Consider the following 57671-nt stretch of genomic DNA (forward strand, 5'->3'; position numbering starts at 1 on the left):
TCGAAGTGAGGAGCCGTATGCGTGAATTGCGCACGTACGGATCTGAGAGGGGTATGGGGCACAATCCGAGAAGGAAAGGCCCCGCCTACTCGACCAGTTTTTTGCTCGCTGATGCGCTCGCTGGGAAGAATTAAAAGCACGCCCCGCCATGCCGGTAAGCCGGAGGGAGGGGGCGTGCTTTTTGTTGGCGTGAGGAAAGGCATCTGCTTGGCAACGCGCAGAAAGCCTGCAAAAGTGCAGCTTTTTACGCGTTGATGCGCTAGCTGGGAAGAATTCCTGCAAAAGTGCAGGCTTTCCGCAAAAACCTGGGCCCCTGCCCCATTATGAGCAAAAATTCCTGCACAATTGCAGGTATTTCCTGAAATCGGGCTATTTTAGCAGAAAAAGCCTGCACTTTCGCAGGCTTTTCGCAATTGGCAAGCATCAAACGAGCGGCTGCGGCTTGCACACGTCACTCCACAGAAAATGAAGATAATTGGGATGCATTCTACTTGCCTATAAAGTGAGACTAGTGCATAACTCATCCGCCAGAGGAGATGCATATGCTTGGCAGCGTGGAGAAAGCCTGCAAAAGTGCAGCTTTTTAAGCGTTGATGCGCTAGCTGGGAAGAATTCCTGCAAAAGTACAGGCTTTCCGCGAAAAACCGGGCCCCGGCCCCATTTTGAGCAAAAATTCCTGCACAATTGCAGGCTTTTCCTGAAATCGGGCTATTTTAGCAGAAAAAGCCTGCACTTTCGCAGGCTTTTCGCAATTGGCAAGCATTAAACGAGCGGATGAGGCTGATAAGTCAAGCGCCTTGCCTCTACCCGCCGAGCTGCACCATCTGTGGAGTATGATTCAATCGTTGCGGCGCGTCATTTGCTGCCATACTGAGCCCTCCGCCGCGTGGCCGCCTTCGATGCGCTCAAGGGCAATCTTGACCTGCATCCGCACCTCGAATTCAGGATCGTCCGCCGCCTCGCGCAGCGCTTCGATGGCGGAGTCGTCGCCGACTTCGTATAAAAAGCGCGCCGCCCGCCAACGCACCAGCTTGTTGCGGTCTTTGAGCGCCTTCGCCATGGCCGGCATGGCGGCGGGGTCGCCGATGTCGGACAGCGTATCGCCTGCTGTCCGGCGCACGGCCGGCGTATCGTCCCCGAGGGCACGATACAGATAAGGCAGCACCTCGGGCTCCTTGATGTCCCCGAGGTAGACCGTCGCCAGCCGGCGGATCGACGTGTTCTCGTCCTGCAGAGCATGGACGAGCAGCGGCAGCGTCTCCAGCGACGGCTGAATCCGCTGAAGCGCGGCATAGCGCCGCTTCCAGTCCGGATGGCGCAGCTGCTCCGCCGCTGCGCCGATGTCGGTTTCGCCCGCGCCGGCATCCGCGAGCGCTTCGGCGGTCTCCCGCATCGCGAGGGAGACCAGATTCTCGACGCGGGCGGCGTCGTAGGAAGCGTCCAGCTCCTGGACGACTTCGCCCGCGATGTCTTTCAGCTCGCCGTAGCGCACGCCGAGCTCTTCGAGCTTCCGCTCCTTGATCAGGTTCGGGGATGCCGTGCCTGCGTGGACCGCCGCTTCGGTGAAGCGTTCCGGCATCGCGGCGCGGAATTCTTCCGCGCCGGCCCGAACCCTCACTTGGAGCGGGATGCCGCGAAACGTCTGCACCAGCACCTGCGCCTCGCCGTAAGCCGCCTCAGCGGCGGCTTGAGCCGGAGGCAGTCCGCTGTCCGCAGACGGCCCGGCTTCGCCGAATGCCTCGCGGGCTTTGGCCAGTATGAACTGCCAGTCGCCCTTCGGCGTCCGATCCACCGCGGCGAAATCCGCCGTATGAAAAATGCTGACGACGCCCGGGACGCCCAGCAGCTCGCGGATCGGCTGCGGCGCATGCCCGCTATCGTCTTTCGTGTAAGTCATCCGCACGCCGGCAGGCAGAGATTCGTCGAGGTTAAGCTTCATGGAGTTGGGGCTCGGCGTAGGTTCTATAGAAACGATTTTCATCTTGCAAAAGCTCCTTTCAAATTGGCATTTAAAAAGACCCGGACGCAGGAAGCGTCCAGGCCTGTTTATGACTAATGACTGGCTGCCCTTTAATCGAGTTCCAGCAAATTGCGGTTTAAATAATCGTCCAACGTTTTGGTCAGGTCGAAAACGGTGTGCGCCAAATCCACATTTTCAAAACTATGCTCGCATTTGTCGCGGTAAGCCAACTCATCCTCGTAGTAGGACAAATATGTTGCAATAGCATCTTCGGAATCGCCGCTCTCCCGCATCCTTTGCTCCAGGGTGTCTCTGCCGGCATAAATGCAAATCCGCACCAGATGTTCGCCGTACAATGCTTTGAGTGTCTCGGCGCCGGACCGGTTCAGAATCAGGTAAATGCTGCCGCTGGACTGGAACATGCGTTCGATATCCGCGCTTTTGATGCCATACAAATAATCGTTGATCGTTGTAATCTCAATGAATTCATGGTTCGCCTGCGCACTGGCAAATTGGTCTGCCGTAATAAAGTGGTAATCCTGTCCATCCACTTCCGTCGGTTTTTGCGGTCTTGTCGTGTACGAAATGACCTGCTTGATGCCGAGCGTCGACCCGGACATTTCCGCAACGGTTTTACGGCCGGCCCCATGGGGACCCGTAAATACAAAAATCATTTCTCTTTCCTTCAATGCGTACATGGAACATACCTCCTTATTTGGCAAATATGAGGGCATTCTACGTGCGTGGTTCGGTATGAAACGATTTTTGACTGTTGGATCGGATTAAACCGCTTTCTCATATTTTACACCCTAATTGACTATTGGTAAAGACACCGGTCGGCGGGCGAAAATGTGGAAAACCTATTTGCGCCCGCGTCCGCGTTGATTTTGTGCGCCGCGCCCTTGAGTTTTTCCCTGCCGGGGTGCGCGTTCCGCGCCTGCATTGCCGCTGCGCGCTCCGCGTCCCGAGCCGCCTCCGGCGCTCCGCGCCCCGCTTTCAGCTGCGCGTCTGGAACTGCTCCACCCGTCGCCACCGGCACTGCCGCCGCGCCCTGCGAAGCCGCCATCGCGCCCTGCGCCCTGCTGCTCGGCCCTGCCTCTCCGCGAGCTCTCAGCCGCCCCGCCGCCGCGCGTTCCGCGCTCCGCGAAGCCGCCATCGCGCCCTGCGCCCTGCTGCTCGGCCCTGCCTCTCCACGAGCTCTCAGCCGCCCCGCCGCCGCGCGTTCCGCGCTCCGCGAAGCCGCCATCGCGCGCTGCGCCCGTCTGCTCGGCCCTGCCTCTCCGCGAGCTCTCAGCCGCCCCGCCGCCGCGCGTTCCGCGCGCTGCGAAGCCGCCATCGCGCGCTGCGCCCGTCTGCTCGGCCCTGCCTCTTCGAGTGCCCTCGGCCGCCCCGCCGCCGCGCGTTCCGCGCGCTGCGAAGCCGCCATCGCGCGCCGCGCCGTCGTGCTCGCCCCAGCTCTGCGCAGCGGCATTGCCCGCCCGCTGCTGTCCGCGCCCCGCGCCTGTCCGCTCAGCCCTGCCTCTTCGCGTGCCCTCGGCCCCGCCGCCGCGCGTTCCGCGCCCTGCGAACCCGCCATCGCGCGCTGCGCCGGCAGGCTCGCTCCAGCCCTTCGCGGCTGCATTGCCCGCCGCGCGTCCTCTCCGCGCGCCCGCGTCCTGCGCGCCTCTGCCGCGGCGTCCGCCGGGCTGCTGCCCGGCTCCTTTGCGGGCGGAGCCTCTGCCCGGGCTGACTTCGTCCGCTGCCTCGGCACGGACCCGTCTTGGCGCATCCTGCTTGCGCAGCGGCATGCGGATGCCTTTTTCAATCAGCTCGATATAGAACATATCCCGCTGGGAAGCAAAAGTAACGGCTACGCCCGTTTGGCCGGCGCGTCCCGTCCGCCCGATCCGGTGAATGTAGCTTTCCGCATCGTGGGGGACATCATAATTGAAGACGTGCGTCACGCCTTCGACATCCAACCCCCGCGCGGCGATGTCCGTCGCTACGAGCAGCTCGACTTTTCCTTCGCGGAACCGTTTCATGACCTGCTCGCGCTTCGCTTGCGACAAATCCCCGTGCAGCTCGTCGGACGCGTAGCCTTCCTCCTGCAAAGCTTCGTTGAGCGCCGACGCTCTGCGCTTCGTCCGGCAAAAAATCATCGCCAGGTACGGTTTGTACTTGTCAATGGCTTCGCACAAAGCGTCCTGCTTGCCGCGGTCCGTCGTTTGCACCAGAACCTGCTCGATTTCTTTCAGTGTAATCTGTTTGGTTTCAATATGAATTTCCTGCGGGTTTCGCATATACGCTTTGGATAAATTCCGCACCTGCTGCGGCATCGTGGCCGAGAAGAGCAGGGTTTGGCGGTGCGTCGAGGTTTGGGCGATAATATCCTGAACCTCCTGCAAAAAGCCCATATGCAGCATTTGATCCGCTTCGTCGAGGACAAGCATTTTCAGCTTATAGAATTGCAGGGACCCGCGGCGAAGATGATCAAGCAGTCTTCCCGGCGTTCCTACTACTATATGTATGTTTCCCTCAAGCTTTCTGAGCTGTCTTTCCACGTCCTGGCCGCCGTATGCGGCGAGTACGTTCGCACCGGTGACGGGCGCCAGCTTTTGCAGCTCGCTTGTGATCTGAATGGCCAGCTCCCGTGTCGGTGTCAAAATCAATGCTTGTACATCCGGCTTATCTACATTTACGATTTCCAGCATAGGCAGCACGAAAGCAAGCGTTTTGCCGGTACCGGTCTGCGCTTGCGCGATAACATCGGTTCCGCTCATCAATGCGGGGATTGCTTCCCGCTGTATGGGCGTCGGTTCCACGACTCCGTTAGCTTTTAATTGTTTGACGAGACTATCGCGAATTTCTAATGAGGCAAATCCATTGGACATGGTTATCGGCCAGCTCCCTTTTCCTACTTATTGAATACCCCTCATTCTACAGGATAGCCCGCCAAATGAAAACAGGAGCCGGCGCCAGACCGCCTATTTATATAGAAGAAACTTATTTAGGCAGCACCTGTTCGGTGCCGAAAACGTTCGTTACTACCCTGTTGAATTCGGGCAAAAAGGGCTGCAGCGAGTTGCCCTTCCAGCTTTCCTGGGCATAATTGTTCATTTTGTTCAAAAAATCGCGGTTTGCCGAAATGTATACGTCTCGCACGTTAGGCTGCAGTTTGCGGACTTTTTCGGCGATCCGCTGTTTGAACCGGTGCGCGAGGAAATCGTGATGGACGGCTGTTTCATAATTGTTGACGCCTATGTTCAGACTGTTGGAATCGATCGCATCGGTATCTCGCGCTATGTTATTGTAGATGCCCGCGACAGTTCCCTGATTTCCCGTTTCCGGAACGGTTCCTTTGGTGCCTGTAGCCGTATTGTCGATCATGAGGGCGACGTAGGCATTTTGGTCGGTCGTCATAACGATGGAAGTATTGACCCCGTTCAAAGAATTCAGCTGGTTCGACAGGAACTGGCTGTATTCCAGCTTTTTATTGTCGTGCGTCACGGGCCCGTACAGCTGCTGGGTTTGATATGCTCTCTCGGATTCGACCGCGCTTTTGGAAGGAGAACCGTAGTTGGTGTGATCAGGGCTTTTGCCGTATTGTCTGTCCTGTGCTCCGCATCCGGCGATGAACGTTATCAGGAATATGATTCCACAAATCGGAAATCCTATGTTTCTGAGCTTATTTGCAAACATATTTGATCCAGACCCCCTATGCAACTTTGTCATGCTTTTAGGATGGGATGTTTGAGGGCTTTTATTCTCCCTGAATCTGTGACACTTCATGCATAAAGCGGGGGGTTAATGGAAATAACCATGGAGAGAAATTTGACACCGATAAGCCGTTTAAGAACAATTTGTGAACTTCCCCAGAGCGATTGACAAAAACTTTTCACGAATTTATAGTTAATAAAGTGTGATTTGGTTGATTGACATGTGCATGGGCTTTGTGGTAAAAATATTGGTTCGAAAAGTGGGGTTGATACAATGAGTCGATGGAAAAAGTTATGGCGTCTAATACCCCTTTTTGCGGTAATGACGTTCTTGCTAACGGGGTGTGGAGACCCGACCCTGTCTGCTTTGAAGCCCAAAGGTCCGGTAGCGGAAGAGCAGCTTTTCTTGATGAAACTGAGTCTCTTTATCATGGTTTTTGTCGTAATTGTCGTTTTTGCAATTTATTTGTACGTTCTGGTTCGCTATCGCAAGCGTAAAGGCGACGACAGCATACCCAAGCAAGTGGAAGGCAACCACGTTCTCGAAATCATCTGGACAGTCGTTCCGATATTGCTGCTCCTGGTGCTTGCCGTTCCGACAGTATCATACACATTCAAGCATTCGGCTGACCATACGAAGGACAAAGATGCCGTTCACGTCAAAGTAACCGCGCATCAGTTCTGGTGGCAGTTCGAATATCCCGATTACCAAATTGCGACTGCACAGGAATTGGTTATTCCTTCGAATAAAACGATCGCTTTCGAAGTGGTATCTGCGGATGTTAACCACGCATTCTGGGTTCCTTCGCTTGGCGGTAAGATTGATACGAATCCGGGAATTACGAATACGCTTTATTTGCAAGCGGATGAGATCAACACGTTCAAAGGCAAGTGCGCGGAGCTGTGCGGAGCTTCACACGCCTTGATGGATTTTGTCGTCACTTCCAAAAGCGAAGCGGATTTCAACGCCTGGGTTGAAAATATGAAAAAACCTGCCACCGTACCTGCGTCAGCGGCCAAAGGCGAAGAGCTTTTCAAAGAAAACTGCATGAGCTGTCACGCAGTCAACGCCAGCGGACCCGGGGTCGCGCCTAACCTGAAAGGTTTCGCAGACCGCAAAATGCTTGCAGGTGTGCTGGAACATACTCCTGAGAATATGGAAAAATGGATACATAACCCGCAGGAAGAAAAACCGGGCAACAAGATGCCAGCTTTCGGCAAAAATGCCGGCGGTAAACTGGATGATGGACAGATTAAAGATATCGTTCAGTACTTGCAGACATTGAAATAATCACTTCTCGGGATAAAGGAGGTAAATACGTTGGCTCACTCTCACACAGCTAAAAGATACAGCGGACTGATGGATTGGCTCACGACTGTCGACCATAAGAAAATCGGTATCCTGTACTTGATCGCGGGCGGATTCTTCTTCCTCGTCGGAGGACTTGAAGCGATTCTCATTCGGATCCAGCTTGCGTACCCGTCTCAGCATATTTTCATCGGGGACACTTTTAACCAATTGACAACGATGCATGGAACGACGATGATCTTCTTTGCGGCGATGCCGGTCATCTTTGCTTTCATGAACGCCATCGTCCCTTTGCAGATCGGAGCACGCGACGTTGCGTTCCCGTTCGTGAACTCGCTTGGATTTTGGTTGTTCTTCCTGGGCGGCGTGCTCATGAACACAAGCTGGTTTTTGGGCGGAGCGCCTAGCGCCGGATGGACGGGTTACGCTCCGTTATCCACGATCACCACTGCCGATTGGGCGCAGACTTTGGAAAAAAATATCCAGGGTACCGACTTCTACGTCCTTGGTCTGCAAATTGCCGGTATCGGTACGCTGATCGGGGGGATTAACTTCCTCGTTACGATTATCAATATGCGTGCGCCTGGCATGACTTATATGCGTCTGCCGATGTTTACATGGACGGCATTTATTACTTCGGGTCTGATCGTGCTTGCATTCCCGGCGATTACGGTAGGACTTGTCGAGCTGATGTTCGACCGCGTGTTCGGAGGAGCGTTCTTCGATGCGGCAAGAGGCGGCAACAACGTGCTTTGGGAGCATCTGTTCTGGATTTTCGGACACCCCGAAGTTTACATTCTGATTCTTCCGGCTTTCGGTATTATTTCCGAGATCGTATCCACGTTCTCCAGAAAGCGTCTTTTCGGATACAGCTCCATGGTTTTTGCAACCGTTTTGATCGGATTTTTGGGCTTCATGGTTTGGGTTCACCATATGTTTACGACAGGATTGGGTCCTGTAGCCAACTCGATCTTCTCAATCGCTACTATGGCGATCGCAGTACCAACGGGCGTGAAAATCTTTAACTGGCTGTTCACGCTGTGGGGCGGGCAAATCCGCTTTACAACTGCAAACATTTTTGCAACTGCTTTTATCCCGACATTCGTCATGGGCGGAACTACCGGGGTTATGCTCGCGGTTCCCGCGGCGGATTTCCAGTACCACGATACATATTTCGTCGTAGCTCACTTCCACTACGTTATCGTAGGCGGTCTGGTGCTTGGCTTGTTTGCAGGTCTGTACTACTGGTGGCCGAAAATGTTCGGCCGCATGCTGAACGAAGCTTTGGGCAAAGTTCATTTCTGGACGTTCTTTATCGGTTTCCATCTGACGTTCTTCCCGCAGCATTTCCTTGGTTTGATGGGTATGCCTCGACGCGTATTTACTTACCAACCTGGGCATGATCTAGAGGTGGGCAACTTGGTCAGTACCATCGGCGCGTTCCTGATGGGTATCGGAACTTTGGTTTTCCTGATCAACATCATCGTTACATCCGTCAAGCCTAAGACGGCTCCTGCCGATCCGTGGGACGGACGTTCTCTGGAGTGGACGATTTCATCCCCTGCACCTGAGTACAACTTCAAGCAAACTCCGCTTGTTCGCGGTCAGGATGCATTGTGGAAAGAAAAAATGGCCGGCAACAAAGAGATGATCCCGGCAGAGCCCGTAGGTTCGATTCATATGCCGTCGCCATCGATCCTGCCTTTGGTTATGTCGCTCGGTTTGTTCATTGCAGGTTTCGGATTTATGTATAAAGACTTCTATGTTGCCGGAGCAGGCATCGCCGTTACATTAATCGCCATGTTCCTGCGTTCCGTATACGACGACCACGGCTGGCATATCGAACCGGAAGAGCTTGAAGACAAGGGGGTTAAGGCATGAGTACTCATCATACTGGCGTTTTGCCTGCCAACCCGGAAACGGCTACCCTTGAAGGGAAAAATAAAGTTCTTGGTTTCTGGCTATTTCTCGGCGCAGAGGTCGTATTATTCGGTTGTCTGTTTGCAACATACATCGCGCTTCGCAATCAAGTGCCTGACGGCCCTACGGCCCAGGAAATTTTCAAGCTTACAACCGTCGGCTGGTCGACCTTTATCTTGTTGACGAGCAGCTTGACGAGCGTGTTCGCTATCATTGCCATGCATCGCCAAAAGCTGGGTCAACTGCTGTTCTGGCTTTTGATCACCGTATTGTTCGGTCTTTCGTTCCTTGGTCTGGAGATTTACGAGTTTGTTGAGTACGTGCATGAAGGACATAAATTCACAACGAGCGCATTCGCTACATCTTTCTATACGCTCGTCGGTTTCCACGGAGCGCACGTAGCGTTCGGGATTTGCTGGATTACGCTGCTGATTTTGCAAGGCTTGAAAAAAGGACTGACCGTTGTAACCGCACCTAAGTTTTATGTTGCCTCGCTGTATTGGCACTTTATCGACTTGGTATGGGTATTCATCTTCACAGTAGTTTATCTGATGGGGAAGGTGGGTCATTAAGATGAGCAGCAATCTGCATGAAGCACCCGCATCGAACAAGCGGCAAAAGCACGAGTCGCCGTTGAATCACTATTTGTCTTACATTATTTCGATCATCCTTACGATGCTGGCATTTGCAATTGTACTGTACGGAGGATTGGATCGTTCCTTTATCTTCATCTTTATTGTTACCTTGGCGATCGTTCAGGCGTTGATCCAACTGTTGTTCTGGATGCATGCGAAGGAAAGAGGCCATCTGTTTCCGCTGATGTTTATCGGAGGGGGCGCTATCGTCGCTCTGACAGGCGTAATCGCGGCGGTTTACTGGATGTGGTGGTAACGAATTGGAAGAGGCAACTTTGTTTTTCAACAAAGTGCCTCCTCTTTTTTTAAGTGGCCTCTCCCATGAGGCCGGGATGCTGAGCTGTACTGAAAGGAGACAAATGGAAATGATGAGCCAAATAGGCGGATTTTTTGATCTGTGGAGTCCGGTATTGCTGCTGGTGCTTATTATTATCGGCTATGTATACAGCCGCTTGGTCGCTAAAGGGAATAAACCGTCTGCTGATGCGGAAGAAGTTACGTTAGGCCAAAAAAGCTCATTTTACACAGGGCTGGCTCTGTTCTACATCGGACAAGGAAGCCCGATCAATTATATCGGACATCACTATTTGTTCAGCATGCATATGCTGCAGCAAACGATCGTGTATTTGATCGTGCCGATTTTCATCTGGTCCGGTTTGCCGGCCTCGCTCATTCGCCCCCTTTTGAAAATTACAGCGGTAAGAGTGCTGTTCTCGTTTTTTACGAGACCGCTCATTGCGCTTTTCTTATTCAATATGCTGTTCTCGATTTACCATATGCCTTTCATTATGGACGGGCTCATGAAGAACGAACTGCTTTTGCTGGGCTATCATACGGTGCTGCTTGTATCTGCGTTCATCATGTGGTTCCCGGTATTTTGCCCGATTCCGGAGCTCAACCGGCTCAGCGAGCTGAAGAAGATCGCTTACATTTTCGGCAATGGCGTGCTTCTGACGCCGGCTTGTGCGCTCATCATTTTCGCGGAAACGGTCATTTACGATATGTATCGGGATGTCGTGGTTCCATTTCCTCATTTGCCGCCGCTGGACGATCAGCAGCTTGGCGGGGTCATTATGAAAATTGTTCAAGAAATTGTCTATGGTTCCGTACTGGCGTATGTATTTTTTAAATGGTATCGTAGAGAAAGGAAAGAGGAAGACGATTCTGACTCCTTTAACCTTCAGGAGGGGGCGGAATCTCGCAATCCCAACTGGAATCGAGCGTAGAAAGAAAGGATTGGTAAGATGCACATTCTGCCAACTATCAGTACTCTATTCATCGTTATAAGCGCAATACTGGTCGGTTTTGGATGGTATCATATCGTCAAAGGAAACCGGCAGACTCATCAGAGACTGATGGTGTTTGGCGCTATTTTTGCTCTGGCTTTTTTCTTGATCTATGCGTCCAGAACGCTGTTTGCAGGAAATACGGCGTTCGGCGGTCCGGAAAGCTTGAAACTTCCGTATCACTTGTTTCTCTCTTTCCACATTACGCTGGCAACGGTAGGCGGTGTGCTGGGCTTGGTCACTTTGTGGCTTGCCTACAAGCAGCGTTTTCTGAAGCATAAGCGGATTGGCAGATGGGCGGCAATCATTTGGCTGCTCACAGCGCCGACCGGAGTAATCGTCTATGTGCTGCTGTATGTGTTATATCCGGGCGGGGAGACGAAGCCAGTGCTCGATGTCATTTTGGGACGATAGTAACTGGCAAAAAAGGTCGAATGTGTGATTTGAATCACATAGCTCGGCCTTTTTTTGTGGCATACTAAGTGAGCAAATTCAGACCAGGAGTGTGAGAAGCGATGGAAACTACAGCATTGTACGAAAAATTTGGCGGTGAAGATACAATTCGTAAAGTAGTTGATTACTTCTATGAATTGGTTTTGGCGGATGAAACCGTGAACGGCTTTTTCAAAAATACCGATATGGACAAGCAGAGGAAGCATCAGACGAAATTTATCAGCTTTGCGTTAGGCGGTCCGAATCAGTATACGGGAACGTCGATGGCTAAAGCGCATGCCGGCATGAATCTTCAACCGGCGCATTTTCAAGCGATTGCGACACATTTGCACGATGCATTGGCGCATTTTGGAGTCGGCGAAGCGGATATCGCACAGGTGCTAGCTAAGGTAGCGACGTTGAAGGACGATATATTGTACAAATAATCCGAACAGCAAAAAACGCAATAAGGCGAAGCCAATGGCGGGAAATCCGCTCGCGGGCTTTGCCTTTTTTTGTATATGTGGTTGCTTTTCGGTTTTTTCGTGTATATACTGTACATATCAATATACACAGTAGACACACTGAGGTGAGAGGATGTTTGGAGACCGGATTATGAAGGACGCTTGGTACTTGGCTTCGCATGAACTTAAGAATAAGTGGCTGGTGCATTTGGGAAGTATTTTGCTTTACGGGTACTGCGGTTTGGCTTTCAACACGATGGTTGGGCCTTTGACAGGAGCGTTGGACTCCAGAGCGGCATCGGTATTTTTGGCGCTTGCAAGCAATTTTTTTATACTGACGGTCGTTTCGAGTCTGGGATTTTCGCTTACTAAAGAGTATATGAGCTACTGGAAAACGGATGCGTTCACGAAAAGACTGTTTTTCTTGAAAACAATGGCAGTGTCGAATCGGGTCATTATTTACAGCCGTTTTTTACAAATTTTAATTATGGTCATCGCCATGTCGGTTGTATTTTATTCCTGCAATTACGCGATGCTGGCTATATTCGGCAGGACAGTCCCGGACTTGGGCGATTTTGTGAGTCTGGCACTGACTTGGATGGGGTATTCGATTATGATGGGGAGCCTGTGCGTGTACTGGGAATTAGGGGTTCATGGCAAAGCCTATTTATTACGCAGTCTCATACTGCTGCCTGTCTATGCGATCAGTGCATATTTGTTATGGATTGCGGCTGCCGGGCAGCCGATTTGGATCGTTACTATGGAGTGGGTGCGGCATTACGGGCTGTTGATTCCTGCGGTCTCGCTGCTTCTTGCGGCTGCTGCTGTGTACGTTAGCGGGAATATGCTGGCCAAAAGGCTGAATCAGCGTGATCTGCATGGATAAAGCGATGCATCATATACCGATACAAATATCCGCAGACAGCGCGGAGCCGATGTACCATCAGATTGAAGTTCAGCTCAGAGCGCTCATCTTGAGCGGGCAGCTGGCGGAAGGAACGCTGCTTCCTTCGATCCGCGAGTTTGCCGGCGATCTGTCGTGCAGCGTCATTACGATCCGCAGGGTGTACCAGGATTTGGAGAACGAAGGGATTCTCCGGACGAGGCAGGGAACAGGCACTTTCGTGGCTCAGGTCGGGGCATCAATGAGAGAGCGCTACCGCAGGGATGCGGTGTCGGAAGCGATGAGGGCGGCGATCCGTACGGGACTTACGGTCAACTGCACGGCGGAAGAGCTCAGAGGTTTGTTTGAGGAAGCCCTTCGGCAAGAGATGAATGGCAAGGAGGAGAGCGATGTATGATGAAGGGAACCGGTCAAACGTTGGCCGTATCGATTAAGGGCTTGCGCAAGACGCTCGATAAAATAAATATAGGCCCGTTGGATTTGGAGGTAGAGCCCGGCTACATCGTTGCGATAGTAGGTCCGAACGGCTCGGGTAAAAGCTCTTTGTTCCGCTTGCTGATGAATGTTACAAAGCCGGAAGCCGGGGAAATAAGGCTGCTGGGCTGGCAGTACGAGCAGGATGAAATCGCGCTCAAGCGGCGGGTGGGCTACGTGTCGGAGTCCGAGGAATGGAGCGAGTCGGGTTTCAAAACAGTAAAAGAACTGACCGAGTTCGTCGCTTATTGGTATCCGAATTGGGACGAGTCGCTGGTTCGCGATTTATTTGTGCGCTTCGGTCTGGACAACGGGCAGAAGCTGGCCCATTTATCGAAAGGGATGAAGCGCAAGCTGGCTTTTATTTATGCGATGGCCTACGATCCCGACGTTCTGCTGCTGGACGAACCGACGGCGGGGCTGGACCCGTTCGCCTGGCGGATGATGATGGACGAGATCACAAGCTTTATGGATCGCGGACAGAAGACGGTGCTATTCGCCACGCACATTCTGGACGAAGTGAAGCGCATGGCCGATTACGTGGCTTTTATATATCAAGGAAAGCTGCTTGGCATGTACGAGAAAGACGTGCTGCTGGACGGCTGGAAAAGGTTTTGGGTGGAGCGGTCCGAACAGCCGCTTTCACAGCTCGCCGGCGTCGTATCGCTTGAGGAGCGCGGCGGTTCCGCCACGGTGAAGATCGTCAGCAATGCGCCTGGCGAGACGGAGGCGGCATTGAAGCGGATCGGCGTGAAAATTTTGCAAACCCAGGCGGTGGAGCTGGATGAGATTCTCGGATTTTTGATGGACCGGCAAATGAGAGACGAAGGGCAGGGAGCAGAATGACTTATCCGCTGCAGGTGGAGCAGGTGACGAAGCAGTATGGCGAAAAAACGGCTGTTAACGGCATTAATCTTAACGTCAAACAGGGAGAAATCTACGGTTTGCTGGGTGCGAACGGCGCGGGAAAAACGACGACGATGCGGATGGTGCTCGGACTTATATACCCGGATTCAGGGCGAATCGTTTGGAAAGGGCAGGGTTACCGCGAGGAATTAAGAAAGCTGCTCGGCTATTTGCCCGAAGAACGCGGCCTGTACCCGAAGATCAAGGTAAGCGAGCAGATCGTATATTTGGCGGAGCTGCGCGGTATGCCGCGCAAGCAGGCGGAGGCGAGCCTGAAGGCGTGGCTGGAGCGGTTCGAAGTGCCGGAGTATTACAATAAGAGAGTGGAAGAGCTGTCCAAAGGGAACCAGCAAAAAATCCAGTTTATCGCCGCCGTCATCCACAATCCCGAGATTTTGATTCTGGACGAAGCGTTCAGCGGGCTGGATCCCGTGAACGTGGAACTGCTCAAGACGACTGTAAAAAGCTTGCGCGACGAAGGCAAAACGATTCTTTTTTCCAGCCATCGGATGGATCATGTCGAGGAGCTTTGCGAACATATTTGCATTTTGCATAAATCCAATACGGTCGTTCAAGGCAGCCTGAAACAGATTAAAGCGACCTTTTCGAAAGAAAGGGTGGTTCTGGAAACGGAGCGGCCGGTCAAAGGGCTGGAGCACATTCCGGGCGTCGTCTCCGTCACGGAACATGTGAACGGCTGCGAGCTGCGCATGAGCGATCCTTCGGCAGGTCAGCAAATCCTCCAGCTTGCCCTCAGCCAATCGCCCGTGAACCGCTTCCAGATCATGGAGCCGACGCTGAACGAAATTTTCATCAACAAGGTGGGGAAAACGCATGAATAGCATGTGGACAGTCGTCAAATTTACGTTCATGTCGCGGTTTCGTTCCAAATCGTTTCGAGTGATGTGTTTGATTATCGTGCTGCTATTGTCCGTCATGATTCATCTTCCGACGATGATCGATAAGCTGTCCTCGCATGAAGCCGATAAAATCGGCGTGTTCGCCGGGAAGCAAAGCGAAATAGCCGGCAAACTGGCGGACTACTACAGTAAGCAGGGCAGCTCGGATATCGCTATCGTCATGCTGCAAAATACAGGGAGTGCGGCGGGGAACGAAGCTCTGGGCATGCGGCAAATCGCCGACAAGAAGATTAAAGGCTATCTGGAGTTCACGGATGCGATGGAGGCGGGATTTCCGAAAGCCGTCTATAAATCGGAAGGCACGATGGAATTCAGCCTCAAAAGCAAGCTGCTATCGGCACTGCAGCTGATCAAGACGGATGTCGTTCTTCAGAACGCCGGATTGAGCGCAGCGCAAATGAGCAGCATGCAAGCGCCGGTAAGTCTGGAAACGGTGCAAATTTCAGCATCGGATCAGGCGGCGGCAGGCAAAACGGAATCGCAAATGGTCATGGCCTATGCGCTCGTCTATGTGCTCCTGTTCATGCTGTATATGGGCGTCATCGGCTTCGGCAACATGGTAGCTATGGAAATCACGTCGGAAAAAAGCTCACGTGTGATGGAAGTGCTGATCACCAGCGTCTCGCCGCTTAAGCAAATGTTCGGCAAAATCATCGGCATCTGCCTGTTGGCGCTGCTGCAAATTGCGCTGACCCTGGCGGCCGCGGCGGTCAATCTGGGATTGTCCGGCAACAGCAAGCTGATCCGGGAACTGCATCTCAACTGGTCGGACATTCAAATTTCCATGCTCGTCTATTTCTTGATTTTTTACCTGCTCGGGTTTTTCATTTACGCGACGGTATTCGCTGCCATAGGTTCGCTCGTCAGCCGCACCGAAGAGGTCGGGCAGGCGATCATGCCGGTCACTTTTCTCATCGTCGCCGCTTTTATGATCGCCATGTTCGGGCTGAGCAATCCGAACGCCGGTTTTGTCGTGGCGATGTCCTACGTCCCGTTCTTCTCGCCGTTGATTATGTTCCTGCGTATCGGCATGAGCAGCCCGGCCGTCTGGGAAATATGGCTGTCCATCGCCATCCAGCTTGCCGCGATTCTCGGTCTGGCTTGGCTGGCCGCCAAAATTTACCGCACCGGCGTGCTGATGTACGGCAAGCGCCCTTCGTGGAAAGAGCTCCGCAAAGCGATGCGGGCTTACAGGGTGTAGAAGCTGCCTGCGCAATTGCGATGTGAGTAACGGTTACAGTTGAGACGGATTTGATCGATAAATGAGACAAATTTGGGTATATGTTTGAGACTGAATGAAAAAGCCTGGATAAATCAAAGCCTTGATTTGTCCGGGTTTTTCGCTGTTTCTATATGAAATATGAAAATTTTTCTATCCAAAGAATATGAATATAAATTATTGTAGGTACATTGCACTAATACTGATCCTCTAAAGATTATTATACAATTTATCTTTAGTTTGGTAGAATAATACTGTGATTTAATCCCAGTTATTTCTAATTATTAATAATTGTTCAGTTCTTATGTTTACGGGATGATTAAATGTTCTTGCTGCCGCGGCGATCTCAGTTTTCGATAATGGTAGTTCTTTGATGGTAGAGATGTGGTTTAATTCGGCACGTTTTAATGTGTGGATGTAATATTTCAATTGCGGGGCTAACTCAATTTTGGTCATGGTTGCTCTTCCCCTAACATGGAAAGTTTATTTAAATGTAGTATAACAAAATAATAGAATGTGGTGAATGATGATTGTGAGAAATAAGTATATAGTTGGGCTATGTATTTTATTTTTTATCCTATTGCAGTTGTGGTGTTCCTCTATAACTTTCTTTTATCCGTATATTGGGATCTCAGTAACGCTTAACCAACAACATCAGTGGATTATCTCCGAAATTGACCAAGATAGTGCCAGCGCTAAAATGGATATCAAACTGGGGGATGTTGTTAAACGGGTTAACCACAACCTTCCTAGTGAAAATTCCTTTGTTCAGAAATGGAAAGTTATCGAGCAAACTGAAGAATTATTGATTTCAAGGAATGGACAGGAACATGAAATCATATTCGACAAGAACAGTACCTACATCCACGATATAATTCCAATCATGGAAGAATTGATATGTCTATCAATGTTTATGTTTCTTCTTTTTAAATTGCGTCGTTCTGAGTCAGCAAAGTTACTTGCAGTTATATTTTTTGCCGGAGCCATCATTTTAATGAGTTATGGCGCTTCTGTTCGGGGAGACACTCTAGGCAAGGTGCTAATCTCAAGTTTTGTTATGGCTCTCCCTGTTCTTTTTTTTCATTTTTTGATTGTGTTTTTTAGGGAAAAAGGGGGGCTAGCAATACAGGGTTACTCTCTAAAATGGCTATATGCTATTGTTTTATTATCATTTTCTTTAAGATGTTTATACTTCTTTCCGCCTATGCTTGTTATATATCATTATAATACCCTTGGGACTTTAGGCTTTTTTGTTTTTGGTTTTTTGATGAATTTGAGTGTTCTTACAATATTATATGTTAAAACGCGAAAACAGCAACCCAATGTTTCAAGCATAATTAGAAGCATCGGGGTTTCATTAGGGCTTTCTTTTTCGCCAATTATTGTATTTTCCTTTATCCCTAAATTAATTTTTGGAATTCAATTTATGAATGCTTTATATGCAAGTTGGCTTGTTTTAATATTTCCTATTTCTTTTATCTATTTAATTGTTTCCAACCAGTTGTACGATACAGGTCTTGTTATCCGGCGTTTCTTATTTGGGTGTCTAATTGCAATTATACCAGCAAGTCTGTTTACAGGTATGTACGCAATTTTCTTCCGCCAAATAATTGATGAAAAACAGGTATTATTTATCTTTGCCGGGACACTGATTCTTGTTTCTATTTGTTTATACGGAGCTGAGTATATGACTGTTCGGCTTGAACCATTTTTCTTTCCAAGGAAGTTTGTTTTGAAATCAGCACTAAAGAAAATATCTAAAAATCTTGTCTCCGTCTCAAGTTTTCGCGAGCTAAAAGATAGTGTGCTTACCGATATTGTAGGGACACTTCAGGTCATGGGTGGAGCTATTGTGTTTTATTATAAGGACAATATGGAAATCGTTTATGAAGGGGAGATAGATATTACTGAAATTAAACAGCTTGTCAAAAATTCAGTAATATCTACTCATCCTCTTTATACCTCTATTGAAATGAACCGAAACGAAGAGTATACAAGCTACCTGGTGTTGACATGCAAAAAGTCAAATACGCTGCTCGGAAAGGAGGAACTGCAGTGGTTAGACTTGATTACATCATATTTGGAAGTTAGTTTAGAAAATGTTCATTTGATCCGTAAATTAACATTTGGTATGCAGCAATTTGCCTCACAGATCCCTCATGAAAATGCAGCTCAAGAGTTCCAGTGGTTTCGTAAGGTTATGTTTGAATTGCAGGAACAAGAGCGGATTCGCATTGCTACTGATCTTCATGATACAACGATGCAAGATTTATTTTTCCTCAAAAGGAGATTTACCGCTGTTACTGAGAGATATATCATGAGCAAAGAGGATCGTAAGCAAATGGATAATATGATTCATTATTTGGAGATGATTAATGCAGGTTTGAGGCAAAGTTGTTTTGAGCTTCATCCTCATTTATTGAAGGATGTTGGTTTGATCTATACATTGAATTTGTATATGGAGAAAGAGGCTTTCATGACTCCTTTTGAGCTCGTTTTCAACTTTGATGCTCCATCGATCGAAAATAAGGATTTATTGACCAAACGGCATATCTTTCGCATCGTTCAAGAGTTGCTAAACAATGCCAAAAAACATTCGCAGGCGACAGTAGTTAGGCTCCAACTTACAGAAGATAGCGAAAGTTTTAATTTGATTTATGAGGATGATGGGATTGGTTTTGACGGCATTGGGACAATACGGAATAAGGAGAGTGGATTAACGGGATTAGGGCTTGAAAACATAAAAAGTCGGGTATTGCATATGGATGGTTGTTTTGAGCTAGTTGCAGAGAGAGGTCAGGGCTCCAAGTTTTTCATTAAGATACCAACTAGGGAGGTTATGTCTGCATGAGTGTTAAAGCGCTTGTTGTTGATGATCATCCATTATTTGCAGAGGCAACAAAATCATTATTGAATGAAATGGATGGAATTGAAGTGATTGGTGTTGCGGGTAGCGGTGAACAGTGTATGAAACAAGTATCAATGGACAAGCCAGATCTAGTTTTTTTAGATTATATATTGCCCGATCAATCTGGAAAGGAGGTTGCAACTCAGATTAAAAGTAAATATCCCGAAATTCATGTCATTATTTTTACCGGAGTCGAATTAAAACAAATTTATCCAGTATTAAATAAAATTAATGTAAGCGGTGTTTTGTCAAAGGAGTCGGGCCGGCGGACAATCACTAATATGGTGAATTGTATTCTGGATAATCACACAATGATCCCACTTTCGATGTATAGTAAAACAGATGAGGGAACTTTCCTTGAAAGAGATGTACTTTGTGAGGAAGAGATACTTTTAATGAATATGATGGTACAAGGTGCTACTCATGAGCAAATGGCGGATAAAATTCATTTGAGTAAACGAACGGTTGATAATTATTTGAGGAAAATTTACGAAAAACTGGGCGCAAAATCGAAAATGGAAGCGGTAGAGAAATTCCTGAAAAGCAAGTATAACGTACGGACTTAGGGGTGAACAGTTGGAACAAAACGTTAGATTGTACATGGGGCAGATTATTGATGATTATATTTACTTTGATGAATTGAACAAGTTGATTAAATCATTTATTTCTGATTATGCTCAGGAAAAGCCCTCATGGTCAGAGATTACAATTTGTACGCATTATATGCTAAAAGGTTCCTCGCCATATATACATCGAATAGGGGCAGTAACGGAACTTATTATTTTGTGCTCGAATATTGTAGATGATTTACAGGATCAGGATCAGAAGGGCAAGCTATGGATGCAATGCCCGCAAGCTATGGTATTAAACGCAGTTATATCTTTACTTATGGGAGCTTTTGGTGAGTTAGGGAAACTACAAGTCACTGGGGAGATGCTTCTTGAGATAAGCAAGGTTGTCTCAAGGTCGATCAATGGACAACATAAAGATGTGACCAGTTCGATTTTTACTGAGGATGAATACTTTGTGATGACACAAGAGAAATCAGGTTCTATCTTTAGACTTGCTTGTTTAATGGGTTATCTATTATTAGATAATTGTACAGAAGAAGCAAAAAATCATCTAAACCAACTGGCAGATTATATCGGACTTATCCACCAGATCCAAAATGATATGACTGATCTGACTCGATTGGATAAAAGTGACCTGCTGAGGAAGAAACGTACATTACCCGTGTTGTATTTGTTGTCTGTGGATGATCCAGCTTTTAGTCAATTACAGAACTATTATGCCGGTAGTATTCCAGACGACTTTTTGAGGAATGAGAATGAAGAGTTTAAAAAGATGATATACGACTCTGGATGTATCGAATTTTCGCGGACTGTTCAATTGATATGCCTTCAAAAAGCTGAAAAGTTTTTTTCTGATTTGCAGGCTATCTCTCCGTGGAAAGAAAGATTTAAAGAAATTACGTTTGCCGCTTTCATGGAAGAGGAAGTGAAAGGGTGACCGATGCCCTTGATCAAAAGCATGAAACCAACTTTATCTGAAGAGAGGGATATTTACGTTTACTTTCGTTCGCATTTTATGTTGTTTCTTATCACTATCATTAATGGGTTCTTTTCCTGGAACATCTTTTGCGTCTGATTCAAAGCTTGCTTTCCGCGATCTGGATATAACCCATTGGTCCTACCCTACATTTGAATGGGCTGTTTCAAATAACATAACGGTCGGATTCGATGACGGAACCGTTCGTCCAGATGACACGATTACGGAAGAACAGCTTGTCGCGCTGTTAGTGAGGTCTTTTGGGGATATTCCGAACTCTGACAAATCGAATTCATGGTCAGATAAGTATTACTTGTATTTAAAAGAGAAAAATTATCCGTTAACAAATTCACGGAACGCTGCAATAACTCGAAAATCTATGGCGGAAATCATTTCTTCAACTCAAGGGGTAAATTATTCGGATAAGTATGCTATTAAGTATCTTTTAGATCATGGATTAATAAACGGGAAAACGTCCGCAACTATAGAAGGATTTAAGGGAGATGACTATTTGACTCGTGCAGAAGCTCTTCAAACACTTAAAAACTTGCATGAAAAGCTTCAAAATAAGACATTGGCTAACAGACCCCAATCCCCAAGTGATATAAGTATACTGAAAATCCCTCAGTTGATTGTTGAGAAATTGAAAACGATAGGCAATGCAGAGCAAGTAATTGTGGTGACTGCAGATGATTACAATCAAGTTTCCGTTAAAATTGAGACTTTTGAGAAAGAAAATGGAATTTGGCATAAGAAGTTCCCATTAATGAAAGGAGTTATTGGTAAAGACGGATTTACATCTGATATGAGCGAATATGTGAAAAAATCCCCGGAGGGAGTGTTCACATTAAGTCAGGCATTCGGAAAGTACGAAAATCCTGGAACAAAACTAAGTTATAGGAAAACCAACGAAAATGATTTTTGGGTAGATGACCCTGATTCCTCTTTTTATAACACTTGGCAAGAAGGTCCAGCTAATGGAAGATGGAAATCGGCAGAAGCCCTTTTGAGAAAAGATACGCTATATGATTATGCGGTTGAAATTAATTATAACCTTGAGCGTATTCCAGGTAAAGGAAGTGCTATATTTCTTCATGTTTGGGGAGGGGAAGGAAAGAGTACAGCTGGGTGTACGGCCATGCCTGAATCTGACTTGCTGAAAATCATGAGCTGGCTTGACCCCGCCAAGAAACCAGTTATTGTACAGGGTGTAGAGAAAAACCTTCATGAAATGTAGTCTTAAAGGAGACGGTGGGGGAGTTGTTTAAAAATAAATCGTGGATGGTTTTTGTCTTCTTTATAAGTTTCCTAATTTTCATTCAGCAACCCGTCAAGGCGAAGGATATACAACAAGAATTTGAGCGTATTGATTCTACAAACTCTAATCTATCTCAGAATAGCATTTTCAAAATTGTACAAGACCATAATGGTTTTTTATGGTTTGCAACCCAAAATGGATTAAATAGATTTGATGGCTATAACTTCAAAGTCTACAAGTCCGATAAAAATGATCCAACTTCACTTTCCGATAATTGGATCAATACATTGTATATCGATAAATCAGGGGTACTATGGATTGGAACCTTGAATGGAGGGTTGAATCAATATGATGAAAGGAACGATTGTTTTACACGATATGTTAATGATAAAGATAACGTAGATACACTTAGCTCGAATATGATTGTTGAGATCGCTGAAGATAGACAAGGATTTATGTGGATTGGGACCGATAATGGGTTAAACCGTTTGGATCGGAAGACGGGGAAATTTAAAACATATCACTCTGATCCTCATTACTCAAATACCATCAGTTCCGATAGAATCAGTGACTTAATTATGGATCGAAACGGATTTTTATGGGTCGCGACTGAGGATCAAGGGGTAACGAGATTTAACCCAGAAACAGAAGAGGTTATTTATTATGGAAGCGACTCACAAACAAGTCATGAATTAAGTGACAATCATGTAGAGGTTGTTTACCAAGATATACGTGGGAAGTATTGGTTCGGTACAGAAAATGGACTGGACCAATTCGATCCATTAACAGGTACTTTCCAGTCGTATGTGAATGATCCGAATAACCCTGATAGCCTGAGTAATAACCATGTACAGTATATCTATGAAGATACAAAAAGTCGGCTATGGATCGGAACGAATCAGGGTTTAAACCTGTTCATTCCTGACGAACAACGTTTTATTAAATACCTTCACGATCCTGTAAACTTGTACAGTCTACCCGAGGATAACATTCGATCAATCTTTCAAGACAGTTCAGGAATTGTTTGGGTTGGAACAAATACATCAGGTATAGGTAAATTTAATGGGGAGAGGGAAAAATTTGCTCATTATTATCATGTAGCTTCCAATCCAAATACACTTGACAATAACAATGTATGGAGTTTTTGGATAGATGGAGAAAATCAGTTGTGGGTAGGTACCTCAGAGGGGTTGAATGTATACGATTCAACCAGGCGGAAAGTTAAACATTATCAGCATAATCCAAGGGAAGAAGATAGCATTAGTTCAGGTAATGTTTGGACTATTATGGGGGATTCAAAAGGCGAAATTTATGTGGGGACACAAACAGGTTTAGATCGTTTTGATCGAAAAACGAACAAGTTCATTCATCTTCAAAATGATCTTAATAATGAAATACATCTCAATAACGTTCGGGTTCTTTATGAAGATAAGCAGGGAATATTATGGATTGGTACTAAGAATGAGGGCTTATTTTCTTTGGACTCAAACCGTACAATCTTAACCGAATTCTCTACTGAATCTTTACATGGTTCTACGTGGATTACTTCTTTATTAGAAGATAAAACCGGAGCATTGTGGATCGGGACTAATTCGGGTTTATATTGTTTTGATTTAATAGCTGGTTCTACCGTTGGTTACACACATGACTCTAATAATCGAAATAGTATTAGCCATGACCGTATTCGTTCAATTTATGAAGATGCTAAAGGAACTATATGGGTTGGAACTTCAGGGGGAGGTTTAAATCGATTCGATAAAAATTTAAAAACGTTCACATCTTTTACCGAAGATGACGGACTTCCGAATGATACTACGTATGGGATACTTGCTGATGGAGGGGGAAGTTTGTGGTTAAGTACGGATTTTGGTATATCCAAGTTTGATCCAGACAGGAAAACATTTAAAAACTTTGATGTAAGAGATGGATCGCAAAGTAATGAATTCAACGGAAATTCTTATTATAAAAGCAACAGGGGAGAAATATTTTTTGGAGGTGTGAGTGGTTTTATTAGCTTCTATGCTTCGGAAGTTATGGAAAGTTCTTTCCTTCCTCCTATAAATTTCACCAATATTGAGGTGAAAGATAAAAATATCAAATGTTGTGCAGATTCACTTCATTTGTCTTATAAGGAAAACGCATTTTCTGTTGAGTTTGCTTCACTTGACTATACGTATCCGAAAAAGAATCAGTACGCATATAAATTAGACGGCTTAGATAAAGATTGGGTATATGCTGGGACCAGAAGGTTTATAAGTTATACCAATTTAGATGCAGGTAATTACATTCTTCGAATTAAAGGTACCAATATTGATGGGATATGGTCTGATAAGCAATTAACCATGAAGATTGTCGTTGACCCTCCTTTTTGGAAGACACGATGGGCATATGTATTATATGCCATAATAACAGTATGCTTATTGGGGTTGTATAATCGAATTCGAACAAAGGAACATGAGAAGGAATTGAGGGCACAACAAATTATTAACCAAGAACTCGTGAGGATGGATCGGTTAAAGGATGATATACTTGCAATCACAACTCATGAACTGAAGACTCCTTTAAATGGGATCATTGGTATAACAGATTCCATACTTGAAGGAATTGGTGGTCCTATTAACGATGTGGTGCAAAAAAATTTAAACAATGTGATAACTAATGCTAGAAGGTTAAACACCCTTGTAAATAATATACTTGACTTTTCGAAAATAAAGCATAGACATATACAGATAAATCAAAAGTCATTTGATATTTCCATTTTATTTGATGAAATTCTTATAGCTCTTCGTCCGCTTCTATTTCCTAAAGATATTATTTTAGAAAACAAAATTACAAACGATATCTATGTATATGCTGACGAGGATCGGGTTCAACAAATTTTGTACAATCTTATCGGTAATGCAGTAAAGTTTACTCAAGAGGGGAAAATAGAAATTTCTGCTCAAACACTTGGCGAGTTTATTGAAGTTTCAATTGCTGATACAGGAATAGGGATACCACAAGATAAAATTACAATTATTTTTGAACCATTTGAACAGGTAGATAGCTCAGAATCAAGAGAACAAGGGGGTACTGGACTCGGCCTAGCGATTACAAAACATCTTGTTGAACTGCATGGTGGTTCAATTCATGTGGAATCAGAGGTAGGGCAAGGATCAAAATTTTCATTCACTTTGCCCAAAGGGATTTCTCCCAACCACAGTGAGATCATTTTCGATCGGAGAGTACATAGTCAATTGGAGGTATATGCTGCGAAAGATGAAATAGCTATCTCCTACGAGAGTAGATCCAGCACCAACAATACCAACGTTTTAGTAGTTGACGATGATCCTGTTAATTTGCAAGTAGTATTTAACCACTTTGCTTTACAGGATTGGAATACTGTTTTTGCTCGGGATGGATTAAAAGCTTTGGAGATTATCGAGAGTGATTCAATTAATTTGGTCCTGCTAGATATAATGATGCCGAGGATATCCGGATATGAGGTTTGCAAAAAGATTCGTGAAACGTACAACAAGGATGAACTGCCAGTTATATTTTTGACAGCTAAAAGTAACCCTGATGACTTTATAGTTGGATTTGATTCAGGCGGGAATGATTATTTAACAAAGCCCTTTTCAAAAAACGAGCTAGTTGCCAGGGTAAGCGCCCATCTCCAGTTACAAATAATGACTTTAGAAAAACAAAGAAGTAATTTCACAAAAATAGAAAGAGAGTTGTTAATGCTGGCTTATCTTTATCCACGACGCGAATTACTCGAAAGATATAATGAGCAAAGGGAGCATAAAATAGTTGAAAAAACATTAGAAGGACACATCAGTAAAATATTGAAGAAACTTGGAGTTGAAGGAGAAGGTATTGAAAAAGGGGCACAACTTGCCAAGATGAAAAAATTCATCTGATGCTCCAAGAATTTATAAAGACTATCAAGAAAAAAGTGTAACCTTTGAAATGGAACTCTTGCAAAAAAAAGTGCCGCGGCGGCACTTTTTTCCTTGGTAATCTTTCCGAACCGGCGATGGTAACCCTTGATTAATATTGATGGTGTAGATTAGTTTGCGAAGTTCCGGTGTATAGGTGAAAAAAGTGGATGCACGTCCAAATGGGCTTCAGATCGGTGGTAACTCATACCGGGTCTGTCTGCTCCTTCTGCTGGTGAGCATACCAAGCGTCAATGTGTTGGCACATCATAATGCCGTAGATGCGGATGTACCACATTTTCGTGGAACGGTGACGGCCTGCTTCCAGCTTGTTGTCCAAGGCAAATAAAGTTCTAGACTGGAGCGCCCTTAACTGCGGCCGTACCGGCGCTCCTATTGTGTCCCGATTGGCCCGACTTTGACAATCGATGCGCGAGCCGGCCGTAGCGCAGCGCCGAATTCCCCGTAAGGGTCCACATCTGGTTGCTCTTTTACTTCTCCACACATGACCAGTTGCTTCGTCCTCCAGTGGATTGGAGATTCAACCGACACTGCCCATCAATCAGCTAGTGTTGGCTACCGATCGAAGCGTGCAGTTCCAGAAGAACTGGCGCTTGGGCGCGAGAAACTTTGCTTCAACTCTGAGGAGGAAATAAAAATCAAATTATTTTTGGGCGACTTCAATATAAAAGAAGGTTATTCTCTTTTCATTCTCTGATAATTCGCCGTTATAAGCTGTTTGCGAGTAAATTGAAATCCGGTATACTCCACTAGCTTTAGAAAGTGGAATAGAATTGTTGAATGAATCATTATTAATGCTGGCTTTTTTTGTGTCAATTTTGACAAAACCATCGGGTTCTTTCTTCTCAATAACGACATTCAACTCGGATCCCACTGCTTTATCAACTTTTCCCGATAAGCTAAAGGTATTAGTATTTATTTTTTCATACCCGGACTTAGGGCTATCAAAGACCACTGAACTAAATGTATGGGGGGATAGTTCAGACGGTTTTTTTACTTCTAGGGGCATATTTTCCTCAGGCAGTTTATTTATTGTTTTAGAATCATAGGTAGTTTCTTGCTCTGGACAAGGATACAAAATATCCAAATGTGCTTTTACATTACTTAAAAGCATTAGAGATTCTGCTCTTGTCAATCTGTCATTACCAAGAAAACCATCTACTGTATTGTTAACTTTTCCTTGAACTACATTGCTATCCAGTAAAAATTTTATTGAGTCTATTTGATTATAATTTCTCCCTGACGCATTTGTAATGAGTTTGGCTGCTTGTGCGCGTGTCATATTTACATCAGGAGATAAGGCTCCGCTAGTGGGGAAAGGAACAACAATACTGCTTCCCCATCCGTATGCGAAGGCATAATCCATATATGGTTTGGACCAATTAATTTCTGCCCCGGTTTCTTTTTGAAAATCAGCTGGCTGATAAGCGCGTATCAACATACTGATAAATTCCTTTTGCCCAACAGTACGGTCAGGCTTGAATGTTCCATCTGGATAACCGTCAACAATTCCTTCTTTAACCGCTGTCCAGATCGCGCTAGCAGCCCAATGATCAGCTGAAACATCATTGAAAATTAGTTCTTCTGCCTTGACGTTATTATGACTCAGAAATAACATACTTGTTGCTATGGCTAACATAAGTTTACGCAATTTCATATTTTTCCTCCTTAAACTGGATTTAAATCTTAGACGAAATTTAAGTTAATATGTTGCAAAAACATATTAGGACCCCCGAAGGGATCCTACGTTTTTAACCGACAAACTTAGGCTAAGTATAGCGATTTGATTATTTTGATTATCATGGCAAGTTAAAGCGGATTGAAACTTCATCACTGAATGGAGTACCATATTTAGTAACTGTGCTTTGTTCATCGGATGTCCCCGATTTGCGTTCCCAATATGTTTTAGAAGAGTCCCAATTAACAACGTTGGAATCATTTGTACCCAAGAGAACATTATAATGCTTTCCGTACAAACTGTATGATCCATCCGTAAGATCACCTTTATTCTTGAAAAAAGTCAGAGAGTGCTCGTTGTTTACCCTCGTACTAGTATTATTCATATCAAAACCATGACCGGGTGCATAATAAGAAATAGCACTCAGTTGTGCTCCAGTAATTTTATTGAAAGCACTAGTGAACAAGGTATCATTTTTCTCCCAAGAAACTAACAGGACTTCTGCATGTGTTGAACTATCGATAGTATTTTGACCTTCCCCCCACGCATCTCCATCAATATCTGGGTAAATATTCATGGCTAGTTTCCATATTTTACCATCCCTTGTGATTAATCCAGCGTCACCGCCTCCACCACTAGAATGGTAGAATCCAAAGAACTCCATAGCCCTTGTGGTAGCCGTATTGGCTAAATAAACTTTAGGGAACTGTACGTGCATATAAGCCTTATGGTAACCAGGTGTTGAAGTGTAAATGTAATGTGCTCCTGTATCCATAGCATAACTAGCTTTTGTGCTAATGTTTTGCTCTGTAGTTTGCAACTCATTCTTTTGGGCTGTATCAGCCGCGAAAGCCCTTTCAATGTTCTTTTTTGTTCCGAATCCAGGTTCTTTAATCCCGTTGATTTCGTGTGACCCATCAGGTAACTCTTTACCGGTTTGAAGATTTTCTAATTTTGGATTAATTATACCTTCAATAAAATTGGCAGATTGCTCGTTGTTAAAATTATTATCCTGGATAATACCCATTGCAAAATTGAGGTTATCTTCGAGTTTGGCAATCTTTTGGTCTGAAATTCCTTTTTGTTTTAGAAAATTTTTTGAAGTTATGCGTTTTTTCTCAACATCTAGCTTAAGAAACTCTTCATGGCTGGGACTTGAATCGGAATTTGTACTTGAAGCTGAAGCGATACTAGCAGTTGTCAAGGAAATTGCAAGAGCTACTAAAGCGATTTTTTTCAAAATAAATTCCTCCTAATATATTATATAGCCTCTCGGCATTCGCCGAGGCAGATGGGACAAGAGATTCCTTGAACCATCAAACTTGCTTCCCTCCTACTTTTGCAGGGGGATTTTTTATTTGAACCACACTTGAATTGGCAAAAATATTTCAGAATATGGCTGTTTCTTCGTCAAAAACACTTGACTTTTTCAAACTCGCTCCAAAGTCCCGTGAGAAAGCATTTTTCCCTTAATACGCGTGATCGGGGAGTTCGTCCCATATTCGGACTACCAACGCTTTGTCTTGGATCGCCTTCGCCTGCACTACACGAATGGTGTGGCTGTGCTCGTGCGTCGAGATTGGCCTGTCATCTGGAAGTGCCTCATTTCCGACCTCTCTCATACGTCCACGTTCCTGCGCGATTCGTACTCGGACAAAGGTCCTGCTCCCCGCGCTCCCTCATCGATGCTGCGCTCTTACCTGCTCTTTCTGCTCGTCAGGCCTGAGATCGGCATCACCAAATGGGTGGATAAGCTTTACCGGGTTCCACTTTACTTCATCCTCAGCGGCTTTGAGCCTGGGGATATTCCAGGCGTCGGGACATTCTACGATTTTTTGTCTCGTTTCTGGGCCGCTGAAGAGAACAACATCAAACCCAAAAAGAAACCGAAGCGGCGTAAGCCGAAGAAAGGCAAGAAGGGAGAAAAGGCTCCCACCACCTCCGCCGGTAAAGTCAAGTGGCTCGTCGAACGAATTCTCCGAAGCGGCATGCCTTTCCGGGCCCAACCCTTCGACCGGCTGCTGGAGTTCTTTCATTCTCAGATCGTAACCGTATCGGAAAAACTCGGTTTACTGGGGGACGCAAAGGCATTGACGATAGCTGGCGATGGCACGCCCGTCGTGACCTTCGCTTTCCCCCCGCAGCAAACCTTCCTGTGAATGTCATGCCCGAGGTATAGCGAAATGCCAATCACCCTCGCCTGTACTCCCAACCCGACTGCGACTCAGGGTGGGACAGCGCCCGGGAACGATATTTCAACGGATACCATTTGTACATGCTGACTGCTGCAAACAGCCCGCATGATCAGCCACTGTATCCCAGACTCCAACCCGCCTCGCGCCACGATGCAGTGAGCTTTGTGTAAGTACCGTGGAATTTTCGCAACGTTTCACCTTGGGCATGGTGGACAAGGTTCTGCTTGATGCCGCCCACGATGCCGGTGCCATCCATGACTTGCTCGCGCATCAGCACATCGAGCCGTTTATTGATCTCAATGTGCGCGGCGCCAAGCCTCTGGAGACGGGGGGCGACATTCGCATCTCGCCTAAAGGAATCCCCATCTGCCCGGCTGGTCTGGAAATGAAACGCAACGGCTACGACCAGTCGCAGAAGCGTTTCAAATGGCTCTGTCCCATGATGACGACTTGTACGGAGTGCTCTTGTGGTACGCCTTGTTCCACAGCTAAATATGGGCGTTCCTTCCACACACAGAGCAAGGACAATCCCCGTTTGTTTCCGCAGACACCGCGCGATTCGGAAGCTTGAAAACTGACGTATAAACGCCGTACTACAGTGGAACTTTCCAATAAGCGGGAAAAGATCGACTACAAGCTGGAAGCAGGCCGTCACCGTTCCACGAAAATGTGGTACATACAAATTCCTAAAATATCCTCAAATGGTTGTATTTAGTTTTTTATAAGATGCCCTTACAAGATTTACGGTTGGCCAACCCTGATATAAATATTAGGGGATTTTGTAAAAAAATGAAATAATACATGTGTATTATTCTTGGATAGGGATTTGGTGAACGAATCAAAATATACAAAAAAATCAAAATGAATCCAAAAGTCTCTGAATAGGGAAGTGTGCAGCGACACAAATGTGGTCTCTTTCAATTTGTTAAAAATAAAAGAATTTCCTCTAAAACGGACTATATTTGTGTCGCTGGACAGGAAGATCAGTAGCATAATGTGGTCCGTAAACTTTTTGGTTAAAGTTTAATCCCAATTTTCTAACAGTATCCGCGGATAACAAATTTCATAGAACGATTAAATGAAATACATGTTGATCGGCATTAATGGAGTGGCACAAATTGTACTTATCTTGCTGAAAAAACATATAGACTGATGCTTGGTAGTCTCGGCTATCGCCAAAATTGATCTTGCACAATTAAATCACGATTCCTCGCGTTTATGAATGTAAGCTAGAAAGCAGAAAAATTAATAGGCTGTTCTTTGAGCTTACACCTAGTTTTGTATGAATGTTATGTATGTGCTTCCTTACAGTGTTTCTCGAGATATTAATTCCATCAGCTATGTTCTTATAATCCTTACCCTCTACCCATAATATGAGAATTTCTTTCTCTCTGACTGTAAGTCCAAAAGGTATTATGATCGTATAAATCTTTTCTCGAAGTTTCTCTGAAACACCTCCCCCCATCTCTTTCCCCCCTTTCTCATACATCTTTACAAACAAAATCTATTGCAACATATATAACCATCCAAGTGATCATTTCCGGGGCGAAAGCTTCAGACATCTTCAAAAACTTTTCACCCGTTATCCATTTTCGTGAAATGTAAGCATGAAAGCTCCAAGTAATCGGATCACAGAATCATGATTCGGAAAAATTCGAAATACCCACTCTCTTCCCACTTGCGATTACAATCCTCTTGAGTAAATTCGAACTTCTTCTCGCACATCGACATATAACGCATCACATGCTTGATCCGATAGTGGGCGCTCTCTGAATGTGGTGATTTTATAGAAAGTAGCGCCCATCCACACTAGAAGTCTAGGTTATTTTTGTAATAATTTATATTTCCTGTTGTACCATGAAGTTTTTCTTCATAGTCAATCACTTTATAATCCATCGAGATAAGAATAAAGGATTGAAGAAGAAAGGATAATGCAAACACACCAACTAACTCTTTAGCTGTAACATGGAAAATATCCATAACAATCTCCTTATTTTTCATAATGTGGCCTCAGTATACATGATAAAATCCACTATCTGAAACCCTTAAAATAAAACAAGGGGAGGATTTATAAGGGGAATAAATGAGTTTCAAGGATTTTTATTTAATGAGCACAATAACCCCTTAAACGTCAAACCCACGCTAGGCCGATAGGGTGGGTTTGACGTTTACCATTCTAATGAAGGAAGTGAACGTATTCTTAGGTGTCCTTACTGCTATTGTGGCGAAATAAAGTACAAGATAGACAAATGGTTGATTGTAGGGGGAAGTTAGGTTAAAACTTTGATATAACCGATTGGAGAGGGGATATATGATGATGGAAGGTACTAAATTTGGCATAAGGTTGAAACCGATACCAGGCGAAGCTTTCTCTAGTTTCTTTTATCGTAGTACTAGAGCAAACGGAATTGAGGCGAGAGATGTCATTCATACTTTTAAAATAAAAGCCCCGATCAACATTCATACAATTGATGTACTACCACATCTACACTTTAGTTTAAGTAAGTTGAGTCAACTTTTACTTATATCTGATGAACAGATTCAATCAATGACATTCACAACAGTACTGAAGAATATTAATGAAAATGCTCATTCAATCAATACATTCAATTCAAACAATATGAAAATGCTATATTGTAATGGTATTAGAAAATATTGTCCTACGTGTCTGAAGGAGACCTCAAAACCATTTTACAAATTAATTTGGCAAGTTAAAGAAGTTACAATATGTATAGAACATGGTGTAAAGTTAATTAGCAAATGCTCCGTTTGCAATAAGGAACAGCCCTATATTCCATTGGATATTTCACGCTGTTTTTATTGTAGAATGCTACTATCAGCTGATCAAACCCAAATTAGTATAGATAAAGTACTGTTGCAAGAACAATTTCGGATTCATGAAGATTGGGCTTTTCTACTAAATCCAAATAGTAATTTAGTGAAATCAAATTTTCTTCAAGATCATGAGAGGGTTCTTGCATTGAAATACTTGTATTTATTGGAACAATGTAAAAATGACGAATTGAATGGGGTACTAAAACATAGACAGTTTAAGCAAGGCCTTATACGTTTTATATTGAACACTGAAGTTAGTAGTGAGTCAATGCTAAGACGTCCTACTATTACTCAATTATTGCCTGTTCTTCGTCAGAAAGGGATTGCCTTATCTGATTTTGCTGAATGGGATATTCCAGAAGAATATTATTCCTCGATATCATCGAAATCCATGACAAGGCCCCTCGGACCATGTTTAGCATTTTGGTGCAAATCTTACAAACATAATAACCAGATGTTAAAAGTTACACATAGAACATATGATATGTAAAAAGGAGTTTTTTCTGACACATACTTGTGTCGGGAATGTCTAATGAAATATGGTTATCGTAAGGAGAATGGAGATTGGGAAGAGATATATGGAGATATAGTTACAGTTACTTGTTTGCTTTCCCATGTTAAATTTGGAAAATCTCGTGCTGAAATGTGTGAGAGAACTAATGTATCCGAAAGATTTGAAATCAATAAGTATTTAGGTTACATGCTATATCACGGTTTGATACCAGAAAATGTTCGACACTTTTACGTTCCTCAAAGGACTTTGCCTGTTACATTAGAAAGGTTTATGGAAGAATTCAAGGTCATTTATGGGGAAACAAGGAAATTTATTAAAGCAGTGATACAATTGAAAAAGTGTTTTAAGTTAGAACTAATTGAAGTATATTATTTTTTTTCTCATCATGATTTTGTTATTCCATTCATTTTTAAAGAAACGCTCTATAAACGCGGCGATCAAGGATCCCATGAAAAATGGCTGCTACGAGTTGAAGAAGTGGCAAATCAGTTACTTTACTCGGAGGTAGATATTACGGTAAGAGAAATTGCTTCTATTCTCAACCTTCACGAATCTTACTTACACTACCTCGATTTGCATAAGCTTATTCAAGATTTTCATAATAAACAAAAGGATATACGTCTAGCCCATGAAGCTGCAGTTATTTTTAATCGTTGTAATGATGTTCTTATGCAATTCAAAGAAAGAGATCAACCTTTAAGTATGAACGTATTCTATGAAGCTAGCGGAATAAAGGATGGGCGTCTTAGAGGTTGTTTTCCTGAAATAACATCTTGGCTTCGAGATATAGTTCAAAAGGATAGAGATTGCCGAAAGCATCAAAACATTAAGAACATCAGAAATCTCGTAAGGTATAAATTAAGTAACAATGAACCAGTGTATGTATCGCACATTATTAACGAGCTTGGTTTGAAGAGAGGGGATTTTCACACAAAAGACTCCATCTATAAAAAAGCGATTCATGATGAGATTAGACAATGGTTGAACTAGATGAAATTATAAAATGATAATTGCTCAAGTACACAGTTTAATGAAATGTTCTAAAACCATTAGTAGGAATCATTCGGGAGTTTGACTTCAATTTGGATTCATTTAAATAAAGGAGATTATGAATTGAGTAGAAAAATAATTCGGAATGCTATACGATGTAAACATTGCCTAAATGTAATTGAATCAAAAAGTTTATATGAATATATTAACTGCAAATGTGGGAAAGTTGGAGTGGACGGTGGCCATGAATATTTGAGTCGTAACGGTTCTTTAGAGGATTATGAGGAACTGACAGAGTGGAGTATTGAAATTGTTTGTAAAGGAATATAACTGGTTGGAAATAATACAAACCTTGGAAGTATTGGACGAGGGTAAAAACATATTGATCGAGTTACTTGAGAGAATTACTAATGCATTTGGGTTTGAAACCGGAGACTCTGTCAAAAATTTCGAAATCAAAGACACAAAGAACGGTTGGATAAAGATCGATCCGTGGATGCCGCGGGATCGTCCAGAGAATCATTGCCCTGTATGCCAAAGGCGTCAGCACTCGCGAAATTCAAAACCATCTGCAAGGACTCTACTTTATCGAGGTCTTGCAGTGCTTATCTCTAATGCGACAAATTGGATGGAGCCATTGTGAGCTAAGCAGTCTATATGGTCATTGGCATTGGTCTGGGCAAGATGAATTTATTGGGCAACTGGATTGGCAAAAACGAGTCCACCAAGTTATGGGAATGAGATGAGAATCGGTATTTACCAGTCAACTCCATACATACATTCTTGCAGCCATTCTCACAAAGACTGTGAAAGCTCATTCAGCCCTTTGGTAAAGGTTAAAAAGAGGTGTCGTTCGTAAGTGGTGACGCCTTTGTTGTTAGTTAAAGCGATAAAGGCAACTTCAAAAGTTTTGTGAACATCAATTCCACAACAGACGGGTAGACAAGTTTTAAAACCATAGGGTAACTCCTCTCCAATATATAAAGAGATAATCGGCAGGGACTAATTGCCTAGCAATAAACGAGTTGTTTATACTAAGATAAGTCTGTGTGCTCGAAGCGACACTTATTTGTGCTTGGAAAGGCAATCAACACATTTATTTATGCGGTACCTCAAAATGAGGCGGCCCTCTCACCTCCGCGTGATTTGTAGTGTACCACTATCCCTGTAATTTAAGAATACAAAAAAAGTTGCTCAAAGCTAACGGATTTCATCCCGCCTTGTGCCTTGAGCGAAGTGAAACCAAGCGAAAGGAATGGGTATATTTATGAAGAACGGACTTTCAAGCCTCGGTTCTCATATTAAGACGTATTTTACTCATGCCGAAATTTATGGAATAAAAGTACCCATTGATGAGATCGTCCTTGATATTAGAAAAATTAACCTAGATGAAGCGCTCATAATCCTCTCTCAATTAACAGTATTAAGTCAAAATTCAATTGATACGTTTAAGGAACGATTAAAACCATTTGCCAAGGATAAAGAGCATCTGGATAGCTATGAGCCATTTGATGTAAGCAATCTAATGTACGCAATGAAATGGTATATTGCGTATGGAACGAGAGATCCATTATACAAATTTGAAGAATACGCCAACTTTTTTAATGTATTTAAGACAGTGCTGAAAATTTCGGATTATATGGTTGATTACATTGATACATATACCGACGTTGAGGAAATTATCCTTAAGTCTTCATTGTTCACGCGAAATACTCAAATTGATCGGTCATTGTTGCGCCAGCACATCATGTTTGAAGAATTAGCTAGGTCACCCGAAATTTTCAAAGAAAATGAGTTTATCGACATACATGAAGCATTTGAAAGCAAATACGGATACTCCGTAGGGGAATATGTGGCAGTCACTTTCGCTTTAAACGAGCCTTGCATTAAAGGCAGAGAAATAGGGGAGTTGATCAACGAGTCGCCGTGGGGGATAAACAGTGATATTTTTTTTGATAACTTATTAATCAAAGACAGAGCACTGAAGATTTTTAATGACCTTTCTATAGACCCATTTCAATTAAAAGATTGGGCAAGAAAATCTTTGAGAAATCCTTATGATTTTGAACCATTATTGATCAATCCCATTTTTAAAAAGGACAACGTTGCTTATCCTTGTTCTCCAGGGAATATGAATTCAGTGTTATTTGACGGTCTCTTTTTTATGATAAAAAATTGTTTCGAGCAAACAAATAACAAATTTTTCCCATTTTTCGGACGGTTATTTGAATTCTATATTTCCAACATTTTAAAAGCATCAGTACAAGATGCCAGAATCCAGGAGTACAAATTTATAGATGAATTTACATACGGGAAGGGTTCAGGTAAACGTTCATCAGATGCGTACATCGTACTTGGTAAATCTTTATTAATCATCGAATGTAAAAGTGGAAGGATTAGAAGAGAAACAAAAGTAGACTCTAACGAAAAGATCGCTGAAGAAGATTTTCAGAAATATGTAATTGATCCCATAGAGCAGGCAAATAGGGCATATTCAGAAATTACTAAGCTTGATCCGGAAAAGTTTGGAAAGATCGATAAAGTATTTATCTTATCGGTATCTAACCAATCATTTCCTAGACTGCCTAAATATAATACCTTCATAAATGACCAGAATTGGCTGAAGAGTTTGCATTCCTCAGTTAAACTAGTCGATTATGTAGGGCTAAATGAGCTTGAATTATTAGCTTATATCATTAATAGAAAGGATGTTTCTATTTTTCAATTCATTAAGAATAAGAATGAGCAGTACGAATTCGTTCCATACCTCAATTACTACAATAAAAAATTTGGTGAGAAATTAAAAAGGGTAGATTATCTTAATGAAAAATTAGATCATGTATTTGTTAAAATTTGCGAAATACTTGGATTTGAATATAAGAAAAGATAATTTAGGAATCCAAGATTGTATTTCTCGCCCCTAATACAATAAGACAATCGCTCTTAATGAGTTCTGGTCTTATTTAGTTCCGGGGAATTCATCCCACTATAATCCATCTAAAAGTCTTCCGTTTCGATGCTTTTGAACCTCGCTCGCCGCTGTCGGAGAAATTCGTGATCTGCCAAGGGAACAAACAAACCTGCAATATTTGTCACCGCGTAACTTTTGAAAAACATTCTATTGGCCGCGGCGCGGATTCGACTGCTCTATAATAAAACCTATCAGAGTGGCCTAGTCTGGCATTTTGGCTCTTTGTTGTTATACTATCAAACATTACAATTAGGCCACGCTGATTTTCATGGAAAGCAAGCAACTTCAGGAACACACATGGGAAAAGTCTGCCCATATGCGGTCTTGGATAGATGATTTTGATATAACATCAAGATTCATAAGTTAAAGTGGTTAGATGCTGAAAGGCAGCAAGCTAGATAAGTGGATCGTCGTACCGAAGGTAGTATTTATAGAACTTAACAAGAAATGATTCATTGAGGCGACCATAAGATGATTAAAAAGGATTCTAATATGATAATTAAATCATATACTTATCTCAGTTATTATCGATATTGTAACGGTTTGTCTCATTTATAATCAATGATTATCTCAAATAGACGCTGAAAAAAGCACCCAATTGGGTGCTTTTTAGTCTCAATTATAACCGTTACCCATACAATTGCGACATCTTTGTGTTCTATTGTGTCGCTCTGAACGATTCATGAACCTTCTCCAGCCCGATATAATAAATACCAAAACGAGCAGATTCTGACCAGTTTGATGACGATCTGCTCGATTATATTTTGAACCGTCAGTTAGTAGCCGATATAATGATTCATATACTTTTTATACTACGAACTAAACTTTCTTGTCTAATCATGAAATTAGTTTACTGATATAATGAATGAAAGCGCCTACAAGGCAAGGTATTGGAGGTGGTCAGAACAGGTTATCTAACAGATGTAAAACGGAAGTTATCAAAATATCAGTTTGTGAGGAGATGAAAGTAATGCTTTCGGGTGTTAAAAAATCAATTCATGTATTATTGGCATGTGCAATTACGCTGCCGCTCATGTTAACCGTGCCGGCGCCTACCAAAGTCTCGGCGGCAAGTGATGTACAAGTTAATTTATCGGCGGAAAAACAAGTGATTCGCGGTTTTGGAGGAATCAATCATCCGGCTTGGATTGGAGATTTGACAGCAGCTCAAAGAGAAACAGCTTTTGGCAATGGAGCTAATCAGTTAGGCTTTTCCGTTTTAAGAATTTATGTCGACGATAATCGAAACAATTGGTACCGGGAATTGCCAACTGCCAAACGTGCAATTGAACAGGGAGCCATCGTTTTTGCTTCGCCATGGAATCCTCCCAGTGACATGGTCGAAACCTTCAATCGTAATGGGGATACAAATGCAAAGCGGCTAAAATACGACAAGTACGCTGCGTATGCTCAGCATCTTAATGATTTCGTTACATATATGAAGAATAATGGTGTGGATCTGTATGCTATTTCTGTCCAAAATGAGCCTGATTATGCACATGATTGGACGTGGTGGACTCCACAAGAAATGCTTCGCTTTATGAAAGAAAATGCCGGATCCATTAATTGCAAGGTAATCGCACCGGAGTCATTTTCTTACCTGAAAAATATGTCAGACCCTATTTTGAACGATCCGCAGGCTCTTGCTAATATGGATATTCTTGGCGCTCACGCTTATGGTACCAAGTTCAGTGATTTCGCTTATCCTCTTTTCAAACAAAAAGGAGCGGGAAAAGATCTCTGGATGACGGAAGTATATTATCCAAATAGTGATGCTAACTCGGCGGATCGCTGGCCCGAGGCGTTGGATGTTTCCTATCATATGCACAATGCGATGGTAGAGGGAGATTTTCAGGCATACGTATGGTGGTACATCCGCAGGCAATACGGGCCTATGAAAGAGGACGGTACGATAAGCAAGCGTGGTTATAATATGGCTCATTTCTCGAAGTTTGTTCGTCCCGGATATGTAAGGGTTGATGCAACGAAGAATCCAAATACAGACATTTACACATCTGCATACAAAGGTAAAAACAAGGTGGTTATTGTTGCAATTAACAGAGGCACTTCAGCAGTAAGCCAAAACTTTGTCCTGCAAAATGGGACAACCTCGAAGATATCTTCATGGGTAACGGACAGCAGCAGAAATATGGCAGCCGGATCGGCGATCAATGTGTCGGGCGGTTCCTTTACAGCCCAGCTTCCTGCCCAAAGTGTTACAACTTTTGTAGGTGAATTGGGTGGCAACACCGTCAGCGGTACCGCTTATGAAGCGGAAACGGGTACAACGCCGTAGTAGAAACCATCAATTCGGCCTAATAGCCACGTAATAGCATGAATATCGAAATTTTTTTAAGAGGCCTCGGCGGATTCTATCTTAACGATGAATCCCTGGGCCTCTATTTTTTACCCAATTTATACGGTCGGTCCCCAAAGGATTTCCATTTCTCGTTGGTATTGGCTTCTTTTTGGAATCAATTATATATGATAGAATAATTTTCAATCTGAACAGGATTTCAGAAGGAGGCAAGCTCATGTTCAAGGTGTTGTTAGTGGACGATGAAGTATTTGTTCGTAAAGGGCTGCAAAAGTTGATCCGATGGGAACAATACAAGTTTACCCTCGTTGGCGAGGCGAAAAACGGCGGGGAAGCTCTGGACATGATCAACCGCCTGGAGCCTGATCTGGTCATTACCGACATTATGATGCCGGTGTTGGACGGGCTGGATCTAATCCGCAGCGTAAAGGAAGCAGGGCGAATTGACCCTGAATTCATTATTATCAGCGGCTACAATGATTTTAATTATGCCCAGCAGGCGATCCGTTATGGGGTTCAGGATTATATCCTAAAGCCCATTGATGTGAAGGAACTGGGGGCCTCACTTCAGAAACTGGCAGCAGCGATCGACAGAAAAAGATTGGCGGCGCTTACAGAAGAGAAATATTCGGTCGCTGCTATACTAGAGGCTTTGGTGCAGGAGAATGTTCAAGAGGAAGATGCGGCGCGGTACGCTAAGGTGTTGGGACTGGAGGGAGTATCCGGATTCCTGTATGTACTGGCGGAGATCTCGGTTGCCCCGGGACAACCGCAGATTGGTCTGAAAGCGTTCCGGGAAATGATGTGTTCTTGTGGCAAAGCCGGGGGCAGTATCCACGTACTTGAGCAGCTGCCCGGCCTATTCGGAATACTATTTAGCACAGAGCTTCTGAATCGTTGGGGCAGTGTGGTTACGCAGGCTCTGAAGACGATCCGTACTGAGATTTCCACTCTTCTACACAATAATGTGACCATCTATGCAGGCGACACCGTACATAGCATCGCTCACGTGCGGCAGTCTTTTCTCGGCGCTAATGAAGCACTCAAGCACAAGTATGCCGAGAGTGACAACTATGTTGTTATTTACGGGCAAGTGAAGGACAAGCCTCTTCACATTATCGAGATGGACCCAAGCATGTACAATCAGTTCATGGTGGAGTTAGAAGAAAACAATAAAGAAGCCTTTGAAGAAATGGTAGACAGCATGTTTCAGATTTTTCATGACCAGCGATTTTCCCCATCGGCTGTTGTCGGCTCGCTTTCCCGTTTCATTACCAGAGTTATGAGGATAATAAAGCAAATGGATGGTAATGATGAAGGGCAGCGGCGGTTGCTGGAAACGGTGGAAAGGGAGTACCACACATGGAGTTTACGGCGGCTGAAGGAGTACTTTATGCTAATGATTACAGAAGCGGCCGAGCATATCGACCAATTGCGCAAAGAGAAGTCCAAAGGGGATATCGCGAGGATTAAGAAATATATCGACACCCATTATAGAGAAAGTATTAACCTGAAAAGCATTGCCGCTCAATTCTATCTGAATTCCGTCTATCTAGGGCAGCTCTTTCGCAAGCACTACGGCGTCTATTTCAATGATTACCTCCTTGAACTGCGAGTGGAGGAAGCCAAAAAATTGCTTCGTCAAACAGACCTGCGGATGTATGAGATTGCGGCAATGGTGGGCATCCAGAATGCAAATTATTTCGTAACCCAGTTTGAAAAGTTGGAAAAATTATCACCAATGGAGTATCGAAACAAACTGGTAAAAAAAGAATAGACAGGTGGTGTTTACGTGAGAAAAATTCATTTGAATAATATGAAGCTGCGTGACAAATTGCTGCTCATGTATGTGCTGTCTGTATTCATTCCCATTGTGATGACAAATGTCGTATTCTATAATGCGACCACTACGAATATCCGCAACCAGAAAATCCGCGATGCCAATTTGGCCTTGGAAAATATCAAAGGATCGCTGAAAGCAGTCGTTGACCAAGCAGCGGGTTTATCCTATTCATTTTATGCCGACCGTACCTTTAACGAAAATCTTGCCCACCGCTATCCACGCGCGATTGACTATGTGGAAGCTTATAATTCTTATCTTAAGGGGACATTTTCCAATTCCGACAAAAATCTTCAAAGTGCCATGCAGTATAAAGTATACACGGATAATCCCACCATCCTGTCCGGCTATATAGAGCCGTTGACCGACGAGATGAAGAGCTCCGATTGGTATACCCAGTTTAAGTCTTTTTCCGCGCCTTTCCCTACCCTCATATGCTCGGACCGGTCTTTCAGCTTAATTCAGAGGCTGGACAACTACTACACGAACGGCTTCAATCAAATTCTCAAGATCGATCTGAACATGAAGACCATCAGCCAATATTTTCACAACAACGGATTTGACGGCATGGTGTATCTCGTCGACCCCCAGGGGCGGGTACGGTTCAGTAATGATTCAGATGTCGATTGGGCCCAGCAGACGGTTCTGTACCAAGATATTCCTCTGCCGTCAAAGTCCGAGAGCTTCGAGGCCTCGTATACGGGGATCAATTATTTGGAAGGTTGGGCGCTGCACGGTGTAATGAACAAAGAGATCGTCTTAAATGAAGTCCGGAAGTCGCGTTCTTTCGTCATTTTGCTCGCGTGCATTAATTTCGTCGTTCCCTCCATGATCATTGCCGCCATGTCCCGGTCTTTGCATGTCCGTCTTGTGCGGATTCTAAAGCATATGAAGAAGGTAAAAAACCAAAACTTCCAGACCATCCCGCACGAGGAGGGGAGGGACGAAATCGGCCAGCTAACGAACGAATTCAACCGGATGACAGAACGAATCGACAGTTTAATTACCGACGTTTACCTTGCGGATATCCAGAAGAAGGATCTGGAACTAAAGCAGCAGCAGGCCCAACTCCATGCCTTGCACAGTCAGATTAATCCCCACTTCCTGTTTAACGCCCTGGAATCCATACGTATGAGAAGTGTGATCAAAGGTGAAGACGAGACGGCGGATATTATCCATAACATGGCCAAAATGTTCCGCAAATCGATATCCTGGAGTCGGGATTGGATCACCGTAGGCGAGGAGCTGGAGGTAATTAAAAGCTTCCTTGAAATTCAGAAATACCGATTCGATGACGAGTTGGAATACGACGTTCAGATAGATGAACATGCAGTCGATTGTATGGTTCCGAATATGATTTTCCTGCCCTTCGTGGAGAATGCCAGTATTCATGGGGTCGAATCCGTTCCGGAGAAGGGGATCATTCATATCCGTATCGGCGTTCAGTCCAACGAATTAAAATTTACACTGGAGGATAACGGAATCGGCATGTCCCCGTCCAAGCTGGAAGAAATCCACCGATATCTGGCTAAGGACGATGTCATGGGAGAACGGGTCGGAATCAAAAACACATTCTACCGACTTAGGCTCATCTATCAAGAGCGATTTGCTTTCAACATCCACAGCAAGGAAGGGAAAGGTACGCGCATTGAGATTGTACTGCCTCTGCTCACGGAGAAACTATAGGGATGCGGCATTTCCATATACTTTTCATACTATGAACTAAACTTTCTTGTCTAATTATCAATTGGGTTTGCTGATATAATGAAAGCGTCTACAAGGCATCATCCAATTCGAAAGGGGCAATAAGTCAAATGGTTGTAAAAAAAGTGTTGACTTCGGGGCTGGCGGCTATGCTGATAACGTCTGCAGTGGCAGGGTGCAGCGGTAGCAAGGATAGCGCCTCATCCGCTCCGACAGGGGGAGCATCAGCAACAGCGGAATCCGAGAATAAAACCTCTGTTACATACTCGTATTATCTCTTTTCGCAGGGCAAAAAGGATGTACTGGCAAGTGAAACAACGATCGGCAAGGAATTGCAAAAGCAAACCGGTGTGGATTTCAAGCTGCAATACCTTGTCGGTGACAGCGCTACCAAAGCGGGGGTCATGATCGCAAGCGGAGATTATCCAGATGTCATCAGTTCCAGCGGCGAGATGGCCAAGTTGATGGATGCGGGAGCTTACATTCCGCTGGATGATCTGATTGAGAAGTACGGACCGAATATCAAGCGCGTGTACGGTCCTTATTTCAATAAAATGAAGGCAAAGGATGGCAAAGTTTATACGCTTCCCTTCACGGCTGACCAAGGATATATGGCAGGGCCGGATATCGGCGGAGGCGCTTTCTGGATTCAGCGTTCTGTACTGAAAGAATTCGGTTATCCGAAAATCACGACCCTTGACGAATACTTTGATCTGATCAAAAAGTACAAGGAAAAATATCCGAAAGTGGATGGCAAGGATACTGTTGGCTTTACTGTGTCGGCAGGTGTAAACAACAATTTCTTCACCCTGCAAAACCCGGCCATGCACTTGGCAGGTTACCCTAACGACGGCGGCGTCATCGTGGATATGAAAACGAATGAAGCAAAGATCGTAGCGGGAACCGAATATCAGAAGCGATGGATCAAGAAGCTGAATGAAATGAGTGCCGTTGGTCTGTTCGATCCGGAGTCTTTCACCATGAACAAGGACCAATATTTGGCGAAGCTGACCTCCGGTCGGGTGCTCGGTTACTTTAACTATGCCTGGCAGGTAGGGGACGCGAACAAAAACCTGAAGGCGGCAGGCATTGACGAGAAGCGCTATGCGCCGCTTCCGATCGTATTCGATAAGGGAATTAAAGATCAATACATCGATCCGCCCGGATTTGTCGGCAACTATGCCATCGGTATTACGGTGAAGGCCAAAGATCCGGTTCGCATTATCAAGTACTTCGATAATATGCTAAAAGAAGAAAATCAGATTCTGCTTTCATGGGGAATTAAGGATCAAACGTACAGTGTGGATGAAAAGGGCCGCTTTTACTACAAGGATGACCAGAGCAAATACCATGAAGATCCGGAGCTGAGCCGCACCTTCGGGTTCACCTATTTCGCCAGCGACTGGCCCAAATACGGCAGCAACTCCGTTCTGAAGGACGGCAACGCTTTTTCGCCGGGCAACCAGCCGGAAGTAGCAACTAAATTGTACACCGATGGAGACAAGAAGATTCTTGAAGCGTACGGTGCAAAGACCTTCAGCGATTATTTCAATAAGCCTGATGAGCGCAAATGGTTCCCTGCCTGGTCCATCAGCATTCCTCAAGGCTCGCCGGAACAAATCTTCACAACCAAATCCGATGATCTTCAAAAGAAATATATGTCGAGGCTGATTCTGGAATCTCCCGATAAATTCGAATCGACATGGAACGAATATATCAACGAGCTGAACAAGCTGGACAAGAAGGTCTATGAGGATACCATCACCAAGGCCGTGAAGGATCGGATAGCCGGCAAGTGGTAAGATCGAATTTTTCTGGATTGCGGAAAGGAGTTTTGCCAGGTGGAGAAACCGATAGAACCTGCGATTTCGTCAGCAGGCGCTGCTTTGGGTAAACAATTAAATCAGTCTTCGTTTTTTAAACGCCTGATTTATCAGCGGTCCCTTGTATTTATGTCCATCCCTTTTGTGATTTGGGCTTTTGTTTTTAAATACGTCCCCCTGTGGGGCTGGACAATGGCCTTCCAAAAATACCGGCCGGCAAAGGGGTTGTTTGCTCAGGAATGGATCGGTTGGAACAATTTTAACTTTCTCTTCCAGGACAATACCTTCTACCGGGTACTAAGGAACACCTTGGTCATGAGCTCCATTAAGCTGGTGTTAGGGTTCGTGACCGCCATTACGCTTGCCATTCTTTTGAATGAATTGAAACATATTTTGTTCAAGCGGGTCGTTCAAACCGTAAGCTATCTGCCCCATTTTATCTCCTGGGTGGTAGCGTCAAGCATTGTATTGACGGTTTTATCGACAGAGGGGATTGTCAATCAGATTTTGACCCAATTTAATCTCATTGACCATCCGGTGCTGTGGCTGGCTAAAGGGGAATATTTCTGGGGCATTCTCGGAGTCTCCGAGGTGTGGAAGGACGTGGGCTGGAATACCATCGTCTACTTGGCGGCCATTACCACCATCGACCCGGCCCAATATGAGGCAGCCGAAATCGATGGCGCAAGCCGGTTCCAGCGGATTCGGCACATTACGCTTCCGGGTCTGAAGCCGGTTATCATTATTTTGTTGATTATGAGTCTGGGGAATATTCTTGAATCGGGATTTGAGCCGCAGTATCTGCTAGGCAACGGAATGAATGCGGACTATTCCGAAAACCTTGATATATTCGTGCTGAAGTACGGTATGGCGATGAGCAATTTTTCGCTGGGAACGGCTGCAGGCATGTTCAAGACCGTCGTCAGCTTCATCTTCCTCTTTTCCGCCAACTTTATCGCCAAGAAAATGGGCGAAAGCAGATTGTTCTAAAGGAGGCTCGCCATCATGCGAAATATGAAATCGTCCCGTTTACGTAATTCCAACTTAAGCGATAAAATATTTGATACCTGCAACATTGTCTTCATGATCTGTCTGATGATCGTCACCTTGTATCCTTTCGTCAATATGCTTGCCGTTTCTTTCAATGACGCAAACGATGCCATCAAGGGCGGCGTCTACGTGTGGCCAAGACTGTGGACGCTGGAGAACTACACATATATATTCGGAGAATCCTCTATCTACCATTCCACGTTCATTTCCGTGCTGCGGACCGTCATCGGAACAGCGGTTTCCGTGTTGAGTACGGCTATGCTGGCTTATACCATCAGCCGTCAGGATTACGTGCTGCGCAAGTTCGTAACCATGTTCTTCGTATTTACGATGTATTTTAGCGGTGGCCTGATTCCCGGCTATTTGCTCATCAAAAATCTTGGTCTGATCGATTCGTTTTGGGTGTATATTGTTCCCGGCGTTATCGGCGTGTTCAATATGATTGTGATTCGCTCCTTCATAGAGGGGCTGCCCGAAGGGATTTTGGAATCAGCCCGTATCGACGGTGCGGGCGAATTTACTACCTTTATGCGGGTCGTACTACCGCTGACCATTCCGGCGCTGGCTACCGTATCTCTGTTTGTGGCGGTGGGACAGTGGAACTCCTGGTTCGATGTGTTCCTTTACAATTCATCCAATTTGAAGCTGAGCACGCTGCAGTATGAGCTTATGAAGATTTTGCAAACTTCCAATACTGCAACTTCTCAATCGTCCGGCGACGTCTATGCGCAAAGCGGAAACGTGACCACGGTTACTCCGACCTCCATCCGGGCTACAATGACCATCATCGCCAGCGTTCCGATTCTGCTCGTCTATCCTTTCCTGCAGAAGCACTTCGTACAAGGGATGACCGTGGGCGGAGTGAAGGGTTGATCGGTTCGGCTCGAAGGAGACCGGCGTGATTAAAGCGGTTGTAGAACTGTAAACGAAGCTTTCCACGGTAATTCATAGCAGAATGAAGATGGAGCGGATCGGCAGGGATTGCAGAGGCGCTGCTGCAAAGCCGCCTACTCCAACTATGAAAACAAAATGGGAGCTTCTTCAAAAACTTGAACAGCGGACTTTCCAAGAAATCATGTTCAACAATGCTCCTGAAAGCGACTTTGATTTATTTGTGAACAAGTGGTTTGCTTACGGGGGAGATAAGATTTCTCAAGAAGTTAACGATTGGTATCGCAGTCAAAGAGCAAAATAAGTGGAATAAAAAGGGCCGCTCACGCAGCGGTCTCCTTATTTTGTGTTTTGGAATAATTAATATGAATAGGGATTATTTGTTAAATATGAGTTAAGCGAGGTGGCTGGCGCTGACACACGCTTTTTCGGACAATCTCAAAGCACGCAAGTGATTCATATCCATCACCAAGCGAGACTGCTTGCAAACAATAGGTTCGATGGCGGAGGGAAATGCGCGGTGGATGGTGTTGCCGGGGATGAGGAATAAATCACCCTGTTCTTTTTCGCAGATGGCATCATCGATAAAAAGACCTTTATAAACCATTTCGAATGGAAAGATCGGATCCAGAAAAAATGGTTTGCGAATCGGTTGCACCCAGATGACCTCCAGTAAGTTATGTTTGGTTCAAATATATCAAAATCGGATATAAATTTGCAATTAACTGATATTTTAAATTCTTATTAATATCGTAAAATAAAATCATGACGAGAGGAGAGGACTTTCCCATGCGTATTGATGCTCACCAACATTATTGGTCGATGTCTCGAACAGATTATGGATGGATTACACCTGAACTACCGGTGTTGTACAGAGACTATCTGCCTGAAGATCTCGAAATTCATTTGAAGAAACACAACATAGACGGCACCATCACCGTTCAGGCAGCCCCTACGTATCAGGAAACAGAATATTTGTTTACACTTGCCGATCGTTCGGACTCGATTCTAGGCGTTGTCGGATGGCTGGATTTATTTGATCCATCTCACCGAGAGTATTTCGAACGTTGGCGGAAACATCCGAAATTCGTTGGTTTTCGCATTATGATCCAAGAAATGTCCGATGCAAGCAAACTGCTCGAGCCCATGTTCGTGGAAGCGCTTCAAGTTTATGCGGAAATGGGCTTTCCCGTGGATCTGCTCGTGAAATCGAATCAGTTAAACGAGCTTAATGAATTGCTCGACGCCGTTCCAGGATTGAGAGGTGTAATTGACCACATCGGCAAACCGCGTATCGCGGAGCAGGTGTTTGAGCCATGGGCTGTGCAAATCGAACGTGCGTCTAGACATCAGAATATATTTTGCAAAATTTCCGGCATGGTGACGGAAGCCGATCATCAAGCATGGAAACCGCAGCATTTTAAACGATATATCGAACATGTTTTGGAAGTATTCGGACCCGAACGGGTCATTTTCGGAACGGATTGGCCGGTTTGCTTGCTTGCAGCTACCTATGACGAAGTTCTGGAAATTATCGAAAGTGCCATACCGAAGTCGTGGGGAAAACAAGAAAGAGCAAGATTATTTGGAGAAAATGCAAGAGAATTTTACAAGCTATGATGAAGAGCGATTAAGCTCGAAACACAAACTTTTAGTATCCGAAAAACGAGTAAGCAAATTGCTATTTTCAAGGACGGAGTGATTTTATGAAGTATCGCCCATTAGGAAAAACAGGATTGGAAGTCTCAAAGCTTAGCTTCGGCGCTTCCTCCCTTGGTTCCGTATTTCGCCAAACGGATGACGCGGAAGCCATTCGAATAGTACATGCGGCTATTGACGCCGTATTAATTATATTGATGTTTCGCCTTATTATGGCGCCACTAAAGTCGAAACGGTATTAGGCAAAGCGATCAGTCAAGCGTCTCTCGAGAACTTCTATTTATCTTCAAAAGCCGGCAGATATGGTGTGGATACGTTCGACTTTTCAAGCTCGAGAATTGAATCCAGTTTGGAAGAAAGTCTGCGCAGGCTGAAGACGGATTATGTCGATATTTAGGGAGCGAATTCATCAACATATCGCGCAAAGCACTCATTCCGATCGATTTGGTTCCCGTACTACGGCCTCATGGTCCTGCTTGTCTGGAAATGCAAACGCATGCCAAATTAAGGTGCTATTTTATGCAAGTGTTCTAAATACGTTATCCCGTATCTTTATTAAAGGGGGGATAGATCTTTAATCTGTTTATTTTGTAATCGTATACAAAGTCTCATAATAAAGGAGCAAGATAAAATCAAATCCATAAGGAGAAGCAAAATGGGGGGGGGAGGCTTACGAAAAAGAAGTTATGGGTATCCATGCCGATTGCATTAGCCGCAATGAAAAGTAAATGAATAACCATAATAAATAAAATAGAGGAGAGCAAGTATGTACAATCTACCGAAACCTCATCACCCGCTTGTCACCCATATCTTCACTGCCGATCCTTCGGCGCACGTATTTGAGGGGAAAATTTTCATCTACCCGTCACACGATCTCGATCATGACGGCGCTGATAATGACAATGGGGATCAATATGCAATGGAAGACTATCATATTCTATCCATGGATGGCTTCGAGTCCCCCGTTATCGATCATGGCCAAGTCCTTCATTTGAAAGATATTCCCTGGGCTTCCAAACAACTCTGGGCTCCTGATGCTGCTTTTAAGGCCGGCACCTATTACTTGTACTTTCCTGCCCGGGATCTTAATGGAGTTTTTCGAATCGGTGCAGCGACCAGCAAGTCACCGGCCGGTCCTTTTCTTCCTCAACCGTCTTATATCGAGGGAAGCTTTAGTATCGACCCAGCCGTGCTTGTTGATGACGACAATAGGGCATACATATATTTCGGCGGTCTTTGGGGCGGTCAATTGGAAAAATGGCAGACCGGTACTTTCGAGCCGGAAGCGGTGGGGCCGGCGGCGGAGGAGCCTGCGATTGGTCCTCGGGTCGCTCTGCTGAGCGAGGACATGCTTTCATTTCAAACCGCTCCACTAGAAATTTCGATCGTTGACGAAAACGGCGGCCCGATTCTCGCTGGAGACGAGGATAGGCGCTATTTTGAAGGACCATGGGTACACAAACATAACGGCTGGTACTACTTGTCCTACTCCACGGGCACCACCCATAAATTAGTATACGCCGTCAGCCGGAATCCGTTGGGACCGTATACCTTCAAGGGCACGATCTTAACTCCGGTTATCGGCTGGACAACTCATCACTCCATTGTCCAGTTCGAAGACAAATGGTACTTATTTTACCATGACAGTTCTTTGTCCGAAGGCGTTAACCACAAGCGTTGCGTCAAATACACGGAGTTACACTATAACGAAGATGGAACGATTCGGACGATCGATCCTTATTGATTGAAACGAAAGGGTTTGGATGAACCATGAAAAACATGGATGTGACGGCTGTGCCTGCCGGATATAAACGGGCAGTTAAAGAGGAACTTCAAGGTACCGTTCATGAGGTTTCATACACGGTCAGGAACTATATTAACCAGTCGCGGCAGCTTGTTACAGATCAGAGCATCGACGCCAGAGAAGCGGGAAGAGAAACCGTTAAGGGAAGCGAAATCATTAAAAAATGCAACATCTATTTGCCTGCAGGTTATAATGAACAGGATACGGATACCAAATACAAAGTATTGTATCTGCTCCACGGAGTAGGCGGAGATCATTACGAATGGTTACGTAGCAACGGCAAAGCTGACGGGAATTATATCATATGCAATATCTTTGATAATCTCATCGCTAACGGCGATATCCATCCGCTTATCGTCGTTTTTCCCAACGGCAGAAGCGCGTTCGACTGGACGGACTGTACGTTCAATTCCTTAGGAACCAACATGCTTGGGTTCTATTATTTCGATTATGAGCTGAGATATGATCTGATCCCCTTTATTGAATCTGAATTCCATACATTCGCCGTTATAAAAAACGCGTCTCCAGAGAGAATCGAATATAATCGCATGCACAGGGCAATTGCAGGCCTTTCGATGGGTGGTATGCAATCCTTGAATATGGTCCTCGGCGGTTACAGATGCGATGCGGTAGCATATACCGGAACAAAGAGCAGTTGGAAAAATGGGCTTGATACGACTGTGCTCGCGCCAGGTATGGAGGATCTATTCGCTTATATCGGTGCCTTTTCAAATGCTCCCACGTCGAGCGACGGCAAGGTTCTGGGCGCCAGTATCGCTTCATGCAGCCACAGGCTTCATTTGCTTTATATGACCTGCGGCGACATGGATGGAGTTGCAGTAGACAACTATTCCAAATCGGTTGAAGGGCTCACGGACACCGCGGGAGAGTTTCTCGGTGATTATTACCAGGTCCTTCTAAAAAATGGTGTTCATGATTTTAATGTATGGAACAACGGTGCATATAATTTTATCCGGTTGTCTTTCCGGGCAGAAAGGACGAATACGCAGAAGCGGACAATCACAAGCAAATTGCTCACCATTAATTTATAGGGGTAAGACCTTTATTTTGTGAATTGGAAGCGCATTCTTGATGGGTATAATTAGAGATATCACCAAGTAAGCGCTAACAGCAGGATACAAAAAGGGAGGAAAAGAAAAAATGGCATTGCAAACTAAACGATCCGCTTTTCGAGTGATCATCCCTGTATTGACACTCGGTGTCTTACTGGCAGGCTGCAGCGGCTCGAGCGGCGGTTCGGCCACATCCAGCGCGGCACCAAGCGATGCTTCAGGAAGCCCTGCGGCTTCCCAAGGAGCGGAAGCGATCAAGCCCATGACGATTTCCATGTTCATCGGAGGTTCCTACCAGCAGCCTACTGCGGACAACCGAATCTACAAGATGATCAAGGATAAAACCGGCGTCAGCCTGAAGATGGAATTTCTGGTCGGCGACCTTCTCCAGAAGATGGGCGTCATGATTGCCGGCGGCGATTATCCGGACGTCATGACAGGCGATGACAAGCTGATCGCCGCAGGCGCATTCATACCTCTGGAGGACTTGATTGAGAAGTATGCGCCGAACCTGAAGAAGCATTACGCGAATGTCTGGAACCAAATCAAGGATCCGGCAAGCGGCCATCTCTATGCATTACCGGCTTTCGGCGTGTTCTCCGGCACGTTCAACGAGACGGATTACAGGGGTCCTGGCTTCTGGCTGCAGAAGGATATTCTGAAGGAGCAGGGCTACCCGACTCCCAAGACCTTGGACGATTACTTCGCTATTATAGAGAAGGCCAAGCAGCAGCATCCGGACAGGATCGGCTTCGAGACGCTGAACTTCGACTGGAGAGTGTTCCCGCTGCAGAACCCGCCGGAGCACTTGGCGGGATATGCGAACGACGGCGGCGTTATCGTGGAGAACGCCAAGGCTTCTATCTTCGCTGACAAGGATATCGCCAAGAACTATTACAAGAAGCTGAACGAAATCAACGATAAGGGACTGATGGATAAAGAGGCTCTTGTACAGAACTATGACCAATATCTGGCCAAGATCGCCAGCGGCCGCGTTATCGGCATGTTCGATCAGCAATGGAATTTCCTGGACGGTGAAAATTCCCTGATCTCCCAAGGTAAGTTCGGCAACACCTACGTACCTTTCCCGCTAGTCTATCCTGGTGCGACGGAGCACTATCGGGATCGTCCTGCTCTGAACATCAACCGCGGTTATGGCATTTCCGTCAAGGCCAAGGATCCGGTTGCCATCATCAAGTTCCTGGATACCCTGATGTCCGAAGAATGGCAGAAGACGCTGCAATGGGGGGAAGAAGGCAAGGACTATCTTGTCAAGGATGGTAAATTTTATCGTACGCCTGAACAGCGGACCCAGCAGGACGACAACACCTGGAAGCTGGCTAACAGGGCGGAGGCCTTCTTACAGAACCTGCCGAAGATGCAGGGTTCATACAGCGACGGCAACGCGACCGATCCGCGTACGCAGCCGCAGGAATTTTACGACAGTCTGAAGCCTGAGGATAAGGAAGTGATGAAAGCTTACAATCACAAGACATGGGCGGAGTTCCTCAAGTCGCCTCCAGAAAATCCGGTCTACTATCCAGCCTGGACTATCGACCTGATTGACGGTTCCCCGGCGAAAGTGGCCCAAACCAAGCTGAACGATTTGCAAGTGAAATATTTGCCGAAGGCGATTTTGGCTAAACCGGCTGACTTCGATAATGTCTGGAAAGAATACACGGACCAAATTGCCAAAGCTAATGTTAAAGCCTACGAAGATCGCATCAACGATCAGATTCAGTGGCGGATCAAGAACTGGAGCAGCAAATAATTCATAGTTCACTTGCCGTGGAGCGGAGGAGTCTCAGGTCTTCTCCGTTTTCCAATGCCGCTACAAACGACAAATTCCGGTTCGGGAGGGACGGACAATGGCCGAAACCATACTGAAACAAGAAGTGAAAGCAGCAGTTGTTAAGAAAAAGAAATGGATCGATCCGGAAATCGGCGTGGAATTCAGCTGGAAAACGATAAAAAGTCAGAAGCAGTTGATCTTCATGTCGGTACCGATTCTGATCTACCTGGTTATTTTCAATTACGTCCCGATTTGGGGCTGGTTAACGGCTTTCCAAAATTATCGCCCGGCTCTGCCGTTTCTCAAGCAGAAATGGGTGGGCTTTGATCAGTTCAAATTTCTGCTGGGTGACGACGTCTTCCTTCAGGTACTCCGCAATACATTAGGCATGAGCCTGATCAATTTGGTACTGGGTTTTGTGACGGCGATCGTGCTGGCGCTGCTTCTTAATGAAATCAGAGTGAAATTTTTCAAACGCACGGTTCAGACCATTTCGTACTTGCCTCACTTCCTGTCCTGGGTCATTGCGGCTGGAATTGTGGCTACCTCACTGTCCGTGGAGGACGGCATCGTCAACGTCATATTAATGAAGCTTCATCTCATCAAGGAGCCCATTATGTGGCTCAGCATCGGCAAATATTTCTGGGGTATAGTCGGCGCCGCGAACGTGTGGAAGGAAGTCGGTTGGAACACCATCATCTACCTGGCCGCGATTACCTCCATCGATCCATCGCTATATGAAGCCGCTTCCATGGATGGAGCCAACCGATACCAGAAGATGCGCTATGTTACCTTGCCAGGCATTAAAGCGACGTTCATTATCCTCTTGATTATGAATGTCGGCCACATTCTGGATGCAGGATTTGAAGTGCAGTATCTGTTGGGGAACGGCTTGGTTGTAGACTGGTCGCAAACGATTGATATTTTCGTGCTGAAATACGGGATCACCCTTGGCAACTATTCACTGGCGACAGCGGCGGGCATCTTCAAGACGGTCGTCAGCATTGCCCTGGTTCTGAGTGCAAATCATATCGCGAAGCGCCTAGGCGAAGAGCGGCTGTTATAAGGGGTTGAATATGAAAATGACTACTATCCAGAAAAATCGTTTGGAACCGATCTTATTCAACACGCTGAACGGGTTCTTCATGCTCTTCCTGGTCATCGTCACCCTGTACCCTTTTCTTCACACGCTGACGGTATCTTTTAACGAAGGCAATGATACGCTGCGGGGAGGCCTCTACTTATGGCCAAGGATTTGGAGCATGCAAAATTACCGGGCCATATTTATCTCGGGAACGATCTATCATGCTGCCTGGATCTCGATTGCCAGAACCGTAACACTGACAGTGCTAAGCGTGTTTCTCACTACGATGCTGGCCTATACCTTGGCTCAACCTCACTATTTGTTTCGTAAAATCATCGGCGTGTTCTTCGTGTTGACCATGTATTTCAACGCTGGCCTGATCCCGAATTATTTCCTGATCAAGCAACTGGGCTTGCTGAACAGCTTCTGGGTGTACATTCTTCCGGCGATGGTCAGCGCGTTCAATCTGATTGTGATCCGGACCTATATCAAGTCTCTCCCAGGCGGTTTGGTCGAATCCGCCAAGATCGACGGAGCAGGCGATTTCACAATTTTCCTGCGGATCATCTTCCCGCTCTGCATGCCCGCCCTCGCAACCATTGCGTTGTTCATCGCGGTCGGCGCATGGAACTCCTGGTTTGATACCTTCTTGTACGCTTCTTCCGATATCAAGCTGAGTACGCTGCAATATGAAATGATGAAGCTCTTGGGCTCTACCATGAACTCTAATACCGACCCGGCTCTCTTAAACGGGGTTGATACGGGTCAGTCTAAGGCTATGGTTACCCCTGCTTCGATTCGGGCGGCCATCACGATTGTAACTGCTGTGCCGATCCTGTTCGTTTATCCGTTCCTGCAGCGCTACTTTGTGGCAGGTTTGAATCTGGGCAGCGTAAAAGAATAAGGGACTGCAAGTTTCCGGAGATGACCGTTTCAGCATCCGGCTGAGACGGTTTTTCCATTGCTGGGAGCGCGGGCTGCATCTTATAATATCTATTAGGAATAAAGGAAATCAGGTGAAATCGTATGCTGAAAGTGCTATTTGCCGATGATGAGCCGATCATGTTAGAGGGGCTGCGTTTTCTGATGGACTGGAACAAGCTGGGATTCGAAGTGTGCGGAGAAGCCCTGGACGGGGAGGATGCCCTGCAGCTCATGGAAGAGTGCCGCCCCCACCTGGTGATTACCGATATCCGGATGCCTGTCATTGACGGTCTGGAACTGATAGAAAGGGCTTACGCTAGCTTCCCCCATACAAGATTCATCGTATTAAGCGGCTATGCGGATTTCGAGTACGCCAAGAAGGCAATGAAATTCGGCGTTTCCAATTATTTAACGAAGCCCTTGAACGAGACGGAGCTGGAAAACGCTGTGCTTGAAGCAGCGGAGAACATCCGGATGGAGGATGCTCGATATCAATTGCGCCGATCCGCTATGGAACGCATCCGGTCGGAAACGGTTTCGCAGCTTCTCTTAGGAGATGGCAGGCAGGAGTGGTTAGAACAAGCCAGGAGCCTCCTTAGGCTTCATGACGAATCGAGAATCCGGTGCATCCAACTGATCGGCATCGAAGCAGAAGCCGGAGAGCAGAAACGGCTCAACCTGTTCCAGCATCTGCTTGAAGCGGCGGAATTGGCGGCCATTGAAGAGATTGCCGTGCATCCATTTAAACTGGGCAAAGACCGGTTCGGCTTTGTTCTGGCGGCGGACCGGAAGGGATCGGCCCTGCTGCCCTCGCTGGTGAACCGGTTCATCCGGTACATCCGTCATACATGCGGGGAGCAGTATTCCTTTTCTGTCAGCAGTGAGGTCCGGGGGGCCGCATCCCTGAATAAGGCGTACAGGGAGACGCTTGTAGCGGAGCTGTGCAAATTTTCCTCCGATCTGCCGGGCGTTTATTATTATCAGGATAGAACGCAGGAGGAGAGTTTCCGGATCCCGGAGGAAATCAAGGATTCGTTGCTTCAGGCCATTGTTTGCGGCAACCCGGATGCCGTGCGGGCTCACGCTCGTGATCTTTTTTCAAGCTTAACGGCGCGGAAAGCATTGGAAGCTTGGGTGGAGGCAAGCCTGTCGGCGATCAAGCTGGACATTCTTCAAGCGCTGATCCAACAGGGAGCCGATTCGGAGAGTTGGACCCGGAGATGGTTCGCGGCCCCGCTGCGGCTGGACCCGGGAGGAATGGAAATCCGGGTACTGAAGGATTTCCTGGATGCGGCCGAATGGGTGGCAAGTGAGAAGGGCCCGCGCGTCGATGGTGTCGTATCCACAGCCGCGGGATTCATCAAGCAGCATTATCACGAGAAGCTGCAGCTCCAATATGTAGCCGAGCAACTTCATATGAATCCGGCTTACCTGGGCCAACGGTTCAAGAAGCAGTTTGGTATGGCGTTCAACGAATACCTGCACACGGTCCGCATCGAAGAGGCAAAAAAGCTGCTTCGCCGGGCTGAATTCAAAATAGCCGATATCGCCTTGAGGGTGGGGTATTCGGATTCGGACCAGTTTGTTGCGAAATTCAAAGCCTTGACCGGTATGATACCTTCCTCATACAAGAAAGGCTAAGACATACCCGACAGGAGACCGACTATGAAGCGGAAATGGAAGCCTTTCAGCCATATCGTCAACGACATTCCGTTAAGATACAAGTTTCTGTTCATCTATCTTTTGTGCGTCCTGCTTCCCATCATGTGTATCAATTCGCTGTTTTACATTCAGAACAGCCGGAACACGGAAGCCCGTGAGCGGGAGAATCTGCAAATATCTTTGGACCGGGCAGGCTACGAGCTGGTGCAGATGGTGAACGAATGCATCTCGATAAGCAACACTGTAGCGGCTGACCGGGCCTTCAACGAACCATTGGAAACCTCCTATGCCGACTTGTCGGCATATTACGAAAAATATGACAGCTACCTGCGCGATAGGCTCCGCCAATATACGAACCAGTACCCGTACATCTCCCGGCTGGGCGTGTACACCTCGAACCCGACGATTGATAGCGGGGGGAGCTATTTTATCCTGAAGGACAGCGATAAACAAAGTGAGTGGTACCGGAAGCTGACCGCTACGAAGGATAAGGTGATCGTTACCTCGTATCTGGATATCAACCCGATGAATCCGCAACAGAAGATGGTGTATGTCAGCGTCATCCGCAAATTGAATAATTTCCCGGATCTAATGAATTACACCAAGTATATGCGGATCGACCTGCAGCTCGACAAGTTGCAGGAGCTATTCAACAAGGAGCGGAGCTACTTGCAGTTCAAGCTGTTGGATGCAGATAAACGGATCGTTCTCGATTCGAACCGTTCCTACATTGCCGAGGATAACCTTCTGTCTCCCATCACGGCAGACCATCTTGATTCGTCGGGCGGCAATGCGGCAGGTAACTTCATCAGTCCATTGGGAACGGCCAGCTATTTGAGCGGCTGGGAATTGATAGGGATTCCGGAAAGATCCCGGGTGCTCAAGGAACAGAAAGCGGTATTGAAGTTCGGCATCGCGTTGGCCTTGATCAGCACGGTGATTCCGACGGTGCTCGTCTTTATTATTCTGCATTCCTACAACCTGCGGGTCAGACGGCTCTCCAAACATATGCAGATGGTTAAAAACGAGCGCTTCGAACCCATCAACATGTACGAAGGCCGGGACGAGATTGGAGGTCTTCTTCGA

47 protein-coding genes and 2 pseudogenes (1 of these 49 running past the window's edge) are annotated in these 57671 nt (G+C 45.4%); 40 read left to right on the forward strand and 9 right to left on the reverse strand.

Translation table 11 applies throughout. The annotated features are described in order from the left end of the window. Window positions 1-838 precede the first annotated feature (838 nt). From AC6RNO_RS09265 to AC6RNO_RS09280, 4 genes are all read right to left on the reverse strand, one after another. Window positions 839-1981: a virulence factor gene (locus tag AC6RNO_RS09265; RefSeq protein WP_497105261.1), complete on the reverse strand. Its 1143-nt coding sequence runs from the start codon at window positions 1979-1981 to the stop codon at window positions 839-841. Window positions 1982-2070: 89 nt separating this feature from the next. Further along, a complete protein-coding gene (locus AC6RNO_RS09270) occupies window positions 2071-2658 on the reverse strand; it encodes a guanylate kinase (RefSeq protein WP_474682033.1) in 588 nt (195 codons plus the stop codon). A gap of 162 nt (window positions 2659-2820) precedes the next feature. Next, window positions 2821-4830: a DEAD/DEAH box helicase gene (locus AC6RNO_RS09275; RefSeq protein WP_497105262.1), complete on the reverse strand. Its 2010-nt coding sequence runs from the start codon at window positions 4828-4830 to the stop codon at window positions 2821-2823. Between the two features lie 112 nt (window positions 4831-4942). Further along, a complete protein-coding gene (locus AC6RNO_RS09280) occupies window positions 4943-5638 on the reverse strand; it encodes a YhcN/YlaJ family sporulation lipoprotein (protein ID WP_497105263.1) in 696 nt (231 codons plus the stop codon). A 291-nt stretch (window positions 5639-5929) separates the two neighbouring features. On the opposite strand from AC6RNO_RS09280, the gene coxB reads away from it, so the two are divergent. The 17 genes from coxB (at window position 5930) to AC6RNO_RS09365 (ending at window position 25740) form a co-directional block, all read left to right on the forward strand. Continuing rightward, window positions 5930-6946 carry a cytochrome c oxidase subunit II gene (gene coxB / locus AC6RNO_RS09285; protein WP_474682036.1) on the forward strand — a complete coding sequence of 339 codons (1017 nt, stop codon included), beginning with the start codon at window positions 5930-5932 and terminating at the stop codon, window positions 6944-6946. A gap of 30 nt (window positions 6947-6976) precedes the next feature. Further along, complete coding sequence (ctaD, locus tag AC6RNO_RS09290; RefSeq protein WP_474682037.1) at window positions 6977-8845, forward strand: cytochrome c oxidase subunit I; 1869 nt, start codon at window positions 6977-6979, stop codon at window positions 8843-8845. After that, window positions 8842-9456 carry a cytochrome (ubi)quinol oxidase subunit III gene (locus AC6RNO_RS09295; protein ID WP_474682038.1) on the forward strand — a complete coding sequence of 205 codons (615 nt, stop codon included), beginning with the start codon at window positions 8842-8844 and terminating at the stop codon, window positions 9454-9456. The genes ctaD and AC6RNO_RS09295 overlap by 4 nt, the downstream gene beginning before the upstream one ends. Window position 9457: 1 nt before the next feature. Next, window positions 9458-9775 carry a cytochrome C oxidase subunit IV family protein gene (locus tag AC6RNO_RS09300; RefSeq protein WP_474682039.1) on the forward strand — a complete coding sequence of 106 codons (318 nt, stop codon included), beginning with the start codon at window positions 9458-9460 and terminating at the stop codon, window positions 9773-9775. 109 nt (window positions 9776-9884) lie between these two features. Next, window positions 9885-10745, forward strand: coding sequence for a cytochrome c oxidase assembly protein (locus AC6RNO_RS09305; RefSeq protein ID WP_497105264.1), 861 nt, complete (start codon window positions 9885-9887; stop codon window positions 10743-10745). Window positions 10746-10763: 18 nt separating this feature from the next. Beyond that, a complete protein-coding gene (locus tag AC6RNO_RS09310) occupies window positions 10764-11219 on the forward strand; it encodes a DUF420 domain-containing protein (protein WP_474682041.1) in 456 nt (151 codons plus the stop codon). A 101-nt stretch (window positions 11220-11320) separates the two neighbouring features. Continuing rightward, window positions 11321-11683 carry a group I truncated hemoglobin gene (locus AC6RNO_RS09315; RefSeq protein ID WP_474682042.1) on the forward strand — a complete coding sequence of 121 codons (363 nt, stop codon included), beginning with the start codon at window positions 11321-11323 and terminating at the stop codon, window positions 11681-11683. A 169-nt stretch (window positions 11684-11852) separates the two neighbouring features. Then, complete coding sequence (locus AC6RNO_RS09320) at window positions 11853-12587, forward strand: hypothetical protein (protein ID WP_497105265.1); 735 nt, start codon at window positions 11853-11855, stop codon at window positions 12585-12587. Then, window positions 12580-13002, forward strand: a complete 423-nt coding sequence (locus tag AC6RNO_RS09325) for a GntR family transcriptional regulator (protein WP_497105266.1) — start codon at window positions 12580-12582, stop codon at window positions 13000-13002. Before AC6RNO_RS09320 ends, AC6RNO_RS09325 begins: the two co-directional genes overlap by 8 nt. Beyond that, window positions 12999-13925 carry an ATP-binding cassette domain-containing protein gene (locus AC6RNO_RS09330; protein WP_497105267.1) on the forward strand — a complete coding sequence of 309 codons (927 nt, stop codon included), beginning with the start codon at window positions 12999-13001 and terminating at the stop codon, window positions 13923-13925. The genes AC6RNO_RS09325 and AC6RNO_RS09330 overlap by 4 nt, the downstream gene beginning before the upstream one ends. Then, window positions 13922-14827, forward strand: a complete 906-nt coding sequence (locus AC6RNO_RS09335; protein ID WP_497105268.1) for an ATP-binding cassette domain-containing protein — start codon at window positions 13922-13924, stop codon at window positions 14825-14827. The genes AC6RNO_RS09330 and AC6RNO_RS09335 overlap by 4 nt, the downstream gene beginning before the upstream one ends. Beyond that, window positions 14820-16106, forward strand: a complete 1287-nt coding sequence (locus AC6RNO_RS09340) for an ABC transporter permease (protein ID WP_497105269.1) — start codon at window positions 14820-14822, stop codon at window positions 16104-16106. The genes AC6RNO_RS09335 and AC6RNO_RS09340 overlap by 8 nt, the downstream gene beginning before the upstream one ends. A gap of 541 nt (window positions 16107-16647) precedes the next feature. Continuing rightward, on the forward strand, window positions 16648-18975 hold the full coding sequence (locus AC6RNO_RS09345) for a sensor histidine kinase (protein WP_488434288.1): 2328 nt from the start codon (window positions 16648-16650) through the stop codon (window positions 18973-18975). After that, window positions 18972-19598 carry a response regulator transcription factor gene (locus tag AC6RNO_RS09350; RefSeq protein ID WP_488434289.1) on the forward strand — a complete coding sequence of 209 codons (627 nt, stop codon included), beginning with the start codon at window positions 18972-18974 and terminating at the stop codon, window positions 19596-19598. Before AC6RNO_RS09345 ends, AC6RNO_RS09350 begins: the two co-directional genes overlap by 4 nt. Before the next feature lie 10 nt (window positions 19599-19608). Then, window positions 19609-20541 (forward strand): polyprenyl synthetase family protein, encoded by a 933-nt coding sequence (locus tag AC6RNO_RS09355; RefSeq protein WP_488434290.1) that lies wholly within the window; start codon window positions 19609-19611, stop codon window positions 20539-20541. 103 nt (window positions 20542-20644) lie between these two features. Then, window positions 20645-21817 carry an S-layer homology domain-containing protein gene (locus AC6RNO_RS09360; RefSeq protein WP_488434291.1) on the forward strand — a complete coding sequence of 391 codons (1173 nt, stop codon included), beginning with the start codon at window positions 20645-20647 and terminating at the stop codon, window positions 21815-21817. Between the two features lie 23 nt (window positions 21818-21840). Then, on the forward strand, window positions 21841-25740 hold the full coding sequence (locus AC6RNO_RS09365; RefSeq protein ID WP_488434292.1) for a two-component regulator propeller domain-containing protein: 3900 nt from the start codon (window positions 21841-21843) through the stop codon (window positions 25738-25740). Between the two features lie 682 nt (window positions 25741-26422). On the opposite strand, the gene AC6RNO_RS09370 is transcribed toward AC6RNO_RS09365, so the two are convergent. After that, window positions 26423-27436, reverse strand: a complete 1014-nt coding sequence (locus AC6RNO_RS09370; RefSeq protein ID WP_497105270.1) for an S-layer homology domain-containing protein — start codon at window positions 27434-27436, stop codon at window positions 26423-26425. 142 nt (window positions 27437-27578) lie between these two features. Then, window positions 27579-28697 carry a hypothetical protein gene (locus AC6RNO_RS09375; protein WP_497105271.1) on the reverse strand — a complete coding sequence of 373 codons (1119 nt, stop codon included), beginning with the start codon at window positions 28695-28697 and terminating at the stop codon, window positions 27579-27581. A 328-nt stretch (window positions 28698-29025) separates the two neighbouring features. Here AC6RNO_RS09375 and AC6RNO_RS09380 point away from each other — a divergent pair, with 328 nt between their 5' ends. Beyond that, window positions 29026-29616: a hypothetical protein gene (locus AC6RNO_RS09380; protein ID WP_497105272.1), complete on the forward strand. Its 591-nt coding sequence runs from the start codon at window positions 29026-29028 to the stop codon at window positions 29614-29616. A 211-nt stretch (window positions 29617-29827) separates the two neighbouring features. Then, window positions 29828-30223 (forward strand): hypothetical protein, encoded by a 396-nt coding sequence (locus AC6RNO_RS09385; protein ID WP_497105273.1) that lies wholly within the window; start codon window positions 29828-29830, stop codon window positions 30221-30223. A gap of 645 nt (window positions 30224-30868) precedes the next feature. Here AC6RNO_RS09385 and AC6RNO_RS09390 read toward each other — a convergent pair. Both AC6RNO_RS09390 and AC6RNO_RS09395 read right to left on the reverse strand, forming a co-directional pair. Next, window positions 30869-31141: a LuxR C-terminal-related transcriptional regulator gene (locus AC6RNO_RS09390; protein WP_497105389.1), complete on the reverse strand. Its 273-nt coding sequence runs from the start codon at window positions 31139-31141 to the stop codon at window positions 30869-30871. Window positions 31142-31461: 320 nt separating this feature from the next. After that, a complete protein-coding gene (locus AC6RNO_RS09395) occupies window positions 31462-31653 on the reverse strand; it encodes a hypothetical protein (protein ID WP_497105274.1) in 192 nt (63 codons plus the stop codon). 310 nt (window positions 31654-31963) lie between these two features. On the opposite strand from AC6RNO_RS09395, the gene AC6RNO_RS09400 reads away from it, so the two are divergent. The 12 genes and pseudogenes from AC6RNO_RS09400 to AC6RNO_RS09455 all read left to right on the forward strand — a co-directional run bounded on the left by AC6RNO_RS09400 (window position 31964) and on the right by AC6RNO_RS09455 (window position 46891). Next, window positions 31964-32977: a TniQ family protein gene (locus AC6RNO_RS09400; RefSeq protein ID WP_497105275.1), complete on the forward strand. Its 1014-nt coding sequence runs from the start codon at window positions 31964-31966 to the stop codon at window positions 32975-32977. A 42-nt stretch (window positions 32978-33019) separates the two neighbouring features. Beyond that, the gene (locus AC6RNO_RS09405) at window positions 33020-33991 is read left to right on the forward strand and encodes a hypothetical protein (protein WP_497105276.1); all 972 of its coding nucleotides are present in this window, start codon (window positions 33020-33022) and stop codon (window positions 33989-33991) included. A 123-nt stretch (window positions 33992-34114) separates the two neighbouring features. Further along, window positions 34115-34321 carry a DUF7695 domain-containing protein gene (locus tag AC6RNO_RS09410; RefSeq protein ID WP_497105277.1) on the forward strand — a complete coding sequence of 69 codons (207 nt, stop codon included), beginning with the start codon at window positions 34115-34117 and terminating at the stop codon, window positions 34319-34321. A gap of 173 nt (window positions 34322-34494) precedes the next feature. Beyond that, window positions 34495-34726: pseudogene (locus AC6RNO_RS09415) on the forward strand (transposase); the annotation flags it as partial. A 532-nt stretch (window positions 34727-35258) separates the two neighbouring features. Further along, window positions 35259-36881, forward strand: a complete 1623-nt coding sequence (locus tag AC6RNO_RS09420; protein WP_497105278.1) for a hypothetical protein — start codon at window positions 35259-35261, stop codon at window positions 36879-36881. 1051 nt (window positions 36882-37932) lie between these two features. Then, complete coding sequence (gene xynC, locus AC6RNO_RS09425; protein WP_497105279.1) at window positions 37933-39258, forward strand: glucuronoarabinoxylan endo-1,4-beta-xylanase XynC; 1326 nt, start codon at window positions 37933-37935, stop codon at window positions 39256-39258. A 238-nt stretch (window positions 39259-39496) separates the two neighbouring features. Continuing rightward, on the forward strand, window positions 39497-41056 hold the full coding sequence (locus tag AC6RNO_RS09430) for a response regulator (protein ID WP_497105280.1): 1560 nt from the start codon (window positions 39497-39499) through the stop codon (window positions 41054-41056). A 15-nt stretch (window positions 41057-41071) separates the two neighbouring features. Beyond that, on the forward strand, window positions 41072-42805 hold the full coding sequence (locus AC6RNO_RS09435) for a histidine kinase (protein ID WP_497105281.1): 1734 nt from the start codon (window positions 41072-41074) through the stop codon (window positions 42803-42805). Between the two features lie 128 nt (window positions 42806-42933). After that, window positions 42934-44625 (forward strand): ABC transporter substrate-binding protein, encoded by a 1692-nt coding sequence (locus AC6RNO_RS09440; protein ID WP_488434124.1) that lies wholly within the window; start codon window positions 42934-42936, stop codon window positions 44623-44625. Window positions 44626-44676: 51 nt separating this feature from the next. Continuing rightward, on the forward strand, window positions 44677-45636 hold the full coding sequence (locus tag AC6RNO_RS09445) for an ABC transporter permease (RefSeq protein WP_474682269.1): 960 nt from the start codon (window positions 44677-44679) through the stop codon (window positions 45634-45636). A gap of 15 nt (window positions 45637-45651) precedes the next feature. Then, entirely contained in the window at window positions 45652-46569 is a 918-nt protein-coding gene (locus AC6RNO_RS09450) for a carbohydrate ABC transporter permease (protein ID WP_474682052.1), read from the forward strand. An 88-nt stretch (window positions 46570-46657) separates the two neighbouring features. Then, entirely contained in the window at window positions 46658-46891 is a 234-nt protein-coding gene (locus AC6RNO_RS09455) for a hypothetical protein (RefSeq protein ID WP_497105282.1), read from the forward strand. Window positions 46892-46981: 90 nt separating this feature from the next. On the opposite strand, the gene AC6RNO_RS09460 is transcribed toward AC6RNO_RS09455, so the two are convergent. Continuing rightward, complete coding sequence (locus tag AC6RNO_RS09460) at window positions 46982-47245, reverse strand: hypothetical protein (RefSeq protein ID WP_488434126.1); 264 nt, start codon at window positions 47243-47245, stop codon at window positions 46982-46984. A gap of 131 nt (window positions 47246-47376) precedes the next feature. Between AC6RNO_RS09460 and AC6RNO_RS09465 the strand changes: the two genes are divergently transcribed. The 9 genes and pseudogenes from AC6RNO_RS09465 to AC6RNO_RS09505 all read left to right on the forward strand — a co-directional run. Then, window positions 47377-48207 carry an amidohydrolase family protein gene (locus AC6RNO_RS09465; RefSeq protein ID WP_497105283.1) on the forward strand — a complete coding sequence of 277 codons (831 nt, stop codon included), beginning with the start codon at window positions 47377-47379 and terminating at the stop codon, window positions 48205-48207. A gap of 86 nt (window positions 48208-48293) precedes the next feature. Next, window positions 48294-48640 (forward strand): annotated as a pseudogene (locus AC6RNO_RS09470) (aldo/keto reductase); the annotation flags it as partial. Window positions 48641-49012: 372 nt separating this feature from the next. Next, entirely contained in the window at window positions 49013-49990 is a 978-nt protein-coding gene (locus tag AC6RNO_RS09475; protein ID WP_497105284.1) for a family 43 glycosylhydrolase, read from the forward strand. Window positions 49991-50016: 26 nt separating this feature from the next. Beyond that, window positions 50017-51102, forward strand: coding sequence for an alpha/beta hydrolase-fold protein (locus tag AC6RNO_RS09480; RefSeq protein ID WP_497105285.1), 1086 nt, complete (start codon window positions 50017-50019; stop codon window positions 51100-51102). Between the two features lie 109 nt (window positions 51103-51211). After that, window positions 51212-52894 (forward strand): type 2 periplasmic-binding domain-containing protein, encoded by a 1683-nt coding sequence (locus AC6RNO_RS09485; protein ID WP_474682057.1) that lies wholly within the window; start codon window positions 51212-51214, stop codon window positions 52892-52894. 97 nt (window positions 52895-52991) lie between these two features. Then, on the forward strand, window positions 52992-53981 hold the full coding sequence (locus AC6RNO_RS09490; RefSeq protein WP_488434129.1) for an ABC transporter permease: 990 nt from the start codon (window positions 52992-52994) through the stop codon (window positions 53979-53981). A gap of 10 nt (window positions 53982-53991) precedes the next feature. Next, a complete protein-coding gene (locus AC6RNO_RS09495; protein WP_497105286.1) occupies window positions 53992-54903 on the forward strand; it encodes an ABC transporter permease subunit in 912 nt (303 codons plus the stop codon). Window positions 54904-55025: 122 nt separating this feature from the next. Continuing rightward, window positions 55026-56564, forward strand: a complete 1539-nt coding sequence (locus tag AC6RNO_RS09500) for a response regulator (protein ID WP_497105287.1) — start codon at window positions 55026-55028, stop codon at window positions 56562-56564. Window positions 56565-56588: 24 nt separating this feature from the next. Further along, window positions 56589-57671, forward strand: partial view of a histidine kinase gene (locus AC6RNO_RS09505; protein ID WP_497105288.1) — the 5' portion only. It continues 744 nt past the right edge of the window; the window shows 1083 of its 1827 coding nt (coding positions 1-1083); it begins with the start codon at window positions 56589-56591; its stop codon lies beyond the right edge, outside the window.

This window comes from Paenibacillus sp. sgz302190, assembly GCF_059820445.1.

What these genes read in the sequence shown, in the direction of transcription:
- AC6RNO_RS09275 (WP_497105262.1), bottom strand. Translation starts at nt 4,830, where the DNA reads ATGTCCAATGGATTTGCCTCATTAGAAATTCGCGATAGTCTCGTCAAA.
- xynC (WP_497105279.1), top strand. Translation starts at nt 37,933, where the DNA reads ATGCTTTCGGGTGTTAAAAAATCAATTCATGTATTATTGGCATGTGCA.
- AC6RNO_RS09370 (WP_497105270.1), bottom strand. Translation starts at nt 27,436, where the DNA reads ATGAAATTGCGTAAACTTATGTTAGCCATAGCAACAAGTATGTTATTT.
- AC6RNO_RS09310 (WP_474682041.1), top strand. Translation starts at nt 10,764, where the DNA reads ATGCACATTCTGCCAACTATCAGTACTCTATTCATCGTTATAAGCGCA.
- AC6RNO_RS09420 (WP_497105278.1), top strand. Translation starts at nt 35,259, where the DNA reads ATGAAGAACGGACTTTCAAGCCTCGGTTCTCATATTAAGACGTATTTT.
- AC6RNO_RS09265 (WP_497105261.1), bottom strand. Translation starts at nt 1,981, where the DNA reads ATGAAAATCGTTTCTATAGAACCTACGCCGAGCCCCAACTCCATGAAG.
- AC6RNO_RS09450 (WP_474682052.1), top strand. Translation starts at nt 45,652, where the DNA reads ATGCGAAATATGAAATCGTCCCGTTTACGTAATTCCAACTTAAGCGAT.
- AC6RNO_RS09330 (WP_497105267.1), top strand. Translation starts at nt 12,999, where the DNA reads ATGATGAAGGGAACCGGTCAAACGTTGGCCGTATCGATTAAGGGCTTG.
- AC6RNO_RS09390 (WP_497105389.1), bottom strand. Translation starts at nt 31,141, where the DNA reads ATGTATGAGAAAGGGGGGAAAGAGATGGGGGGAGGTGTTTCAGAGAAA.
- AC6RNO_RS09490 (WP_488434129.1), top strand. Translation starts at nt 52,992, where the DNA reads ATGGCCGAAACCATACTGAAACAAGAAGTGAAAGCAGCAGTTGTTAAG.
- AC6RNO_RS09360 (WP_488434291.1), top strand. Translation starts at nt 20,645, where the DNA reads ATGGGTTCTTTTCCTGGAACATCTTTTGCGTCTGATTCAAAGCTTGCT.
- AC6RNO_RS09430 (WP_497105280.1), top strand. Translation starts at nt 39,497, where the DNA reads ATGTTCAAGGTGTTGTTAGTGGACGATGAAGTATTTGTTCGTAAAGGG.
- AC6RNO_RS09400 (WP_497105275.1), top strand. Translation starts at nt 31,964, where the DNA reads ATGATGATGGAAGGTACTAAATTTGGCATAAGGTTGAAACCGATACCA.
- AC6RNO_RS09335 (WP_497105268.1), top strand. Translation starts at nt 13,922, where the DNA reads ATGACTTATCCGCTGCAGGTGGAGCAGGTGACGAAGCAGTATGGCGAA.
- AC6RNO_RS09465 (WP_497105283.1), top strand. Translation starts at nt 47,377, where the DNA reads ATGCGTATTGATGCTCACCAACATTATTGGTCGATGTCTCGAACAGAT.
- AC6RNO_RS09280 (WP_497105263.1), bottom strand. Translation starts at nt 5,638, where the DNA reads ATGTTTGCAAATAAGCTCAGAAACATAGGATTTCCGATTTGTGGAATC.
- AC6RNO_RS09345 (WP_488434288.1), top strand. Translation starts at nt 16,648, where the DNA reads ATGATGATTGTGAGAAATAAGTATATAGTTGGGCTATGTATTTTATTT.
- AC6RNO_RS09475 (WP_497105284.1), top strand. Translation starts at nt 49,013, where the DNA reads ATGTACAATCTACCGAAACCTCATCACCCGCTTGTCACCCATATCTTC.
- AC6RNO_RS09350 (WP_488434289.1), top strand. Translation starts at nt 18,972, where the DNA reads ATGAGTGTTAAAGCGCTTGTTGTTGATGATCATCCATTATTTGCAGAG.
- AC6RNO_RS09485 (WP_474682057.1), top strand. Translation starts at nt 51,212, where the DNA reads ATGGCATTGCAAACTAAACGATCCGCTTTTCGAGTGATCATCCCTGTA.
- AC6RNO_RS09315 (WP_474682042.1), top strand. Translation starts at nt 11,321, where the DNA reads ATGGAAACTACAGCATTGTACGAAAAATTTGGCGGTGAAGATACAATT.
- AC6RNO_RS09495 (WP_497105286.1), top strand. Translation starts at nt 53,992, where the DNA reads ATGAAAATGACTACTATCCAGAAAAATCGTTTGGAACCGATCTTATTC.
- coxB (WP_474682036.1), top strand. Translation starts at nt 5,930, where the DNA reads ATGAGTCGATGGAAAAAGTTATGGCGTCTAATACCCCTTTTTGCGGTA.
- AC6RNO_RS09340 (WP_497105269.1), top strand. Translation starts at nt 14,820, where the DNA reads ATGAATAGCATGTGGACAGTCGTCAAATTTACGTTCATGTCGCGGTTT.
- AC6RNO_RS09320 (WP_497105265.1), top strand. Translation starts at nt 11,853, where the DNA reads ATGAAGGACGCTTGGTACTTGGCTTCGCATGAACTTAAGAATAAGTGG.
- AC6RNO_RS09395 (WP_497105274.1), bottom strand. Translation starts at nt 31,653, where the DNA reads ATGAAAAATAAGGAGATTGTTATGGATATTTTCCATGTTACAGCTAAA.
- AC6RNO_RS09500 (WP_497105287.1), top strand. Translation starts at nt 55,026, where the DNA reads ATGCTGAAAGTGCTATTTGCCGATGATGAGCCGATCATGTTAGAGGGG.
- AC6RNO_RS09480 (WP_497105285.1), top strand. Translation starts at nt 50,017, where the DNA reads ATGAAAAACATGGATGTGACGGCTGTGCCTGCCGGATATAAACGGGCA.
- AC6RNO_RS09405 (WP_497105276.1), top strand. Translation starts at nt 33,020, where the DNA reads ATGAAATATGGTTATCGTAAGGAGAATGGAGATTGGGAAGAGATATAT.
- AC6RNO_RS09270 (WP_474682033.1), bottom strand. Translation starts at nt 2,658, where the DNA reads ATGTACGCATTGAAGGAAAGAGAAATGATTTTTGTATTTACGGGTCCC.
- AC6RNO_RS09325 (WP_497105266.1), top strand. Translation starts at nt 12,580, where the DNA reads ATGGATAAAGCGATGCATCATATACCGATACAAATATCCGCAGACAGC.
- AC6RNO_RS09440 (WP_488434124.1), top strand. Translation starts at nt 42,934, where the DNA reads ATGGTTGTAAAAAAAGTGTTGACTTCGGGGCTGGCGGCTATGCTGATA.
- AC6RNO_RS09455 (WP_497105282.1), top strand. Translation starts at nt 46,658, where the DNA reads ATGGAGCGGATCGGCAGGGATTGCAGAGGCGCTGCTGCAAAGCCGCCT.
- AC6RNO_RS09305 (WP_497105264.1), top strand. Translation starts at nt 9,885, where the DNA reads ATGATGAGCCAAATAGGCGGATTTTTTGATCTGTGGAGTCCGGTATTG.
- AC6RNO_RS09295 (WP_474682038.1), top strand. Translation starts at nt 8,842, where the DNA reads ATGAGTACTCATCATACTGGCGTTTTGCCTGCCAACCCGGAAACGGCT.
- AC6RNO_RS09300 (WP_474682039.1), top strand. Translation starts at nt 9,458, where the DNA reads ATGAGCAGCAATCTGCATGAAGCACCCGCATCGAACAAGCGGCAAAAG.